We start from the raw sequence: 56,125 nt of genomic DNA on the forward strand, positions 1-56,125 counted from the left end.
TCCTGGCATTTTGCAATGCCACAATGGAGGGTATATTCAAACTTCTTGATAAAATCGCAGTATGGGAAGTTACACCGCCGCCATCTGTAACAAAGGCTGCGTATTTATGGTTTTTAAAGTGCAGTGCATCCGCCGGTGAAATGTCATGTGCAACTAAAATTGTTAATTTTTCTTTATTTTTTGCAGCAATTTGGTTTGAGTGGCCTAAAAGTATTTTAATAACTCTTTCAACTACCTGTATAACATCTTGCTTTCTTTCCCTTAAATATTGATCTTCAATTTGATCAAATTGATTTACCACACTATCCATTTGTTTCTTAATGGCCCATTCTGCATTACATTTTTCGTTTTCAATAATAGATTTCGGCAAAGAAGACAATGACTTATCGTTTAGTATCATTAAGTGTGTATCAATAAAAGCACTTAACTCTTTTGGTGAATCTGAAGGTAGTTGAGATTTGATTTTATTAAGTTCAACTCTTACAGCAGCAATAGCATCTTCAAATCTTTTGACTTCAAGCGGAATATTTTTGATTTCAATATCATATTGAACAACTTCAAGGAGCGCATTTGAAATTAAATGTGCTCTGCCTATAGCAATGCCATTTGAAACCCCGATACCATGAATGCTAAATGGGGCCATATTACTTTATTCTCCCTCGCCGAAAAAATCGTTGATGAGAGCAGAAAGAGAATTTAGAGCTTCTATTTCATCTATACCTTCTGTCGTAATAATCACAATTGAGCCTTGGCTAGCTGCAAGCATCATGACCCCCATAATACTTTTTGCATTCACTTTTTTTTCATTTTTTTCAATCCATATATCTGACTTAAATTGATTGGCTATCTGGGTTAGTTTTGCAGAGGCTCTTGCATGCAAACCAAGTTTGTTGATGATTTTAATAGAAAGTGTTAGCACGATTGATTGCCTTGAATATGAATGATGCCATCTTGAGCGCCCTGAATCGCTTTTGAAATAAGAGAGTCAAAAGGCTCATTGCGATAATTAATAGTGCGGATTAGCATAGATAAATTAACCCCTGCAATTGCACTCACTTTTCCTGGTTTAATTATTTTAGTAATAATGTTGCAAGGGGTTGCCCCAAATATATCTGTCAAAATTAAAACACCATCACCCTGGTCTAAGAGATTAATTCTTTCAGATATTTGTCTAAACATACTTTCATGTGTGCAATCATTTTCGATTGAGAGAGATTCTAAAAATAACGGCTTATCCCCAAGGACATGTGTTGCACATTCAATGAGAGATTTTCCGAGTTCCCCGTGCGTGATAAGAAGTATACTGATCATAGGTATTTTAATGGTTAATATCTCTGTGACGAATAATCACTTGAGATTTTGGGTTCGAGAAGTTGGTAAATAATTTATTCGCAATATAAACAGAGCGATGTTTGCCACCAGTGCATCCAATAGCTATATTTAGAGAATGTCTTTGGTCTGTTTTGAAAGCGTTGAGCCATTCATTTATGAAATTATTAATATCGTGAAACATCTTATCAACCTCTTTGTAGTTTTCAAAGAAATCTACAACAGGCTTATCTATGCCCGTTAAGTTTTTTAGATTTGACTCATAGTGTGGGTTTGGAAGACAACGCACATCAAAGATAAAATCCGCATCAAGTGGGATACCAAATTTGTATCCGAATGAACTAAATTGTAAAGCCAAGTGATCTTCTTTTAGCTGAGTCAATTCACTCAACGTCTTTTTCAATATATTGGCTGACATATTACTTGTATCAATTTTGTATCCAATTTCAGCCAAAGGTGCGAGCATGGAGCGCTCTTTTTCTATAGTTTCATCAAGAGATAGCTTTTCATTTGCTAGCGGATGTCTGCGTCTCGTTTCACCAAAACGCCTTACTATAGACTCTGTTGATGATTCCAAATAAATAAGCTTTGTTTTAATTGATAAAGACTCAATTTCTTTGATAACAAAAGGTAATTTTTCAATGTCAATACTTCTAATATCAACGCTAATAGCAACTTTATCCTGATGCTCATGATTAAGATGTTGAGAAATACTAGACAAAAGTGTGACGGGCAAATTGTCAATACAGTAAAAGCCATTATCTTCGAGCGCATTTAGGGCAATGCTTTTGCCTGAGCCTGATAATCCTGAAATAATAATGACTTCCATAATTAATGATCTAAACTTAATTGAAGATTAAGTTTTTGTGAAAAAATCTCTGTTGTATTTGATCCTTTATTCAGCAATATATAGTTTTTAACTGCAGTTTCAATTAAAAGACTTATATGTCTTGTTTGATTTACAGGAAGCTCAATCTTAGGAATGGTAATATCAAAAAGCTTATAAGTGTTTATATTCATTGCCAGTCTCGGATAGACATTTTTTTTTTGGAATGATTTCAATTCAATTACTAAAAAAAGTTTTTCTTTTTTTATGACACTTCTATCACCGAATAATTTTTTAATATCAAGTATGCCTAAGTTGCGCACCTCCATTATATTTTTAAGGAGTGATGGCGCTTGGCCTATGAGTGTATTTTTGTCTTGTTTATAAAATGTAACACTATCATCAGCAATAAGTTTGTTGCCTCTATCAATTAAATTTAGTGCTACCTCGCTTTTACCAATACCTGATTTTCCAATAATTAGAATACCCTTACCTTTAATTTCAACAAAAACACCATGTACATGTTTTGTAATTTCAGGGGGTTTAGATTTTGATAGAGCTAAATTAAAAAATTTCGATAAATACATTATTCGATCGGCTGATGTTTTAAGCCACCTTCTACTCGGTGGTGGTCTTTATGTAGTTCTTTATATTTAATGACTTGACGATCTAATTTATCCGATAGTAAATCAATGGCATTGTACATATTTTCGCCTCTGCACTCGGCATGAATATCACTCTTTGGCAGATGAATGGTAGCCTCTGCAATATGCTCTAGTTTATTAACTGTGAGTGTGACCTTTGCATCAATGACATGATCAAAATGATGAAAAATTTTAGCTAATTTAGTCTCAATATATTCCTTTAATGACGGAGTTATTTCTAAATGATGGCCGGTTAAATGAATATTCATGTTATTTCCTTAAGGTTAGTGTTATAAAATTTTTCTAAGGTTGGTTGGAGCAATATTTAGTATTTCTCTATATTTTGCAACAGTTCTGCGGGCGATATTAATATCCTGACTCTTTAATAATAAAACAATCTCGTTATCTGAAAGTGGTTTTTTGGGATCTTCTTGTTTAATAACTTCTTTAATTTTAGCCCTAATTGCTGTAGATGCAAGTTCATTACCTGAGGTATTATCAATTGAACTTCCAAAGAAGAATTTGAGCTCATAAATACCTCGAGGTGTATTAATATATTTATTTGATGTCACTCTTGAAATCGTGGATTCATGAAGACCAACTTCTTCAGCAATCTCTCTTAAAATAAGAGGCTTCATCATTGATTCACCATAGTCTAAAAAATCTTTTTGATGTTTCATGATGGCTTCTGAAACCTTAAGAATTGTCACAAAGCGCTGTTGTATATTTTTAACAATCCATTTTGCTTCTTGTATTTGATTAGATAAATGATGGGTTGAATCAACTTCTGAATTTTTCATTAAGTCTCGATAAATATGATTTAAGCGGAGCTTTGGAATTGCTTGTTCGTTTAATGAAACTTGCCATTTAGCCTTTACTTTTTTTACATTAACTTCATGTTGAATGAAGTGATGACTTTCAATAGTGGAAAATATATTTCCAGGCTTTGGATTGAGACTTTTAATCACTTTTTGAACTTCTCTGAGTGACTCATCTTCACAGCCCAATATTTTTTTAAGCCTAACAAAGTCACGAGCTGCTAGAAGATTGAGATGATTCTTAATAACTTTAATAGAAAGTATATGAATCGGAGTTTCCTCTTTACTTTCAAGCTGAAGCGTCAAGCATTCAATCAGATCTCTTGCGCCAATTCCAGGAGGCGCTTGTTTTTGAAGTAATTTCAGTAAAGATTCTATTTCTTCAATGTTTACTTCATACTCCTTTGGAATGCTTGCTAAAAAGTAATCAAGGGACTCCTCTAAATAACCGTCTTCATTGATTGAATCTATTAGAAGAGAAATAATTGCTTGATCTTTTTCACTAATTGGAAGTAAGTGAAAAATATCTTCAAGGTATTGTTTTAGAGTTTGTGCCGCAGACTCTCGATAATCATTTGAATCGGCATAATTATTATCTTTTGCATATTCGTCATCCCAATTAATTTCGTGCTCATAAATCGGCTCTTGGATTTCTTGATCGTTTAAAATTTCGAATGAAGTTTCTTCCTGAGGAATTCCTACAATATCTTTACCATCTTCCTCGTCTTCCTCAAGCATTTCAATTAAAGGGTTCTGCTGAATAAGAATTTCAAGTTCTTGATTAAGCTCTACCGATGACATCTGAAGAAGCTTAATAGACTGTTGGAGTTGAGGGGTAAGCGATAGGTGCTGGGACGCTTTAAATTGAAGATTTTGTTTCATCGCTTAAATAGCGCTAATCTAAATAGTTATAGATAAAAGTCCTTACCCAAATAAACGTCTTTGACATTTTGATCGTTAACAAGAGTTTTAGGTAGGCCAGATGCGAGAATTTTCCCTTGATTTACAATATACGCGCGATCACAAATGCCTAAAGTTTCACGAACATTATGATCTGTAATAAGAATCCCAATTTGTTGTTCGGCAAGATATTTAATGATTTTTTGAATATCAATGACCGCAATTGGATCAATACCTGCAAAAGGTTCATCCAATAGAATAAATGTGGGATCAGAAGCAAGGCATCTAGCAATTTCAACGCGACGTCTTTCGCCCCCAGAAAGGCTAATTGCAGGACTATTTCTAATATGACCAATACCTAATTCTTGCAAAAGCTCTTCAAGCCTTACATTCATTTTTTCACGCGTTAACTCTTGTAATTCTAAAATGGCTAAAATATTTTCAGCCACTGTCATTTTTCTAAAGATCGAAGGCTCTTGAGGAAGGTAAGAAAGACCTAATTTTGCACGACTATGAATGGGCATTTTGGATATATTTGCACCATCGAGCGAGATGCGTCCTCGATCAGTCGGGATTAGTCCTACGATCATATAAAAACTTGTTGTTTTCCCAGCGCCATTGGGACCCAGCAATCCTACAATTTCACCACTTTTGATAGTTAAAGACACATCTTGAACGACAGTTCTTTTTTTAAAAGCTTTTTTAAGGTTTTCAATGACTAATTCACTCATAGCGACTTGTTATTCCTGTATTTTTTTCTTGGGCTGAATAATTGCACGCGTTCTGCCACCCGGCACAGTCTCGCCTGCTTTATTTTTAGTATTACCTGACATTGCTTTTGCAAATTCAGCATTTGCGTCATACATGATGTAATCACCTTGAACGACATCCCCACCTTTTTTTACCCACGCTTTGCTATATAAATGAATTTTGTCCATACGGCCATCATATTCAATTCTCTGGGCGCTTCCTTCAATATATTCATTTTTACCTTCTTGTTTTTGTTTAAAAGTTGTGGGGTTGCCGACACTTGTACTATGTTGAAAGCCTTGATTGTCTTCTCGGATGGTAAGTTCATCAGCTTTAATAAGAAGTGTACCTTGTGTCAAAATGACATTGCCAGAATATACACTTTTATTCTTTGACTCATCAGATGTCATTGAGTCAGATTCAAGCTCGATAGGCTTATCTCGGTCCGCCTTTTCTGCAAAAACGTAAGACGAGCTGATACTGATGATGCATAAACTAGTAAAGATAATTTTCAGTGACAATGGTTTTAAAAAAGATAAGCGCATTATTTTTTTAGATTCTTATTTTGAATAATTGGATGAACGTTTAAATTTGTTTTTTTAACAGGCTTTTCATAATGCACACGAACTTTGCCTAACAACGTCATTATTCCATTTTTTTTGTCATAATTCATGCCAATTGCATTAACGACTGTTTTGGGGTCTTGAGTAATACGAACAGGCCTTTTTGTAAATGCTTGGTCTTTATTTGGCAATACAGTCAATTGATCTGTAAAAAGCTCCATTTTTGGTTTTGTTTCAGTTTCGAGGCGAATCACTTTTACATTATCAATAATTTGCACTTCTTCGCCGTTGGTCGAAACAAGACCAATTCCACCTTCAATTTTTGAGCTAGGCAGATTATTTTTATATCTAATAAAAAGAGGTTTTTTAAGCCGCGTCGTATCATCTTGAGCAAAATGCATCATTTCATTTGCAGATAAAATGAAATGAATAGAACCATTTGATTCGGTTTGTATTGTTTTGAAATTTGTTAAAAAATAATCGGGGCTATTACTTAGTTTATTTCCTCTTTTTTCACTTTCATTTTCAACAGAAACTTGAACCCAGTAAGATATAAAAGCTAAGATTGCAGCAAAAAAAATAGGAAATAAAACAGAGAAGCGATTGATCATTTAAAGTAAGGTGCAACGATTTCATCATAAGTGCCTTGAGCCTTCATAATAAAATCACAAGCCTCACGAACGGCGCCATAGCCAGCAATCTTTTCTGTAACAAGATGCGCAATTTTTTTAACTTCAGCGTGACCTGCAGGAACAGTAATAGCCAAACCTGATTGCAACATAGGAGGTAAATCTACAATGTCATCCCCCATAAATGCACATTCTTCAGGTTTTAATCCTGCCTTTTGAACGAGGTCAGTAAACGCTGCTTTTTTATCTGCAATGCCTTGGTAAAAGTAATCTACCTCTAAATTTTCAGCACGAATAAGGACGCTATTTGAATTCCGGCCGGTAATAATTGCAAGCTTAACCCCACTTTTTTTAAGTAATCGCATGCCTAAACCATCTTGAGTATTGAACATTTTATATTCTTGACCGTCATCCCCAATAAATAGAGAACCATCCGTCATAACACCATCAACATCAAAAATAACAAGTTTGATTTTTTTTGCACGCTCTTTTAGGGTTGAATCCATTAAATGACTTTCGCTTTAAAGAGATCATGCATATTAAAAGCCCCTACTAATTTATTCTCTCTGTTAACTACAAGAATGCCATTAATTTTATTGAGGTCCATTAAGTTGATTGCATCAATAATGATTTGATCATCAAATATTGTCTTAGGGTTTTTGTTCATGATTTCTTTAATAGGCTGTTTTTCATAATCTACTTTTTTAGAAAGCTGCCTTCTTAAATCGCCGTCAGTAAATATACCTATGGGTTCGGATTGAGCATTTACAATCGCTGTAAAGCCTAAACCCTTAAGGGATATCTCAAGTATCGCATCAGAAAGTAATGCATCTTCTTTGATTGAAGGCGCTTTATCGACCTCTCTCATAATATCTTTTACCCGAACAACTTGTCTTTTGCCTAAACTGCCACCTGGATGTGATCGCGCAAAATCTTCAGCGGTAAACGCTCTTTGATCAAGAACACAAATTGCTAAAGCATCTCCTAATGCAAGGGATGCTGTGGAGCTAGCTGTGGGAGAAAGCCCTAAAGGACAAGCTTCTTGAGACACATGAGCGCTTAAATGAATTTCGGATTCCCTAGCAAGCTCAGAATCAGTATTGCCTGTAATTGAAATAATTTTTGCACCGATTCTTTTAATGACAGGCAGGATAGATAAAAGCTCATCACTTTTACCAGAATTTGATAGAAAAATAACTACATCATTAGATGTAATCATCCCTAAATCACCATGGCTAGCCTCTGCAGGATGCATAAAGAAGCTTGGCGTCCCTGTGCTTGCGAAAGTAGAAGCTAGTTTTCTTCCGATATGCCCCGATTTGCCCATTCCACTCACCACAACTCTGCCATCGCAATGTAAAATGAGCTGAACCGCGTTGACGAAATGATCATCAAGTCTATTCGCTAAAGATAAGATTTCTTGTGCTTCAATTTCAAGAACTTGGCGAGCGCGTTCAAGAGTATTTTTGGATGATGTCTTAGTCATAATGACATTGTAGAGGGTAATAGATACTCGTGTAAAAGGGTTTATATATGCTTTAAGCCTAAAAATTATTGATTAATATTGGATAAATGAATGTTTGACTCTCTTCCCCTGGTCCTGATTTTACTTGTAAGCTCAGTTTTACTAGTTGGGCTATTCCGATATTTAAAATTACCCGCGATGATTGCCTATTTTGTTGTGGGATTAATTTTAGGGCCTCATTTGATTGGTGTTTTGCCTGATTCTGAGTCTAGTCGGCATGTGGCTGAGTTTGGTATTGTGTTTTTGATGTTCAGTATTGGCCTTGAGTTTAGCTTGCCTAAACTTTATTCCATGCGACGTATCTTGTTTGGCTTAGGGGGCGCACAGGTACTTATTACTTTATTTGCTTCTATTAGTCTTGCCTGGTGGTTAGGACTTCATTTAACTTCAGCATTCGTAATCGGCAGTGCAATTACTATGTCATCAACAGCAATTGTCTCAAAAATTTTAATGGAGCGCGTTGATTTAAATTCAAGACATGGTCGATTGGCCATTGGTATTCTCCTCTTTCAAGACATAGCCGTTATTCCAATCTTAATATTGATCCCAGCGCTTGGGGCTTCATCAGATGATATTGGGACTATTTTTTTAATGGCACTTTTAAAGGCCATTTTTTTACTTTCTATTCTTTTTAAATTTGGTAGACCTTTAATGAACTCTTGGTTTGCTTTGGTAGCAAACCAAAGGTCACGTGAATTATTCATTTTGAATGTCTTGATGATTACCCTTCTTTTTTCTTTCGCTACAAAAATGGCTGGATTATCTTTTGGTATTGGAGCATTTATGGCCGGCATGCTCATTTCTGAAACTCGCTATCGTTATCAAGTTGAATCAGACATTGCAGCCTTTAGAGATATTTTATTAGGACTCTTCTTTATTAGCATTGGTATGCTGCTAAATCTTCACCAAGTTGCTTCGAATATCGGTTTTATCATTTTAGTTACTTTAGGATTTATTTTATTCAAAGCGTTTGTGATTATGGCTCTTGCGCGATTGTTTAATTATGAAATTGGGGTAGGTATTAGAACGGGACTTATATTGGCCCAAGCAGGAGAGTTTAGTTTTGTGATACTAGCCCTTGCCAGAGAAGAGCACGTCATAGGAGCCCATGCTTTCCAAATTATTCTAGCTGCTTCATTACTTTCAATGATTTTAGCCCCATTTATTATTCAGTATAACGGCCGTATAGCGCGTTATTTATCAAAAAGCTATAACCGTAATAGTTCTGACACGGTTGAGGCGATCCAGTCGATAGGCCGCACTTTAAAAGACCATGTAATTTTGTGTGGTTATGGAAGAAGTGGGCAGTATTTAGGGCGATTTTTGAAAGAAGAGAATATTCCTTTTATTGCGATTGATATCGATCCAACGCGAGTGAGTGATGCATCAGCTGGAGGAGAGCATGTGATGTATGGTGATGCAAGTAGAAGAGTTGTTTTAGACGCTGCAGGGATTAAAACAGCTAAAGCACTTGTGATTAGTTATGCTGACTTTAGGGCCACTATGAAAGTGCTTCATGTGATTCAAGACACATATAAAAATATACCAGTCATTGTAAGGACCCTCGATGACACACACATGGATGAGATTAGAAATGCAGGAGCCAGTGAAGTTGTGCCAGAAATTTTAGAGGGTAGTTTAATGCTGGCCTCTCATGCATTAGTTGTCTTAGGTGTTCCTTTAAATCGAGTCGTAAAGCGTATCCGATCTTTTAGAGAAGAGCGTTATAAAATGTTTAGAGGTTATTTTGCCGGTATCTCAGACGCAGAAGCTGAAGTGACAGAGCCACAATTGAGACTTCATGCGATTGAAATTACAAAAGAATCTCATATTCATTCATGGAAACTTAATCAAATTCCATTCGCCATGCTTAATGTAGAGCTTAAGTATTTGAGGCGTCCTAATATGTTAGAAGATATAGAACCTAGAGATGACATTGTTTTATCTTCAGGGGATGTTCTTGTTGTGTTAGGTGTTCCAAATAAACTTAACGCTTTAGAAAAATACGTGCTGACTGGCAAATAAAGTATGACAAAAAAAGTTGCTGTCATTGGTGGGGGTATCGTGGGATGTATAACTTCATTCTTTCTTATTAAAGAAGGATACGAAGTTACTTTAATTGATCAGAATGCCATAGGCCAGGAGGCTTCGTGGGCTGGGGCTGGTATTCTCTCCCCTTTATTGCCCTGGAACTATCAAGATAGCGTCAATGATCTTTGTTTTGGAAGTGCTGATTTTTATCATCAACTTTCTGAAATTTTAAAAAAAGATACAGGTATTGACCCTGAATGGACTGAGTCGGGAATGTTGATATATGATGAGCATGATAAAGATCTCGCGATGAATTGGTGTCAAAAAAATTCTATTGAAATTAAACAAATTCAAATAGAAAAAACATCATGCTTGCTTTTGCCGCATGTTGCCCAAATTAGAAATCCTCGCTTATTAAAAGCCTTAAAAAAATACTTAATTAAAAATAATGTCGTGATAATAGAGCATCAAAAAGTTAGCCCCATTTCTGATTCAAATAATTTTATTCATCATCTTCAAATCGAAAAAAATATTAATTTGGAAGCAGATTGTTATGTTGTGGCATCTGGGGCATGGAGCTCAAATGTTTTAAATGAAATTGAGATGCCAAAAATTCGACCTATTAGAGGGCAGCTTATTCAATATCCTGCTATTAAAGAGAAATTACCATACATCCTTTATAAAGATGATTTCTATTTGGTGCAAAGACAGGATGGGGTTGTTCTTGGAGGAAGCACAAAAGAAGACGTTGGATTTGACAAAGGTATTACAGAAGAGGCTAGAAATTCTCTTCAGCAGAAATCCGAATCTTTAATGCCTATTTTAAAAAACTACAAAATTGAAAATCAATGGAGCGGTCTGAGGCCAGGCTCTCTAGATAATGTGCCCATGATAGAAAAGCATCATAAATACAATAATGTATACTTGAATGTCGGTCACTATCGTTATGGATTGACGATGGCCCCAAAAGCAGCAAGAATAATTAGTGATTTGATAACTTTAAATGGATAAGCATAATGCGATTAAATATTTTTACAATTGTACTTCTATTCATCACAAGCTTTAATGCTATGGCGATTGAAGAACCAGAATTTATCAGCATTGAAAAAAAAGATGCATTTGAGATTAGAGAGTACCAACCTAAATTAATAGCTCAGGTTCTTGTTAATGGAACATTTGATAGCGCATCGAGCAAAGGATTTCGTTTGTTAGCCGATTTTATTTTTGGAAATAATAAAACGAATGAAGGCTCAAAAAAAATTGATATGACAGCTCCAGTGGTTAGTCGTGATGCTGCAGAAAAAATTGATATGACAGCACCAGTTATTTCTGAAGAAACTGAAAAAGGTTGGTATGTTAGCTTTAATATGCCAAAGCAATTTACAAAAGAGACTCTTCCTGTGCCTAATAATCCAGAAGTTAAAATTATCGAAGTGCCATCAGAAAAATATGCAGTGATTACATTCTCTGGTTTGGTGAGGGAAAAAAAATATGCGGAGATGTTAAATTTACTTAATGAAGAAATGAAAAAAAGAAATATAGATCCGAAGGGTCCCGCAATACTTGCTCGTTACAATCCTCCCTGGACTCTGCCATTTCTAAGAAGAAATGAACTAATGTTTAGAATCTAAATATTAATTTTTAATTTAATAGGATTACGTCCCTGCTCTTCACAAGGACAGAATTGGGACAAGCACTTTTTTATTTTACTTTTTTAGACTTTGTTTTATTTAGTCCCTCACCTCGTTTATAAAGCCCAGAGCGTCCCCCAGACTTTTCCACTAAGTGGATATTTGAGATCACCATCGTACGGTCTACTGCTTTCACCATGTCATAAATGGTGAGGAGGGCGATGTTGACGGCTGATTTATCAAGCTTCACGAAAAAATAATAATGTTATTCCAAGCTGTTTTTGTTAGTTAATTGGAGCATAGTTGGAGCAAAAATTAGATTATCACAAGCTATAATTCTTATCCATCTCTCTTTTATGCCACCACTTAAACGCAGCAAACTTATGCCATTTCTGATACTCACCTATTACATAAGGCGTATCTAGGAAACGACATATCTGCTTTATATGTTCTTCTGATAGACCATCATCTATATATTGAAATTTACTGCTCATGACCTACTCTCCTTGTTTAGCCACTTTCTTGTGGCTTTTTTATTGCCTGCTACTTTTTAAGGTGAAAAAAACTAATTAATAAATATAACTCTGCTTCCTTTTTTGACTGAATTGATATCTTCTACAGAAGCTGAATAATATCCATCGTAATATTTATCTATTGTTCCACTTGTCTCTTCGCTATGACCTGTAATTTTTATTTTAGAGCCTAAAGGCAAAACATCCTGAACTGATGAAACAAAAATAACATAGCTCTCTTTTTTCTTAATTGAAATAATTGAACCCACCTGACTATTATCTGGCAAATTATTTATTACATTTGATATTTTTGGTTCTGCAGTTTTACCTCGTTTAAGTTTAAAGAGGCAAACATCATACTGACTCGTATTGGGGGCAAAGCCATTAGCCTCGCATGTTTTACTAAAATCAATATCGTTTAATTTTCCTGTATAGGACATTTGCGTTGTATTGACATTTTGAGCAATTACTTGACTTGGTTGTGATGGGCTATAAGTTGAACCTCCTGCAGCAGCAACCTTAATATTTTGAACACGTGACTCACTTGAAGGGTGTGTGTTTAAAAATGAGGAGCCTGATTGAATAATATTTTCATGAAGTCTAATAGCTCCATCAGGAGAGTAGCCAGAGGCAATCATATACTTAACCCCTTGAGCATCAGCATCATGCTCTTCACCCCTAGAATAAGCTGTGCTTGCAAACTTTGCTGTTAAATTCAAACCGTTTCTATAAAGACCTTCATATGGATTTCTAGCTGCACCCCCATATGACTGATTAATTGCAATCATTGCTAAACCAGCAAAAATTTCTATCAACCCATTAACTGTTGCGGCAGACTGGTGATGATTAAGCGTTAAATGAGAATATTCGTGCGATACAACAGCAGCAATTGCATCTGTATCATTTCCTATTCTGTTTAAAATACCTAAATTAAAAACTGTTACTGGCTGACCATTTTGGTAGGTTGCATAAGCATTAATATCTTTATTTGAAGAAATTAAGAATTTTGGATAAATTCCAGACTGCTGACTTATTTTTCTTCTTACCTCATCTAATTTTAGAACGTAATCTCTTGACCAAACTTGTTGTGATGTTCCATTAGCTAACAGGCTTAATGATGAAGAGGTTTGTACTTGATGCACAGCACTATCTAAATCCCAGTAGGTTTCGCTACCGAAAGATAAAAGACTGTATAAAAAGGTAAGTATGAAAACTAAATATTTCATTTTAATTAACGTGAGTTTTCAAGAACGCATTTATTAAATTTTTCAGTCTTACTTTTAATGCCTAATTTCATACATTTTTCTTCAGCCTCTTTTGTTTTTTCATCAATATTAACGGATTGATTTTCCACCTCCTCCTTTTGCTTTGTTGGAGCATAAGATTTTTTTCCGACTGCTTCAGCAGCTAGCTTGTCTAATGACACCATTGCGTCATCCTGTGTCAGCCCAAATGCAAAGTTAAAAATTATGCCATCTGAAGTAGTTCCTTTTCCATAACCTGTTTTACACGAAGAGGCATACCAACGCATTTTAATTGTCTTGCCGTCTGTGCAAACGCCATCGCCATTCCCTTCCTGACCTGAACAATCAAAATTAAAAGGTATTTTGTCTGGTTTATGTGCTGTTCCTGTGCAAGATACACCTGAATTTACAGCTGTAATATCAAATGTTCCGCCACCGCCCAAAAGAATTCTATGATTTACATTGCCAATAAATACTTCATCATAATTTTCAAATTTACCAACCGCTTTGTAGGTAATGCAACCAGTTAAAGATATTAAAACAAAGGCTATCGCTATTAATTTAAATTTCATTTTCATTCCCTTTTTATAACTCCGTTAAACTAAATTATCAGAAAGCTCACGATGATAATTTAAAAATTCTTTATTTATTTGATGTTTTTCATGGACGAACAGCTTACCACTAACTCCCTTGCCCACTAAATCATAACCCTCAGTAATATAGAACACATATTTGTCAAACATGACGTGGTGATTTGGACAAAGGCAAAGAATATTATCTGGAGTGTCTTTTCCATTATGTGGCTTTCCTAGAGCTCTTATATGTGCCGCTTCTGCATAAAAACCACCATCTGTTTCAATTTGAATTCCACACACTTGGCATTTGTATTCATAGAGTGTCTTAATGTCTTTTGACAGCTTTGTATCTCTTATAACTCTATAGGCAATAGACTCTTTTCTTTGGGGGTTGTCATTACCTTTAGATAAATCTATATCAATTTTTTTTGGGACTTGATATGAAGATATTTCTTTTATTTTTACAAGTTTGAAGCGGTAAACATAAAACCCTTCCTTACCTTTTTCACGCCAATGGTCGTCAACTGTATAAAGCCCATCATATCTGTAGTTTTCTATTGGTGCGTATGGATTTTTAGAGTCTTTTTTTCTTATCACTCTGACAGGAAACCCTTGAGTATGGTTTATTACTAAAGCCTTATTTCCGCTTACTAATTCTTGGTTCTTTATATGCTTTCCTGTTTTTTCATCTCTACCACCTTGACCTGTATAAATTATTTCATCTCCAAAATCTTCATCATCTACATAACCGCCAGCAACTACAACAGAAAAAGCTCCATCTTCATTTGCTGATATTCCATGAACTAAATGCTTGTGAAGTCCAACATCTTTAATCTCTGCTCTTGACTCAAAAGCTGTACCTTCAGGTATGTTTTCAGAAAAAAAATTCGTATTCATATATTAATTGTTTCCTTCTGTAACCTCATGATTATTAAGGGAATTACTATCAGAGTTTTCTCTTATAACTTATTGATTTATATAGTGATTATTGAGGTGACTAGTTAACTATAGTTTGCTCTTATTTTTACAAAGCGTATAGTCAATGAATAACCATCAAATACATAAGGTTTTACATGAAAAAATTGTTTTTATTATTACTTATCCCACTTCTTTTGATTAGTTGTGACTATGCCACTCAAACTCGTTACGGATACTCTGAAGTTGGACAGGTACAGGTTGTTCAATTTGGAACCGTTATAGCAATTAGAGATATAGAAATTATGGGTGAGTCTTCTGTGGGAGGAGCAATTGCTGGAGGAGCAGCAGGTGCAGCGGCAGGAGGAAATATTGGCGGTGGGACAGGAACAGCTGTTGCTGTCGTTGCTGGCGCTGTGGTTGGTGCTACAGCTGGTGCAGCTCTGGAAAGAGCCATTAGAAAAAGAGGTGGTGTTGAATATACCGTTGTTCTTGAAAATGGAAAAACAATAACTGTTGCTCAAAATGTATCCGAAAAAGATGTAATTCATAAAAATAATGACCGAGTAATAGTGCAAATTAATGGTCAATATCAAAGAGTTCTTCCTGCAAATTCATTACCAGAAGAAATGAAGAAACCTAAAGGCATTAAATTTACTGACGAGAAAAAATAAGGGATAAATTATGTTGAGATATATAACTCTAATACTTATAGCTTTTTTATTTACAGGCTGTGCATTAACTGAAGACAAAATTGATATTCCATATCAAGGAAGAGCAAACATTACAATAGTTGAAGGTGCTGACAAAGTTAATGTTGAAGTAAAGAATGAAGATAAAAGAACAGTATTTAAAGACCGAGTAGGTGCAAAGAAAAATGGCTACGGAATGGAAATGGGAAAGATAACTCCTAATAATGATGTTGCTAAAACTTTTTCAGACGCAGTTTTGTTTGAACTTGAGAATTTAGGTTTTAAAAATGGTGCTGGTGGAAAAGTTGTGAAAGTTGAATTAATTCGTTTCTACAACGACTTCAAAATGGGCTTCTTTGCAGGTGATGCAGTTGCTGATGGCTTAATTAATATCATTGTAACAAATGGAAAAAATGAAGTTATATTTACTAAGTCATATGAGGGTGGAGGCGTTTATCCAAACATACAATTAGCTCTTGGAGAAAATGCAAGAGAAGCCCTCATAAAAGCTATGACAGATATTATTGGTAAAGTTGCTCAAGACAAAGACCTTCACTCAGCTCTCTTAAAAAAATAAGGGGAATATATGAAAAAGATACTGATAGCTATTGCACTCCTACTTTCGTTTAACGCATTTGCAGACACATACGTTAGAGGTTATACAAAACAGAATGGTACGTATGTTGAACCTCACTATAGAAGCTCTCCTAATGGAACAACTCTGGACAATTACAGCACGAAAGGAAATGTTAATCCTTATACAGGTCAGGCTGGCACAGTTGACCCTTATAGGATAGATGCAACGCCTTATTCTTTACCAGCTATTAAACCAATAGATAGTTATCAGTACCAATACAAATAAGACTTAAATGTGGAAAAAAATTATCTATTAATCCTTTTACTTATTCCCATGATGGTTCTAATAGGATGCAGCTTAAGTAAACAAGAAATTGTTGATAAATGCCTTCTTCAAGCAAATCAAAAGTTTCCTACTGACATGACACAAAATTCAATGTTTTTTCAGGGTTGCATGGTTAAGTATAAGTATGCTTTTAATGCTCACAATTGTGACAAAGATAAACAAGTTCATATGTTGTCTGAAATTTGTTACGTTAAGTATTAGCAAATGAAAAAACTGTTATTTTTAATATTTTTTATCCCGCTAATTTCATTTAGTGAAACAGGTCAAGACCAACAAATTATCCAAAACATCATTAGTGAATCTATAGCTAATTACTCTGGCAACTGCCCTTGTCCTTATAACAGAGCTTCCAATGGCAGCTCCTGTGGCAGAAGAAGTGCATACTCAAAAGTTGGGGGCTATGCTCCAGTCTGCTATGCACAAGATGTAACTCCAGCAATGATATCTACCTACAAACATAAACATGGAATTAGGCAATGAAAAAATTAATTTTTTTAATTGTCTTATGTTTCATATCAAATTATCTTCAAGCTAAAGAAATTATATTATCTTGCAATATAAACCTCACATCATATTTTTCAACTGGGGGTGAAGAAAAAGAATACTATCAAGAACATATTAAAATATCAGAAATTCAAACTAAACGTGGGATTGAAAGAGTCATTGAGGGAATGTCTAACAAACTCTTGGGTGTTGGTTCAGTTAAAATGGAAAATCGTGTTATTAATGATTTTAGTTCTGATACAGAATGGTTTATTACAAACAATTGGAAACCTCCAAAACAAGAGCATACTGCCAGTTATAGAATAAATAGGTATTCTGGGCGGATGACATACTCTTCATTTTCTTCCTTTAATAGTGGTAACAGTTTCTTGAATAAATCAGGTGATGGAACCTGTGAAATAATAGATACAACAAAAAAGAAGTTTTAACTTAAACATGAAAAAAATACTTTTAATTTCCCTTTTGTTTTACTCAAACCTATCATTTTCTGACCAAGTTTTTAAAACTGATATACCTGACATTGTTGTTAAGAATTTTATTTGTCATGAGGGTAATGGGGTACGTTTTAATTTAGTCAATAGGACAGATAAGGCGGTATGGAATATAACATTATTTATCATTGATAAAGATGGTGATACGTTAGACTCTAAATCTGCGTTTGCAATATCTGTTCCTCCTAAAAGCGGAAGTGAAGTTGAAATAGGGGGTGTTAATTGCAATACCTTAAGAAAAAATAAAGTAGCATTCAGTATAAAACTTGGCAATTAAATAGGTCATACCTTTAACTGAAAAAAGAAACCCTATGATATATATCTATAAAGCAGTACTCATAGAGGGTAAAGAAATTATGTTTCTCTAAATCTATTAGATAAAAGGTATATCTTTAATAAAAGTAATTTTTTTCTTATCCTGCTCTTGTTCTAGTAATCTATCTTTCTGGTATTCTGATAATTCTTCATAGTGGTGATTTTTAATAAAAGAGTTATTAGTAGAGTTATTTACAGAGTTACTAAAAGAGTTAGTAGGAATATTAATCCCCACCATTCTTACTTTGTTTTCCTCACGATTAACAATATCTTCCTCACGACCTGTAATTAAATGCTCATCCATTAATGGTATATTTGCCTGATAGTTGTTTCGTCTCCAACCACTAGTACTTCCCCTTTTAGTGATAGTTAGATACCCAGCCTTTTCTGCTTTTTTAATATGTGGAGAAACAGTTCTAGGGTCAAGGCTAGACAGTTCAGCAATAGTTTGTATTGATGGGAAACATTTTCCATTACGATTACCCATATACAAGTGAAGCGTATGAAGAACTAGCTTCGTAGTTGAATGGAGAGATTTGTCTGCCGTAAAAGCATCTCTCCACTTAAATGAAAATGACTTAAGACTTGGATTAAAAAATTTACTCATATATTTACCTAAAATTAATATCTAATTTTAGTACGACTTTCACGTCCGTCAATTGAAATATGAGCACAAAAATTGTGCACACATTTACTTCAATTCCCTTGCTAATCAAGCCTTACATAAGACCTATATAATTTTTATATTTGAAATATATAAACAACATTTAATCTAATTTACTCACAAGATTTTCTGCTTTTATATGCGTGTATCTTTGAAGCATCTTCAATTGCTTATGCCCACTAATGGCAGCTAACTCTAAAACATTAGATATTTTTGAACATAATCTAGTTAAAGCAATATGTCTTAAATCATGAAAGTGAATATCTGGAATATTTGCTTTTCTGGATGCCCTTAAAAAACTTAAGGAGACACTATTATTTTTTAAAGGAAACACTCTCCCATCAATACTGCGTGAAAGATTATTTAAAATAAATATTGCTTTAATAGATAAGGGCACATATCTACTTGTGCCATTTTTGGTTAATGCTAAATAAGCAACTCTCGTTTTAAAGTTTACATGCTCCCAGCGAAGCGAAGTAAGCTCGCCTCTTCTCATTGCAGTTTCTAATGCAAACTCTACAAGTAAAGCCATATAGTTATTATGAAAAGTTCCACGTGTATTTTTTAATATATAAATAATCTTATTAATTTCTTCGTCGCTAATTATTCTATTTCTGCCTTCAGCAGAAGGAGGTTTCTTAATCATTGAGACTGGGTTAATAATATTAAGGCTCCATTCACGCCTAGCGTGATTAATAATAGATGACAGGACAGCCAACTCTCTAATGACTGTATTAGGCTTATTTACCTTTAATCTTTCATCACGATAATCTGCGATATGCTTGGGTGATAGTTCTGCCATATTGTATTTAGCCAAAGGATGCCGCATAAGCTTTTTAAGGCGTATAGCTGCATCTCTACTGCTACGCATGTGAGGAATTACATCTTTGAGGTATTGCTGGAGGATATCTTTGAATTGAGTTTTTTTGGCAAGATTGTTATTAATGTATGTTTTGCGGTCAATCTCAATCTCAATACTTCGTGCCCATTTTTCGGCATCCTGTTTCATCAGGAAGGTTTTAGCTATGGTAGGTTGACCAATACGCCTAATTCTTACGTGCCATTTATTTTTTCTGCTACTGATTGTTGCCATATCCGTTTCCTCTCATTGGAGCAGGATTGGAGCAACGCTATTATTCCTTCGTTTTAACTACCTTCTTAAGTTTAGCTTTAACCTCTCGCTTATAAAGCCCAGAGCGTCCCCCAGACTTCTCCACTAAGTGGATATTTGAGATCACCATCGTACGGTCTACTGCTTTCACCATGTCATAAATGGTGAGGAGGGCAATGCTGACGGCTGAAAGTGCTTCCATTTCAAGTCCTGTTTGTGCAAAACATTCACAAGATGATTGACAAACAATCGTATTATTTTTTTTATCAATCTTAAAGTTAATATCAATTTTAGTAAGGTTGATTGAATGACAAAGAGGAATAAGCTCCCAAGTTTTTTTTGCTGCTTGAATTCCTGCAATTTTTGCAGTATTTAGAACATCACCTTTTTTAATTAAATTAGCTTGAATTAGCTTTAAAGTTTCTTTGTTTAATTGAATTGTTCCTTCGGCTATTGCTTTTCGATGGGTAATTGCTTTATCAGTAATGTCTACAAGTTGCGCATCACCTTTTTGATTAATATGAGTTAGTTTTTTCATGAATTTAATTAGCTTATCTTCTCAAACTTAGATGTAAGTGATTATTAATCTAGGTATCATACCAATGATGAAATTTAAAATTATATTATTAGCAACTTTTTTTTGTTGCCTTTCCGTTTTTGCCAATGAATTACCTGATTTAGGTGATTCATCTCAGCTCATTATATCCGCGAAAGAAGAACAGGCTATTGCCAAAGCAATTTTAAAGGAAGTGGCAGTTAGTCCTGAAATTGTTCAAGATATTGAGGTGATCGATTATCTCAGAAATTTAGGGGATAGATTGGTGGCATATAGTCCTAACAAAAGACAGCAGTTTAATTTTTTTGTAGTTAATGAGTCTTCAATTAATGCATTTGCGATGCTTGGTGGTGTGATTGGTGTTCATACAGGTTTAATTTTAGCTTCAAATAGTGAATCAGAGGTTGCTAGTGTATTGGGCCATGAAATTGCTCACGTGACACAAAGACATTTGCCAAGAATGATTGCTCAGCAAAAAAATGATTCAATTAAAACTGTATTAGGTATTGCTTTAGCACTTCTTGTCGCAAGGGCCAATCCTCAGTTGTCAGCTGGTACTATGACAGCTGCTTCAGCCATGGGAGTTCAAAAACAGTTGGACTATACGAGAGAGCATGAAAAAGAAGCTGACCGGGTAGGTTTTCAAATTTTGACTGATGCGGGCTTTGATGGTCGGTCAATGGTTTCATTTTTTAACACTCTTCAAAGAGGTTCTCGTTTTTCAGAAGGCGCGGCTCCTAGCTTCTTAAGAACTCACCCGATTACAACTGATCGTATTAGCGATATTTCAAATAGAGTCAAAGAAAGTCGTTATAGGCAAATACCTGATAACCCTGATTTTATATTTATTAAATCTAAATTGAGAGCTTCAAATGGTACGCCTCAATCTGCGGTCGATGAGTTTGAGGGAAGCATTAAAGATAAACGTTATATGAATGAGGCATCCGAGCGATATGGACTGGCAATTGCTTACATGAGGAAAAGTGACTTTGCCAAGGCCCGGCAAGAAGTTGAGTGGCTAAAAACGAATACTAAAAAAAATGCTCTGATTGAAACACTTGGGTGCAAACTAGAAGTTTCTACAAATCAACCAGTCCAAGCATTAAATCATTACTTAAAAGCGTTAAATATATACCCGAACTATCGAGCATTAATTTACGGACTAGCAGAACACTACCTAATGACAAATGAATTTGAAAAATCTATCAGGCTTATTAATGAAAAGTTAAATACCTACCCTGAAGATAGCTATTTCTATGAATTGCTTTCGAAGGCTTATGCAAAAGAAGGAAAAGAATTACTTCAATATCAAGCTCAATCCGAGGCTTATTACCGTAAATTTAATTTGCCTAGAGCAATAGAACAGATGGAGTTTGCTACTAAATCTAAAGATGGTAATTTTTATCAAAAATCGATTGTGGAGTCGCGTTTAAAACAATTGAAATTTGAGAATAGCCTCGAAGACATCAAAGATAAAAAATAAAAATATATTTTTAGGCTTATCTAGATCTTGAATATTTTATTTTGATAAGTAATATATATCACATATATAATAACAATTGATTTTACATATTAAAGCGACCTACCTATAATCATCATTTTTAAACCAACCAAAGAAGGAGAAGACGATGTCTTCATTAGTTAATACCGAAGTAAAACCGTTTAAAGCAACAGCATTTCACAACGGTAAGTTTGTTGATGTTTCAGAGGCAAGCCTTAAAGGCAAATGGTCAGTGGTAATTTTTATGCCAGCCGCATTTACATTTAACTGCCCAACAGAAGTTGAAGATGCTGCAGATCATTATGCAGAATTTCAAAAAGCAGGTGCAGAAGTTTATATTGTGACGACAGACACACATTTTTCTCATAAGGTATGGCATGAAACATCGCCTGCAGTGAGCAAAGCTAAGTTTCCATTGATAGGTGATCCAACTCATCAATTAACACGCGCTTTTGAAGTGCATATTGATGAAGAAGGCCTTGCTTTGCGCGGAACTTTTATTATCAATCCAAAAGGCGAAATTAAAACGATGGAAGTGCATGACAATGCTATAGCTCGTGACGTTAAGGAAACATTACGTAAGCTTAAGGCCGCACAATATGTGGCTAATAATCCAGGCCAAGTATGTCCAGCTAAATGGCAAGAAGGCGCTAAAACAATCGCTCCATCTCTAGATCTCGTAGGCAAGATCTAATTACAAAAAAATGAACCCCAGGCCATAGAGGCCTGGGAATTTCATAAACATCTTAGGTAAATAAATGGCTCTCGACATAACAATTAGAAATCAATTACAAGACTACATGGCTAGGCTTGTGAGCCCTATTAAGCTTCTAGCAAATGTTGACGAGAGCGCTTCATCCCAAGAAATGTTAGGGATGTTAGAAGAAGTTACTTCTTTATCAGAAAAAATAACTTTAAATAAGGAAACAGATGTTTCCAAAAGAATCCCATCTTTTGAGGTCAATCGAGAGATAGACGCTACAGGCATAACTTTTGCAGGTATTCCGTCGGGGCATGAATTTACGTCATTTGTTTTGGCTTTGCTTCAAGCAGGAGGGCATCCATTAAAGTTAGATGCCGAAAAAATAGAACAAATTAAAAACATACAAGGTAAGTTTCATTTCGAAACTTATATTTCGCTGAGTTGCCATAATTGCCCTGATGTTGTTCAGGCGCTAAATGCAATGTCTATTATTAATTCCAATATTTCTCATACCATGATAGATGGCGCCTTATTTCAGAAGGAAGTGGAAGATAAACAAATTATGGCTGTACCTACTATCTTTCTTAATGGCGAGCCTTTTGGCCAAGGAAGAATGGAGCTTGATGAAATTGTAAATAAGATTGACTCAAGTGCTAGCTTAAAAGAAGCTGAGAAAATTTCCAAAAAAGAAACTTACGATATTTTAATTGTAGGAGGCGGTCCAGCAGGTGCGTCAGCTGCTATTTATAGTGCTCGAAAAGGCATACGAACAGGAATTGTGTCTGAGCGTTTTGGCGGACAAGTTATGGACACTTTAGGCATAGAAAATTTTATTTCAGTCAAAGCCACAGAAGGACCAAAGTTAGTCACAGCTCTTGAAGAGCACGTAAAAGAATATGAAGTCGATATTATGAATTTACAGCGTGCAAAGAGCATTCAAAAAAATGATGAAAATGCTTTGTTTGAAGTAGAGTTAGAAAATGGCGGAAAGCTTAAAAGTAAATCAGTCATTGTTGCAACAGGCGCAAGATGGAGAGAGTTAAATGTTCCTGGCGAAAAAGAATTCAAAGGTAAAGGTGTAGCTTATTGCCCACATTGCGATGGACCTTTATTTAAAGGCAAACACGTTGCAGTCATAGGCGGGGGAAACTCTGGGGTTGAAGCCGCGATTGATCTTGCAAATATCGTTGGGCATGTCACGCTTTTTGAATTTGCCGGAGAACTCAAAGCTGATGATATCTTACAAAAGAGACTCTATAGCTTGTCAAATGTTGATGTCATATTAAATGCACAAACATTAGAAGTTCTTGGCTCTGACAAAGTGAATAGCATGATTTATCTTGATCGAAAAACAAACGAAAAGAAAACGATTGCACTTGAAGGTATTTTTATTCAAATTGGACTATTGCCAAATACTGACTTTGTAAAAAATACTGTAGATCTTTCTAAGTTTGGAGAAATTATTATTGATAGCCATGGCCAATCTTCATTGCCAGGGCTATTCGCAGCTGGGGATGTAACTACCGTGCCTTATAAGCAGATTATTATTGCAATGGGCGAAGGCGCTAAAGCTTCCTTAGGGGCTTTTGATTACTTGATTCGCCAATAAGATTAAATTTTATTGGCTGCAATAATTTCTTTAAGCAGCGGAAGAGTAATAGGCCTTTTGTAACTTAAAGACCATTTATCTAAATCTTCTAAAATAGAAAATAAATTTGGCATATCTCTTTTTAGATGCTTTAAGCAATAGTCAACAATATCCCCGTTAAGTTTCATACCTCTTTCATCAGCGTGTCTTAGAAGTGCTAATTTTTTTTCTTCATCTGAGAGAGCTATAACTTCATAAGTTACTCCCCAAGCAAGTCTAGTGGCTAAATCATCTCTTAATTTCATCTGGAGCGGCGAATAAAGTCCTGTCACAAGCATGTTCTGATGAGATTCTTTGCATCGATTATATGTGTTGAATAATTCGATTTGACCTGAGTCATTAAGTAAATGCACGTCATCATGAATCACAAATCCATGATCAGATGCAATTTGAGCCAAATGTGATTTACCTGAACCTTCGTTACCCCAAAGATATATGAATTGAATAGGCAGTTTATGAGAGATGATTTGCTTTAAGGTATGAATTACTTCGATATTGTGACCAACCACAAAATTTTCAAAAGATTGTTTTGGTGTTGGAGATAGAGCTAATAGCATCTGTTTCATATCTATGAGAAAGCTTATTTAAGTAAAGATAGCCTTAATTATGCACATCTTTAAAATATATTTCGGTTAAAATTTCAATTATAACGACTAACCCAAATGTTTAATGAAAGAGAGTTAATCTTTTGAATAAAGATGATACAAGAAAAGATAATCAATCCATCACCTATAGAGATGCAGGGGTAGACATTGAGGCGGGAGATGCGCTTGTTGAAAGAATCAAGCCTTTTGCAAGAAAAACTATGAGAGCCGAGGTTTTGGGCGGTATTGGAGGTTTCGGATCGTTATTCGAAGTGCCTAAAAAATATAAAGAGCCTGTTCTCGTTTCGGGTACAGACGGGGTCGGTACAAAACTTAAATTAGCATTCGAATTAAACAAACATGACACAGTTGGTATTGATTTAGTGGCCATGAGTGTTAACGATATATTGGTTCAAGGTGCTGAACCCTTATTTTTTCTAGATTATTTTGCATGCGGGAAACTTGACGTAGAAACAGCATCTCAGGTTATTAAAGGTATTGCTGAAGGTTGCGCTCAGTCTGGATGCGCTCTTGTGGGTGGAGAAACAGCAGAAATGCCAGGTATGTATCCTGAAGGTGAATATGATCTAGCTGGGTTTGCAGTGGGTGTTGTAGAAAAAAGTGAAATCATTGATGGCAAAACAATTCGATCTGGCGATGCAGTGATTGGCCTTGCTTCTAGTGGAGCTCATTCAAACGGATATTCGCTGATTAGGAAAATTATTAGTAATGAAAAGGCTGATTTTTCAGCACCCTTTGATGGAAAAACATTAAGAGATATTGTAATGGAGCCCACTAAGCTTTATGTAAAATCTATTCTTAAGCTGAAAGAGACAGTCAAGATTAAGGGTATGGCACATATTACGGGTGGAGGTATTACAGAAAATATCCCACGAATTTTAGGCGAAGATTTAAAAGCAGAAATTCAATCATCAAGCTGGCCATTACCAAAACTTTTTACATGGCTTCAAGATAAAGGGAATATTTCTAGTGCAGAACTTTATCGAACATTTAATTGTGGAATAGGTATGGCTATTATCATTGATCAAAATGACGTGGCTCGCGCAAAGAAAATCTTAGAGGCATCACAAGAGACTGTTTACGAAATAGGCATCATTAGGAAACGTGAAGCTAATGAACACCCTACTATGGTGATTTAATCTAAACATGAAAAGATTATTGCCATTCAAAAAGTGGCTAGCAGTTTTTTTGGTTTTATTTAATACGTTAGCTTTTTCAAAAGAACTTCCCAATATTTTAGAATTGAAGTACGACCTCACTCAAAACGGAGAGTCGCTGGGAACAGTCATTGAGAAATTTATGATTGATGAGGTAGGAAACTATCATATTGAGAGCATTACAAAAGGGATTGGTCTATACGCTCTGTTTGGAGATCGAGTATTGATGAGCGAAGGCAAGATTACAATTGAAGGCTTAAAGCCACAACGCTTTGAAGTCCATCAAGGAAGTAATGCGAGTAAAAATGCAATCGTAGATTTTGATTGGGACAATAAAATATTGATTACTCAGTATAAGGGCAGTGAAACAAAAGAGAATATAGAAAATAAAACACAAGACTTGATTAGTTACTTATACCAATTTAATTATGAAAATTTTGACGAGCCTATAATTGAATTTGTGGCTGCCACTGGCAAGAAATATAAAAAATATCAATTCAGAGTTATAGATAAAAAAGTGGCACTTTCCTTAGGCAATACAAACTTTGAGACCACTTCAATTCAAAGTATCGCAGAAAAAGACGGAAAGCCAGAAACTCAAATATGGTTGAGCAATAAGCTTTATAAGCTGCCTATTCGTATTCGTTATCAGGAAAAGAATGGCTCAACGTTAGAGCAAAACTTGGTGCAGACGAATATAGATCTAAATGCATTTTAATCGCACAAAAAAACTTTTAAAAAGTAACCATGTAAAATTTTTGCTAGCCATTGTAGTTTCAATTCTGGCTCATCTTTTTTTGTTGGGAGGTATAGATATATACAACCCATTCTTTTTAAAAGACTCAGATAGTCTAAATATTGTTATTGTCAGCCACCTTGAAAGCCCTTTGAAAAATGATCAACCGGTAAGTCGAAAGAAATCAAATGCCCCAAAAAAAAGCATTAAGCAAAACAAAGAAATAGATAACAATTCGATTAAAAAAGAAGAGGGTAAAGGAGATGATTTAGAACAGAGCATTGAACATAATGATTTAAACCAAACTCCCAATAGCGACGAAAAAAAAGAAATCCACTATAAAAAAGTGATTATTGATTATGATGTAAGAAGAGGCATAGATGGTTCACCTATTGGTGCTGCCAAAACGACCTATTCAATAGATCAAGATAATCGTTACAGTATTAGAAACGAAGTTGAGGCAAGGGGATTTGTGTCTCTTTTTTATTGGAATAAATTAGTGCAAACAAGTAATGGGCTAGTCACTTCAGAAGGCTTGAAGCCACTTAATTACCATTATCAATTCGGCAGCAAGATAGATAATTCAGCAGCATTTGATTGGGAATCTAAAAAAATAATTACTACAATGAATGGAAAAGTAAATGAGTTTGAAATATTGGAAGGTTCACAAGATATGTTGAGCTTCATGTATCAATTCATGTTTGAGCCCCCTTTAACCAAAATGAAACTGTATATTACAAATGGTAAATCTTACAAGCCCTATGATTATGCTTATATTGGAGATGAAGTTATTGAGACTGACGTTGATAAGATAGCAACAATGCATATAGCAAAGTTTAATTATAACAATGAAGAAAGAATTGATTTGTGGCTTGCAAAAGACTATAGGTATCTTCCAATCAAAATAAGAAAAACAGAAAAAGATGGAAGTATTTTAGATCAATCCGCAAAAAAAATTGAAACTGAAAGCCTAGGTTTATAAATATGCTTAATCTGAATTTGATGCAACACTGTGCCAATATTTTGGGGGAGGCATTAGATTTTCATGGCCCTGCCGATATGAAATTGAGTAACTATTTTCGAGAGCATGGCGAATTGGGACAGAAAGATAGAGGTGAGATTGCTGAATGTATCTATGGTGTGATTCGGAGATTTAGATTTTTAAAGAAAATAAATGGAGATGAAAATAACTATAAAAAACTAGTTATTGCCTGGCTAATAAAAATTGAAGGAAGAAGTATTAGAGACCTGGAGCATGAATTAAGTAAAGAAGAAGTTGAATGGGCCAAAACATTAAAATCAAAAGATACAGAAGAATATACATGGCCAGAAAAATTAAGTCTACCTGACTGGCTTTGGGATTTATTAGTTGAACAATATGGCATAGATGAGGCAATACTTTTAGCTAGAAGTTTTCTTGAGCCAGCTAAATTGGATATACGAGTTAATACAATAAAAATAAGTCGAGATGATCTGGTTGATGAACTTGCAAAAGATACAACTGATATTGAAGTTATGACCTATTCCCCATCCGGCATCAGAATTGCCCGAGGGACGTCGCTAAGTCGAAATAGATTATTTTTAGAAGGAAAGATTGAAGTTCAGGATGAAAGCAGTCAAATATTAAGTTTTCTGGTAGATGCAAAAAGAGGAATGATGGTTGCAGACTTTTGCGCTGGCGCAGGTGGGAAGAGCTTAGCCATTGGGGCAATTATGAAAAACACTGGCCGCATATATGCTTATGATATTTCTGAAAAACGAATTATTAATTTAGGTAAGCGACTAAAAAAATCAGGATTATCTAACTTATTCGCACAAAAGATTAAAAATGAAAAAGATGCAAAGTTAAAAAAATTACATGGAAAATTTGATCGAGTACTTGCTGACGTTCCTTGCAGCGGAACTGGCACATTTAGAAGAAATCCAGATTTGAAATGGAAAAATTCTATTCAGGACTTAGATGAGCTTAATTTAAAACAGTTAGCTATTCTTGAGGAAGCTAAAAAACTAGTAAAAAAAGAAGGCCGATTAATTTATTCCACATGTAGTCTTTTAAAAAGAGAAAATGGGCTCATTGTTGAAAGTTTTTTAGAGAAAAATAAAAACTTTAAAATAATTTCAGCGAACGATATTTTGATAAAAAATCAAATACCACTTTCGACAGGTATTTTTTTGGAACTGACCCCGCATAAACAGAAAACAGACGGATTTTTTGCAGCAGTTCTAGAGCGAACTGATTAAATGAAAAAATTAACGTTTATAAGGTAATTTTTCAGCGTAAGATTCTATTCTTGTCCAGTCAAAGTAAGGGCCTGGGTCTGTTTTTCGTGATGGCGCAATATCAGAGTGACCTACAATACATTCAATCGGATATTTTTTTAGTATGCTTTGAATAAGTTTTTCTAAGCACTTATATTGCTCAGGTTCAAAAATATCATAGTCGCTACCTTCCAGTTCAATCCCAATCGAAAAATCATTGCAATGATTAAATTGATTCCATGTTGATTCACCTGCGTGCCAGGCCCGATCCAAACATGACACAAATTGAATGAGTGAACCATCTCTTCTAATTAAAAAATGAGAGGATACTTTTAGATTTGAAATAGATTTAAAGTATTCGTGGTCGTCAGGGTTAATTTTATTTGTAAATAAATCAATGATACTATTGCCGCCATAAGTTCTGGGTGGAAGGCTAATATTATGAATTACAATCAAATTAATATTAGACTTATTCGGTCGATTGTCAAAGTTAGGCGATAATATAATCTTTGCTTGATCTGCAAATCCTGAGTCGTTTATTAATAAAGATGTAAGCATTGTTAATTTGAGTGGTGTTTAAAATTAAAGGATTGAAATGATTTTTTTAGAATTATTTTTTATGTTATTAGTTATTCTAGTCTCAGCTGAGATATTTACCAATGCACTTGAGCATTTAGGAGAAAAATTAAAAATTTCAGAGGGCGTCACAGGATCAATTTTTGCGGCTATAGGAACTGCTCTTCCAGAGACATTAGTTCCGCTATTAGCACTTTTGTCTTCTCATGGAGATAAGGAGACTAACCACCAGGTTGGAGTCGGAGCAATTTTAGGCGCCCCTCTCATGCTCTCTACTTTAACAATGTTTATTATGGCTATGTCTGTAATTGGGCATAGAGGATTTGGAGGGCATTTAAAACCTGAAAAAACTGGATTGATTAGGGACTTAGATTTTTTTATATGCTCATTTATCTTTGCTGGCATAGCTTTATTTATTCCACATACGTCCGAGCTTGCTAGAGGCTTAATAGCATTTTTAATGGTTTTTTCATATTTTATTTATATTTTAGTGACTATTCGAGCATCAAAAAAACTTGTTAACGAAGGCCATGCCACTGAAGCGTCAAATCCTATGTTTATGGAAAGAATTGGTCTTCCAAATAATTATTTGATTATTTCCATTCAATTACTTATTGGCTTAGCTCTGTTGGTATTTGGAGCAAAAGGGTTTATTTCTGGCATTGAGGAAACTTCGTCTATTTTAGGAATTTCTGCACTTATTTTGTCTATGTTAATTATTCCAATAGCGACTGAGCTCCCTGAAAAAGTGAACAGTATTTTTTGGATTCGCAAAGGTAAAGACACACTTGCTTTTGGAAATATAACTGGCGCGATGGTATTTCAGGGAACACTTCTTCCCGCAATTGGCATACTTCTTACGCCATGGGAGCCAAGAAAAGAAGTTTATTTATGTATTTTTATAACACTTCTTTCTTCTTTATGGATCAGAATTCTCATTCAAAAATCTAATATCAAAATTTGGCATTTAGGTATAAATGGTATTTTTTATTTTACATATCTATATTTTGCACTTCATTGATTTAGTTTTTATTTGTGAAAAAAGATAATCCGTCGCTGATCCGAGTTTATGGTTCCTTAATATATGAATTATTTGCTCTAATACCTATATGGATGGTAACAGGATTTATTTTTATATATTTCTTTGATGAATTTTTTGGTGCATATCGTAGACCAGTATTTCAGATTTATTTATGGCTTATGTCAGGAATTTATTTAACCTATTGCTGGACTAAATCGGGCCAGACTCTCGCAATGAGAGCATGGAAATTGAAAATAGTTTCTAGGCGTGGAACCCTTAATCAAAAATTAGCATGGAAGCGTTATATTTATGCAACCTTGGGCGTGCTTATAGGAGGTATAGGTTTTCTATGGGCACTTACCAATAAGAAACATTTGTATCTTCACGATCAAATTTTAAATAATTATTTTATTGATGTTCAGTTTTATAAATCATCATCACACCGATTGAAAAAAAGATAAGTGTAGGAATTGCTGCACAAGAAAGTGGGTGCCAGTCATTAAGAAGACCGATATATCTAAATCCTGAGTTCATAATTTGGTAGAAAATACCAAATAGAATTCCTAGAAATATTTTTACATTTTTACCTCCAGAGCGTTCTTGAAAAAATCCGAATGGTATTGCAAACAACACCATTGCAATAGATGCTAGCGGATAAATTAATTTTTCCCATAAAGCAATTTCATACCTAGTAACTTTTTGCCTATTATTTTTCAGATATTTGATGAAATGGATAAGGCCCATAGATGACATTTTTTCTGGAGAGACCAGAAGAACATTCATCATTTCAGGTTTTATAAGCGATTTCCAATTTGCACTTTTGAGAGAAATTGTAGAAATTTTATCTTGATTAAAAATTGTTTGATCAACATCCTCAAGTTTCCATTCAGATTCTTTAAAGTTGGCTTTTTTAGCATTTGTAATTGTTCTTAAATGAAAATTATTATCGAATTCGTATATACGTATATTTGACAAGCTTGTATCGGGCAAAACATGCTCAACATTAATAAAGCTATTACTATCTTTAATCCACAAACCAGATCTAAATTCTTGAGTCACAATAGACTCTTTGGCTGTAATTCTTATTTCTTGCGCTTTTTTTTCTGAAAGAGGAGTCACAAGATCTCCCACCGCAAATGTAAACAAAGTAAAAAATAGCCCTGTAAACGAAAGGGTAAACGCTATGTGCTTTATTGAGTATCCGCTTGAGCGTATAACAGTTAATTCAGAATTTTCAGAAAGCTGTCCGATGGCATACATAGATCCAATAAGGACAGCGATTGGTACGATTTCATAAACATGTCCTGGAATACTAAGAACAACATAACTAAAAATGCTAAGTAAGTTATATGTTCCTTTGCCCAAATCATTTATTTCTTGAATAAAATCAAAAAAGGACAATATACCTATGAGACCAATCATGACCCAGAAAATCGGTATAGCAAGCTCTAAATTAAGATATCGATACAAAATTTTCATTTTGTATTTAAGTTGCTTTTGAGATTAAAAAGCGGCTGATTGATTGATCGTTTATAAGTAAAATAAATCGCTGCAAATAAAAAAATAAGATGAATTGGCCAAAAACCAATGGTGACACTTACTTTTTTTAGGGAGATAAGTGTATTCATAATAGCTAAAAGATTATTGTAAATAATAAAAATTAAGACAGCAAAAATAATATTAAGAGATCTTCCCGCGCGAGGATTAGTAAAGCTTAAAGGAATAGCTAAGAAAACCAATAGAATGCATGATATAGGTGATGCAATCCTCCACTGAAGTTCTAATCGGTCGGCCAAAGTTTTTGATTTAATTACATCAGAAAGTTTTTTGCTATCAACAGTTTCTATGAAGGGCTCCACAGGTTGTTGGGCTGTCAATATGCCGTATTGGTCAAATTCTGTAGTAGAAAATTCTTTTGTATTTGGCACGCCCTCGTACCTTCGGCCTTTTTGTAAAATAATATAGTTATCACCTTTGTTTGAAATTTCTCGATGACCGTTGCTAGCAATCACAACGCCTAATTTGTTATTATGCTTTGTTTGAACAAAAATGTTTTTTACAGCACTCCCTAATTCATCAAAGCTTTCAATATAAAAGACTCGATCTAAACTTTTTGACTCTTTAAATGTCCCTGGATTAAGCCTTGACAATTCATCACGACTTTTTAATTGATTCTTAAATTGATCGGCTGTTCTGACCGCCCAAGGGTTTAAAAAAAGCGAGAGAAATGCCACCATAAATATAGCCGGCAGAGCAAAAGAAGCAATAGGCTTAATAATTTTTGCAAGACTCAAACCCGAGCTAAGCCAGATAATCATTTCGTGGTCACGATACCATCGAGAAAGGGTAAGTAGGACTGCCAAGAAAATAGATAGAGACAACAAAAGGGGTGAATATTTGATAAGATTAAGCCCTAGAATTGTTATGATTGAATCATTGGGGATAGCGCCCTTAGCTGCATATCTAAGATAAAATGTAATTCTTTGGGCCATTACAATACTTAAAAGTATTAAAAGTGCCGTAATTGAATTAACAAGCAGTTCTTTTTTTAACGAGGTTTTAAATAGCATTGATTTTTCCCGTTTTTAACATTCGAGAATATTTAAGGAATATATATGAAATTTAGCATAAAAACAGACCTCCCGGAGAAACAACGCTCAGATGTATTAGTTCTCGGAGTTTACGACTCACTTAAGGTTGCATATGACAAACCAATTTTAAGCACATCCACAATTAGTTATCTTGCTTCTATTTTGAAACATGGGGATATGAGTGGTAAGGCTGGCTCTTCTCTTATTTTATATAATGTTCCTGGAACAAAAATCCCAAAAATACTTTTAATAGGTCTAGGCAAGGAAAAAGAGCTGGATGGAAAAAAATATCGTGCCGCAGTGAGATCTATGATTGATGCTCTTAAGAAAATGGACGTTAAAACAATTGCATCTTACATACAAATTGCTCCAGTTATAGGAAGTGATATTGCGTGGAATGTTGAGCACTTTATAAATGAAGTTATGGATGCGACTTATGAATTCGCTGAGCTAAAAACAATCAATAAAAAAACTAAAAAAACTTTTGATTTTCTGGTGAATGTAGATAAGAGAAATCAAAAAATTGCTGAAGGAGCATTAAAGAAATCATTTGCGTTAGCAAAAGGGATTGAGCTTACAAAAACACTTGGCAATCTACCGCCTAATATATGTACACCAACTTATTTGGGAAAAAAAGCCCAGGAAATTGGAAAAGAACATGGCATGAAGATTGATGTTTTAGATCAAAAACAAATTGAAAAATTAAAAATGGGTTCTTTTCTTGGTGTAGCTAAAGGTAGCAGACAGCCACCAAAATTTATTGTGCTTCAGCATAATAAAGGTAAAAAAACACAAAAGCCTATTGTTTTGGTAGGTAAGGGAATTACCTTCGATGCAGGTGGCATATCAATTAAGCCTGCAGGTGATATGGATGAAATGAAATACGATATGTGTGGAGCAGCAAGTGTTCTTGGCACCTTTAAGACGATTGGCTTATTAAATCTCCCCATGAATGTTATCGGAATAATTCCAACGTGTGAGAATTTACCTGATGGTTTAGCTTTGAAACCCGGAGATATTTTAACCAGCATGTCAGGCCAAACAATTGAAGTATTAAATACTGACGCTGAAGGAAGATTGATCTTATGCGATGCATTAACTTTCGCAGAGAGATTTAATCCAGAGGTTGTAATTGATATTGCAACGCTCACCGGGGCATGCGTGATTGCTCTTGGACATCACGCTTCAGGCTTGTATAGCAATGACGATAAGTTAGCAAAAGATCTTGAATCAGCAGGCCAAATATCTATGGATCGTGCATGGCGTATGCCGTTGTGGGAAGATTATCAATCACAACTGGATAGTAACTTTGCTGATATGGCTAATATTGGCGGAAGAGCAGGAGGTAGCATTACTGCGGCTTGTTTCTTATCTAGATTTGCAAAAAAATATAAATGGGCTCATTTGGATATCGCAGGCACTGCATGGAAATCCGGAAAAGCTAAAGGAGCCACAGGAAGGCCAGTTGGATTATTAACTCAATATATTTTAAATAAAACATATTAAATCTACATGACTTATATAGATTTTTATTTTAATGTAGAAAATAAATTTAATAAAATTCACGAAATCTTAGAAAAAGAAATTTTTCGAAAAAGAAAAATACATATATCAGTAAGCGATTTAAATGGCGCAGAGTTATTAAGCGATTTTCTTTATACAGCCTCAGTTACCTCATTCCTGCCACATATGATAGGCAATCATGAAGAAAGGACGCCTGTTCATATCGATTGGGAACATAAACCTTTAAGTGATGACTTTATGGTTAATTTAAAGCCAGATATTCCATCTTCTTTTTCAAGGTACTTGAGGCTTATTGAGATTGTGTCTAACGATGAAGAAGATAAGAAAAAAGCAAGAGATCGCTTAAAGTTTTATCGTGATCGTGGTTATGAGATTAAGCTCATTGATGCGACAAAAGAAATTTAATTAGCGGGTAAGTTCCGCGTATTGAATAGCATCTAAAAAAAGCTCTTTGTTGTTTATGTTATCTTGAGATGATATTTTACAAATCCAAGTTTCATGAGGCTTGTCGTTAATTATTTCTGGAGATTTTTGAATATTAGGATTAATTTCCATCATCACACCATTGAGTGGGCCTATTAAATCAGAAGCAGTTTTGACTGATTCAATCACGCCAAAGGCAATGTCTCTTAAGATTTGACTTTGTAATTCTGGGAGTTCTACAAAAACGATATCACCTAAAAGATTTTGTGCGTAATCGGTAATGCCAATTTCATAAGTAGCGTCCCCAATAGATTTAATCCATAGGTGCTCACGCGTATAAATAAGTGTATTGGGAATATTCATAATAAATTAGATAACAGCAATTTTATCTTTAAATACATTAAGTTAATGACAAATATGTTTTTTTTGTTTATTATCGCGTAAATTTAGTATGAATAGGAGATTACCTAGTGAGAGAACGTATCAGACTTTTTTTCATCCTAAGCATCACTTTCTTTCTTGCATTATCTGCAATTTCAGTCGAAGCAAAACAATCTAAATCTAATAAACCATCAAAAGCAGAATTAGCTGGCATATCTCGAGCAGATACTAAGACTAATAAAGATGGTCTTTTAAGGGTGGCCTCGTCAAACGCTCTGATTGTAAATCAAAATACAGGCGAAGTATTGTTTGCTAAAGATACCAACACTTTAACTTCTATCGCATCTGTTACTAAGCTTATGACCGCTATGGTAACTTTAGATGCAAATCTTCCTATGGATGAAGAGATTGCCATCACCAATGAAGACGTAGATACGTTAAAAAATTCAAGTTCAAAATTGCCAGTGGGAACAGTGTTGCCCCGATCTGAATTACTTAAAATTGCTTTAATTGCTTCTGATAATCGTGCAGCATCTGCCCTTGGAAGAAATTATCCAACAGGAAAAGCTGGTTTCGTAAATGCCATGAATATTAAAGCATTACAACTTGATATGACGCGCAGTGAATTTGCAGATCCTACAGGGCTTAATAATCATAATATGTCTACAGCTGAAGACCTTGTAAAGATGGTGAAAGCTGCATACCAATACCCTGAAATTCGAGAAATTACAACGACAGCTTCATACGAAGCTTACGTTAAAGGGCATCATGCACCAGTAAATTTTAATAATACAAATGGACTGATTAGAAAGAGTGATTGGATTATTGGTTTATCAAAAACTGGTTTTATCCAAGAGGCTGGAAAATGTCTTGTCATGCAAGCTATGATAAGTGGGCAGCCTATGATTATAGTATTACTTAAATCCTATGGAAGTGCGACCCGAAGTGCAGATGCAAATAGAATTCGTAAGTGGATTGAAAAAACCTCCTCAATTTCTTATTTAAATCAATCCAAACTAGACAGCTAAACTTTTTTAGCTTTTACGACCCTCTTTTTTGCTGCAGGTTTTTTAGTGGCTATTTTTTTCTCAGATGATTTCTTGACCGTTGTTTTTTTAGCTGCAGTTTTCTTTTTACCCTTGCTCGAAGCCTCTTTATTGGTAATAAGTATTAAAGCCTCTTCCAAAGTAATTTTTTCAATATCCTGATCTTTTGGTAAGGTAACTTTGGTAGAGCCTTTTTGAAGATATGTGCCATAGCGACCATTAAAGATTTCAACCGAAAGGTTTTCTTCTGGGTCGTTACCCAAAATTCTTAAAGGTGCATTTTTAGCAATAGCTTCTGCAATTAATTCAAGGGCTCGATCCAGAGTGATATCAAAAATAGATTCGGATCTAGGAATGGATTTAAATTTGCCATCATAATTTACATAAGGTCCAAAACGTCCAATATTTACAATCACTTTTTTGCCTGTTTCAGGGTGGAGGCCCAACTCTTTAGGAAGCGATAAAAGATTTAATGCTATACCTTCATTTAAGTCACCTAATGAAATTTCCTTAGGGACGCTCACGCGCTTAGGTTTCTTTTTACTATCTTCCTCTTGAACGCCCACTTGAAGATAGGGTCCGTAGGGTCCAATTAACAGAAGAACATCTTTTCCAGTTTCAGGATCTTTGCAAACAAGCACAGGCTCATTCGGAGCGCTTGAATCACCACTTACATTTCTTGTGTAATCGCAATCAGGGTAGCCTGAGCATCCAATAAATTTCCCTCTTCTCCCAAGTCTCGAGAATAAAGGTTTACTGCATTTAGGACAGTCTTCATGGATAGCTTCTTGTGTAATTTCAGCACGATCGATATTTGATTTTTCAATAATTGTTTTGTTGAAGTCATCCCAAAAGCTTTTAAGAAGGGGAATCCATTCTTTATTATTTTCTGCGATATCATCTAAAGAGCTTTCAAGGCCTGCTGTGAAATCATAATCAACATAGCGGGTAAAATGCTCAGTTAAGAATTTATTAACCACACGACCTACATCAGTAGGCATAAATCTTTTTTTGTCGAGAATTACATATTCACGATCTTGAAGCGTAGAAATAATACTCGCATAAGTAGAAGGTCTTCCAATACCATATTCTTCTAAAGATTTTACTAGGCTAGCTTCAGAATACCTGGGAGGTGGCTCAGTGAAATGTTGATCCCCATAAATTTTATCAACAGTTAGGATTTCACCAGTTTCAAGTGGAGGCAATTTAAGAGAGTCTTCATCTTCATTAGATGCATCATCTAAGCTTTCAGTGTAGATAGCAATAAATCCTGGAAAAATTAGCGTTTGTCCAGTTGCCCTAAATAAATTTGCTTCTGAGCCAATTGCAAGATCAACACTCACAGCATCAAACTTTGCCGGTGTCATTTGGCTTGCTAGAGATCGCTTCCATATCATTTCATATAACTTAAATTGTTCAGGAGACAGTTTGCCAATAAGACTCTGGGGTGTCCGGCTTATATCAGTTGGTCTAATTGCTTCATGCGCTTCTTGCGCATTTTTAGATTTCGTTTTATAAAAAATAGGCGCTTTAGGTAAATAATCTGCTTCAAAATTTGACTGAATGTATCCTCTAATTTGATTCATCGCTTCATTTGAGAGTGAGAGTGAATCAGTTCTCATATAAGTAATTAAGCCTACGGCACCATTGCCAGTATCCAGACCTTCATAAAGCTGCTGGGCAATTCTCATTGCTCGACTCGTTGTAAAACCAAGTTTTCGAACTGACTCTTGTTGAAGTGTTGATGTCGAAAAAGGGGGCGCAGGATTCCGCGTTCTTTGTTTTTTTTCAACACGTGTGACTTTTGTTTTCCCAGCGCTTTCTAAAAGCAACTTACCAACAACATTTTCGTGATCTTCTTTTGAAGCAATAGTAAATTGCTCTACTTTTTTATTGTCGAGCTGAATGAGCTTTGCCTGGAATTTATTTTTAGACTTAATGGAATCTAAATGAATCGTCCAATATTCTTGGCTGATAAATTTTTCGATTTCAATTTCTCTTTCAATAATAAGTCTTAGTGCTGGACTCTGAACTCTTCCTGCTGATAGTCCTCTTCTAATTTTCTTCCAAAGTAGAGGTGATAAATTGAAACCTACAAGATAGTCGAGCGCTCTTCTGGCTTGCTGAGCATTGACAAGGGGCATTGATATATCTCGAGGATGTTCAATGGCATACTCGATAGCTGATTTTGTAATCTCCTGAAAAATGACCCGTTTAATTAACTTATCTTTAGTTAATTTTTTCTCGTTGAGTATTTCTAGGATGTGCCATGAAATAGCCTCTCCTTCTCTATCAGGATCCGTAGCTAAATAGACTTCATCAGATTTTTTTACGGCCCTTGCAATTTCATCCACATGTCTAGAGTTTCTTTCAATAATTGCATAATTCATTTTGAAATTATTATCTGTTTCAACGGCGCCTGTTTTTGGAACAAGGTCGCGTACATGGCCATATGATGCTAAAACTTCGAATTTATTACCAAGATACTTTTGAAGAGTTTTGGCTTTAGATGGTGATTCAACAATTAAAAGTTTAGACATTGAGGTTTCTGGATTAAAAATTTGGATGAATAATAAATTTAAATCTTGATATATACAAGATGTCTATACTAACTTAGTTAGATAAATTACGTTAATTAAATTTAAATAGTGAATTTAAGAAGCAATATTTTCTGCAAATGAAGCAATATTATTTAAGCCAGTATTAAGATTTCTGATTAAATCTTCTGTAAAAAGAAGATCATCATTTTCTTCTTTGTTGGATTGATTAAGATTTTCGAAGTCATATAGCCTTCGGTCTCCTAAGTGAGAGAGTTCAATATTAGATATGGCTCTGTATATATTATTAATTCGCCCAGGTTGCTCTTTCTCCCACTCCATCAGCATTCCTTTTATTTTTTTTCTCTGAAGATTTTCTTGTGAGCCGCATAAATTACAAGGAATAATAGGAAAATTCATACGAGAGGCATAGCTTGAAATCTCTTTTTCCGAGCAGTATGCCAAAGGCCGAATAATAATATTTTTACTATCATTAGAGATTAGCTTAGGTGGCATAGCTTTTAATTTAGAACCAAAAAACATATTAAGGAAAAGTGTCTCAACAATATCATCACGATGATGGCCCAAAGCAATTTTATTGATGTTAAGTTCTTTCGCTGTTCTGTAAATAATTCCGCGTCTTAAGCGAGAGCACAAAGAGCAGGTGGTTTTACCACTTGGTATTTTTCCTTTTACGATTGAATAAGTATCTTCAGTAACAATGAGATGCTCAACACCTAAATTTTTTAAAAAATTAGGCAATACGTCGGCTGGAAATCCCGGCTGTTTTTGATCTAAATTCATCGCAATAATATCAAAATGAATAGGCGCTCTTTCTTTAAGAGCTAGTAAAAACATCAGCAATGAATATGAATCTTTTCCGCCGCTCATACATACTAGGACTCGGTCATTATTTTCAATCATATTAAAATCAGTGATTGCTTTACCAGTTAAGCCTATAAGTTTATTCCGCAATTTGAGAAAGTTATTGGTTGCATCAATTGGAATTTGAGGAATCATAATGAAAGAGATCTTCCTCCATCGACAGCTAAAATATGACCTGTAATAAATGGAGCATCTAGCACTAAAAATTTGACTGCCATAGCAACATCTTCTGGCGTACCCATTTTTTTTAATAACGTTTGGGAAATAACTCTTTGTTTATAGATATCGTTAAATTCTTCATTATTTTCAGGCCACAAAACCGGACCAGGAGCAACAGCATTAACTCTTACATCTGGACTTAGTTCTTGGGCCAAAGATTTTGTTAAAGTTGTAAGGCCTGATTTGGCAATACTATAAATAATATAATTTTTCTTCGGTTTGTCTATATGTGTGTCAGTGATATTTATAATGCAGCCCTTATTTTTAATAAGCTGATTTGCTGCGAGTTGAGATAAAAATAAAGGTGCCTTCAAATTACTGCCAATTAGATCATTCCAATTTTTTTCATTCATTTTTCCAATTTCGGTAGGGTAATAACTTGAGGCATTATTTATGAGGATATCTAATCTGCCATAGGTATTGATTGTTTGCTCGACTAGACTTGGCAATAGTTTCATATTCACAAGATCGGCTTGAATAATACTTGCCGAATCTTTGCGGATTTTATTAAGATCTTCTTGAAGCTTTCTTGCTTCATCAGCTGAATGGCGATAGTGAATCATTAAATCGATACCCGATTCATGAAGAAGTTTGCAAATTGCTTGCCCAATTCTTTTCGCGCCGCCCGTAACCAGAGCAATTTTTCTATTAGATTTCATAGGTTTATGTATAAATGATTTCACTCTATTATAATCTAATACCTATGCCAACCATGCCTATAGCCTCGGAAATTGAGATTCAATTAAGCGAGCAATTAAAAACAAAAATCATTCAAGACATTCATTCTAATCAAGGATGGATAAGTTTTGATCGCTTTATGGAATTTGCACTTTATGACCCTGAATTCGGTTACTACACTGGAAATTTAAGAAAGTTTGGTGAAAAAGGCGACTTCGTTACGGCATCTGAAATATCAAGTTTTTTTGCCAAAACAATGTGTATTCAGTTTGAAGAAATTTTTCTATCGCTAGATAAAAATATAATAGAAATTGGGGCCGGATCAGGCAAGTTTGCTCTTGAGGTAATCCAGTCTTTGGATAGTAAAAAAATTGATCATTATTTTATTTTAGAAATAAGTCATTCATTGAGAAAGCACCAATATGAACTTTTAATAAAAAATTTGCCTCCGCATTTGTTCAGCAAGGTACAGTGGATTGATCAGATTCCGCAAGAATATAACGGGATTATTTTCTGTAATGAACTTTTAGATGCACTGCCTGTAGATTTGATAAAAAAATCGTCAGGGATTCCTTATCAAAAAGGTGTTGGTCTAGAAAAGGATCTATTTATCTGGAAAGATAAGGCAATAAAAGATCTATCAATATATGACCACATCAATCTAGAAAGTCTTCCAGACAATTACCTTGCAGAAGATGCAATTCATATTAAAAGTTGGATTAATAAAATCAGCGAATCTATTAGCAAAGGTGTTGTAATAATTATTGACTATGGATTCAATCACAGTGAGTATTTTCACGAGCAAAGATCTCAGGGAACACTAATGTGCCATTTCAAGCATCATGCTCACGACAATCCTCTTATTCAGGTTGGAATCCAAGATATTACAAGTCATGTTAATTTTAGCTATTTGGCAAGAGAGGCTTCTAGCAAAGGACTCCATATTAATGGCTTTATTTCTCAGGCAAATTTTCTTATTAATTGCGGCATATTAGAGTTGCTTGAGAAAGTAAATATAGAAGATAGTGTCTTATATATGAAATCAGTATCGGAAATTCAAAAATTATTATCCCCTTCAGAAATGGGGGATTTATTTAAAGTGATGACAATAGAAAAGAATATAGATATAAATCTTCTAGGGCTTAAAAATAACAATAAAGTCACAACGTTATGATTAATCAAGATAAAGAGGATATTAAGAGGCGGCCTATTAGGAGTTATATTCTAAGGCAAGGAAGAATTACCAAAGCTCAGACAAATGCTATTCATGAAAGCTTTCAAAAACATGCTGTGATTTTTGAAAATAAATTAATCGATTTCAATGGGGTTTTTGAAAATAAAAGTAGAGATCTTATATTGGAAATTGGATTCGGTATGGGAACTTCAACTGCTGAGATTGCAAGATCTAACTTGAATAAGAATTATGTTGCGATTGAAGTCCACTCACCCGGCGTAGGCAATTTGCTTAAGTTAATTCAAGAAAATAATATTTCTAATTTGAAAATTATTCAACATGATGCTGTGGAAGTTCTAAACTCAATGATTAAGGATGATTCTTTGGATGGTATTCATATTTTCTTTCCTGATCCATGGCCTAAAAAAAGACACCATAAAAGAAGGCTTATACAATCTAACTTACTAAAACTTATTGCGCAAAAAATTAAGAAGTCCGGATATCTTCATATCGCTACAGACTGGGAAGATTATGCTTTTTGGATTATTGATTTGTTAGATAAAGAAGACTTATTGCAAAAGATATCTGATGATTTTTTCAAAAAACCTGATTATCGTCCTTTAACGAAATATGAAAATCGAGGAATTAATCTAGGCTATAAAGTTTGGGACATGGTTTACAGGCGTATTTAGCCATTTCCCAATGATGGTTTCAGCGTCATCAACACCTTGTTTTTTTAAGCTGGAAAAAAGTTGAACAGTACATTCAATACCAAGAGATGCCCCCCACTTTTCATCAATTTCTTTTTGAACACTACGAAGTATTTTATATGAGGCTTCACGAGACAGTTTGTCTGCTTTAGTTAATAAAATATGAATAGGTTTTTTATTTAATGAAAACCACTCTAACATTTGTTGGTCAAGAGGCGTGAGTGGATGTCTTATGTCCATCACTAAAACAAGACCAAAAAGACAAACACGTTCCGACAAGTAAGTTGCTAGAGTTTTTTGCCAATGATCTTTGATAGCGTGAGGTACCTTGGCATAACCATAACCGGGCAAGTCTACTAGGAAACGATTTTCTCCCAGAGAAAAGAAATTGATAAGTTGTGTTCGCCCCGGCTGCTTACTTACGAAAGCAAGGCGATTATGATTAGCAAGCGTATTGATAGCACTAGATTTTCCAGCATTTGATCTACCAGCAAAAGCAATCTCAATGCCAGTAGGGGGAGGCAAATCACTTAAATGGTGAGCAGATATAAAATATGATGCGTTTTGAAAAATAGCCATGCGCTTTACCTAACCTGTTCAATCCAATCAAAATGCTATCACGAGAATGGGATTTTAGATAAAATGAAGGTCTTGAATATACTTTAAATACGGAGCTTTACGCAATGAGCAGTCGAAATGCTTTATTTATTCTCATCTTGTCTTTTTTAATTTCAAGTACTGCGATTTCAGAAACTATTGCTCAGAAAACTCCGCCGAAAGTAGTTGCAAATGTATGTGCGGCATGTCATGGAATCAATGGTAATAGCGCAATTTCAGCTAACCCGAAATTATCTGGACAGCACCCAGAATACCTTTATAAACAGTTAGCTAATTTTAAATCAGGCGCGCGCGCAAATGCTGTCATGTCTGGTATGGCAGGAATGCTATCAGATGCAGATATGCATTCTGTGGCAGAATATTTTTCAAATCAGACGTTAAGTTTGGGGCAAGCCAAAACAAATGGCTCAGGATCTTTAGGAGAAAAAATCTACCGAGCTGGTATCCAAGCTAATGCTGTCCCAGCATGTGCTTCATGTCATGGTCCCTCAGGTGACGGTTTGCCTATTAAATATCCTCGCTTAAGCGGCCAACACTCAGAATATGTTTTAAATCAATTAAGACAGTTTAGATTAGGTGCTCGGGCAAACGATGAAGCAAAAATGATGCGAACTATTGCGGCTAAACTGACGGATCAAGAAATGGAAGCAGTAGCTGATTATATCCAAGGCTTAAGATAAACCCTTCTCGTTCTTATTTAATCACTGCAACTTCTTTGCAGTTTTCGTAGTCGAAACTTTTCATTTTTAAAAATGAGTCATTTTGAAATCTACTACATTTAATGCCAGAAAAATAAACCAACTTCTGAGCTCAATGAGCTTTGCAGTCTCGATGCTTGTATTTTTGGGTATTGCATCAATCATAGGCACAATTCTTAAGCAAAATGAGCCATATGAAAATTACATTATTAAATTTGGTCAATTTTGGTTTGGATATTTTGAAAAGATTGGCCTCTATGATGTTTATCACAGCATTTGGTTTTTAACGATCCTACTTTTCTTAGTCATATCTACAACGCTTTGCATTTCTAAAAATACACCAGCAATTCTTAAAGATTTTCTAGTATTTAAAGACTCTTTGGAGGAGAAATCTCTTCTATCCTTCTCGCACCATCTTGTTATAAAAAATAAAAAGAATGTGAATGTTTCAAAAATTCTTAATTATTTAAAGCAAGTTAAATTTAAGATCAAAGAGAAATCAAAAGAAAATGGTGATATTTTAATTGTAGCCAAAAAAGGTAATTATCAGCGTTTAGGTTATATTTTGACTCATGTGGGCGTAGTAGTAATTTGCTTGGGCGGACTATTGGATGGAAATTTAACTTTTAAAGCTCAAGAGTTGCTAGGGTATAAAAAGATAGAAACATTAGATATACCAGCATCAAAAGTCCCAGAGGTCAGCAGGTTAAGTTCTGACAATACTTCATTTAGGGCGAATATGACGCTTGTTGAAGGTGGTTCAGATAATGTTGCATTTGTGAGAATGAAGGATGGGTATCTTGTACAAGATTTACCTTTCAAAATAACTTTAAAAGATTTTAGAATTAACCATTATTCAACAGGCATGCCAAAATCATTTGAAAGTGATTTGGTTATTTCCGATCCAGAATTCCCCCAAAGTATAGAAAAAACAATTAGTGTGAACCATCCTTTTACTTATAAAGGTATTGCAATATATCAATCAGATTTCCAGGATGGCGGTACAAAACTCGATATTAAATTACGGAGCTTATTCAATTCGAATGCCCCTCAAAAAATAGGCGGACAAATCTTTGAAAAAGTTAAATTGGATAAAGATCAAATCACCTATGAATTTAATGATTTTAGGAAGTTTAATATATTGCATTTAAAAGAGGGCGAGAAAGAAAAACCCAGAAATGTAGGCCCAAGCGTTACCTATAAAATTAGAAATAACTCAGGACAGGCTCGCGAATACCTTTCATATCAATATGCCATGGAAATTGATGGACGTTCTTTCTTTATTACCGGCATGAGAGAAACGCCGCAAGAAGAGTTCAAATATTTAAAAGTTCCTGCAGATAAAAAAGGGTCAATTGATGACTTTATGTTATTTAAAGAGGCACTTCAAAATGAAGCTTTGATTTCGGCTGTCGCAAAGAAAATAGCAAATCAATCCATGAATGCAGACAAAAATGATACTGTTAAAGAATCGTTTGAAAATAGTGTCAATAAATTAATGACCTTATTTGCACAGGGAGGATTTTCAAGTGTTTCTGAAAACTTAGATAGAAATATCCCTCCTAGTGAAAAAGAAAAAGCCGCACAGACTTATTTAAAAATTATTGATATTGCATCAGTCGAGCTTTATAGAAATCGATTTAATTTTTTAGGAAAAGAGCTTGATCAAGGGCGTATTAAATTTATTCAAGACTCGTTAAATGCATATAGCGACATGTTTTTCTTTGGATCTCCTTATTATTTTGAATTGACGAATTACGAACAAAAAGAGGCAAGCGGACTTCAGCTGACTAAATCGCCTGGACAATTTTGGGTGTATTTGGGGTCTTTAAGTTTAGTGCTTGGTATTTTTTCAATGATTTATTTACATGAAAGAAAATTTTGGTTACTTATTAAGGCAAAAGGTGGCGTTATATTTGCACTGAGCTCTAATCGCAAAAATATAGATTTTGAAAGTGATTACAAAAAATTAACTAACGATATTCGGAAAATTATTCAATGATAGGTGAGCTATGTTAACTAAATTATTTAAATCTTCAAAAACAACTTCTCAAACATTTAATGTTTTGTATCTGATCTTTTTGTTAGGTGGTGCTTTGTACGCACTAAAAACATTTCATAGCTACATGGATATTTACGAAAAGGTAATTTTATTCGGAAGTGTTGGTTTTTTTAGTTGGCTTGGTTGGAGCTGGAGTCATTTTAAAAAAATCACAATATTAGTTTTTATAATCAGTCTTTTCTCTATCCAGCTATATAAAGGGGTGTTAATCAATAACGAACAAGTTTTTTTATTGAAATATTTAATAGCAAGCCAACCGGCCATTATGTGGATGAATGTGTTTTTTGTTTTATCACTTTTACTGTATTGGATAGGACTTCTTACAAAAAATAATTTCCTTGATGATATTGCATCCTCTTTTACATCAGTGGCTACTCTATTTGGATTTATTGGATTACTAGTAAGATGGTATGAATCTTACTTAATAGGTCTCGATGTTGGTCATATTCCGATTAGTAACTTATATGAAGTATTTATTTTATTTTGCTTAATCACATCGCTTTTATATTTATTTTACGAAGAAAAATTAAATACTAAAAAGCTAGGCGCATTTGTACTAATTATTATTAATGCAGCTGTAGGATTTATTTTATGGTACACATTTGATCGTCAAGCAGATGGAGTGCAGCCATTGGTGCCAGCGCTTCAATCTTATTGGATGAAAATACATGTACCCGCAAATTTCATTGGATATGGATCTTTTTCATTGGCAGCCATGGTGTCGGTAGCTTATTTACTTTCAGGTAAAAAAATACTCACTTCTTATTTACCAAAACCAGCTGTACTTGATGATCTTATTTATAAATCTATTGCAATTGGATTTATCTTTTTTACAATCGCAACGATATTAGGCGCTATATGGGCGGCGGAAGCTTGGGGCGGTTATTGGTCATGGGATCCTAAAGAAACATGGGCGCTGATTGTTTGGTTAAATTACGCAGCCTGGCTTCATTATCGAATCGTCAAAGGCTTAAGAGGTTCTATTTTAGCTTGGTGGGCTTTGATTGGACTCATTATTACTACTTTCGCTTTTTTAGGCGTTAATATGTTTTTATCTGGGCTACATTCATATGGCGAATTATAATTCCATATAAAATGAACTTTCAAATATGATCCAAAAAAATATAGTCGAAATTAAAAATCTATCTTTTGGCTACGATAATCGTATGCTTCATAAAGATATCAATATGGTTTTTCCTCGGGGTAAAGTCACGGCTATTATGGGTGGAAGTGGTTGTGGTAAAACAACTATTCTTCGTTTGATTGGTGGGCAAATTAAACCTAAGGCAGGTCAGGTTTCTGTTGACGGCAAGATTGTTCACAAACAAGATAGGCAAGGCATTTATGAATTGCGAAGAAAAATGGGCATGCTTTTCCAGCATGGCGCACTTTTTACAGACTTGTCTGTATTTGACAATGTGGCATTTCCAATTCGTGAACATACAAAATTACCTGAAAGCATGATTCGTGATTTAGTGCTTATGAAACTTAACGCTGTAGGTCTTCGAGGAGCTCATAAGCTTATGGCTACTGAACTCTCAGGCGGCATGGCAAGACGTGTTGCACTTGCAAGAGCCATTGCATTAGACCCAGATATTATTATGTATGACGAGCCTTTTGCAGGATTAGACCCTATTTCTATGGCAGTGATTTGTGACCTCATTAGAACGCTCAACGATGCGTTAGGGGCAACTTCAATTATTGTGACGCATGATGTAGAAGAAGCTTTTTCTTTTGCAGACTATATTTATTTTATTGCAGATGGAATCGTCGCTGCAGAGGGCACACCGAAAGAACTATCAAAATCTAAACTGCCTTTTGTGCATCAATTTGTTCATGGCGAAAAAGACGGTCCCGTCCCATTCCATTACAATGCACCTAGTTACAAAAAAGATATTTACGAGTCTATTTAATCATGAACCCAATTTTTAAAATTTTAAGTGGCCTAGGTAGCCAAGTGACTTCAAGAATTTGGCGTCTTGGCTCTGCTACACGTTTATTTTTATTAACTCTAATTTATTCAGGTGAAAGTTTTAGGCGTATTCATTTAACGATCCGTGAAATTTATTTTACTGGGGTGATGTCTTTAATTATTATCATAGTGTCAGCTTTTTTCGTAGGCATGGTCTTAGGTTTGCAAGGTTATTACACGCTTCAAAAATATGGCTCATCAGAATCTATTGGTGTTTTGGTGGCATTAGCGCTCCTAAGGGAGCTTGGACCCGTGATAACCGCACTCTTATTTGCTGGTAGAGCTGGCACAGCAATCACTGCTGAAATTGGCTTAATGAAGGCTACCGAGCAATTATCGGCTATGGAAATGATGGCCGTAAGCCCCATTGCTAGAATTATTGCCCCAAGATTTTGGGCGGGCGTCATTTCAATGCCCATATTAGCTTCCATTTTTTCAATGGTAGGAGTGATGGGCGGTTATTTGGTTGCAGTGCCCATCATCGGTGTTGATCACGGTGCATTTTGGTCACAGATGAACGTAAATATTGATTTTAGATTTGATGTGATTAACGGGCTGATTAAGAGCGTTGTATTTGGAATTGCTTGTACGATTATTGCCCTCTATGAAGGCTTCGACGCCCCTCCAACAGCAGAAGGCGTTAGTCGAGCCACCACAAGAACTGTCGTGACTTCTTCATTGACCGTTTTGGGATTAGATTTTATTTTAACTTCGTTTATGATTGCGCATTGATATAGGATTGGAGTAAATATGGATAAGACAACATTAGACATTTGGGTAGGTTTATTTGTAGCGATGGGAATTGCTGCACTTATGGGCCTTGCTATGAAAGTAGGAAACCTAACAAGCAACACACTAGGTGAAACCTATGCAGTCACGGCAAATTATGAGAATATTGGAGGCCTCAAACCAAGAGCGCCTGTTAAGAGTTCTGGTGTTGTTGTAGGCCGTATTGATAGCATCAAATTTGACACCAAAGCTTATCAAGCTGTTGTGACCTTAAAAATAGACAAAAGATATCCGTTTCCTAAAGATACTTTTGCAAATATTTATACATCAGGATTATTAGGTGAACAATATATTAGTTTAGAAGCAGGTGGCGATGATCACTTTCTTAAAGAGGGAGATCGTATTTCTAAGACTCAAGATGCGGTTGTATTAGAAAAGCTCATCAGTCAGTTTTTATATAACAAAGCCACTGAAGAGCCTAAAAAATAATTAAAATTTAAAAGGAATTTTAAAGCTATGAAAAAGTTTTTATTAGTGATCTTAAGTCTAATGATGTCGATGAGCATATTTGCTGCAGAGGCGCCTGATGTTTTTGTTAAGAAAATAGCCGATGAAATTTTTGAAATTTTAAAAACAGATAAAGATTTAAAAGCAGGGAATAGAGAAAAAGCTTATAAAATTACTGAAGAGAAGATATTGCCTTATTTTGATTTTGATCGCATCTCTAGACTTGTATTAGGTAAAGCTTATCCAGCTGCAACAAAAGAAGAGCAGGAGGCCTTCAAAAAAGAATTTAGAACTATGCTTGTAAAAACTTATGGTACCGCTCTATTGAGATTTAAAGATCAGAAGCTCAACTATAAGCCAGCCCGATTTGAGACCACAGACGAGGAAGTGTTAATTAAAACAGAGGTATTACAACCAGGTGCACCACCTTTGCCTATTGATTACATGCTTGAAAAAGATGGTAATTCATGGAAAGTTTTTGACATTATTATTGAAGGAGTGAGCTTGGTAACAAATTATCGCGGCCAATTTGGTAATGAAATTAAACAGAATGGAATGGCTTCTCTTATTGCAAAACTTGCCGAGAAGAATGCTAATTTTGATAAGACCGCAAACAAATGATCGATTTTGATAAAAATCAATGGAATTTAAGTGGCGATCTTACGATTGAAAAGATACCCGCCATCATTGATTTAATTAATAAACAAGAAGCAGATAAAAAAACAACAATTGATTTTTCAAAAGTAACTTCAATTGATACTTCAACATTAAGTTTAATTTTTGAATTACAAAGACAAGCTAAGAAATCTCGATCACATTTTACTTTTAAGAATTTACCAAAGAATTTAAATAGCCTTGCTAAATTATACGGGGTGGAAGATCTTGTATCTTCCCTTCATTAAAGCCCTCTTCTTAAATTTCATTTTAAGAAACTTCCTTTACTCATTCCAATGAAAAAAGCCATTGTATTTAATAAAGTTAAAAAAAGCTTCGGTAAATTAGAAGCTCTCAAAGGTATTGATTTAACCATTGAAGAAGGCGAATTTTTTGCGTTGTTAGGACCAAATGGTGCAGGCAAATCAACACTTATTAATATTCTAGCCGGACTCGCAAAGCCATCCTCTGGATCAATCAAAGTTATGGGATATGACGTCATTCAAGATTATCAAAATGCGAGAAGATCGCTTGGTGTTGTGCCACAAGAATTAGTATTCGACCCTTTTTTTAATGTACGCGAAATGCTCAGATTTCAAGCCGGTTATTTTGGTAAAGGTCGAGAAAATGATGATTGGATTGATGAAGTAATTGAAGGCCTTGATCTTCAAGAAAAGGCTAATACAAATATGAGAATGCTTTCTGGTGGCATGAAAAGGAGGGCTTTAATTGCACAAGCGCTCGTGCATAAACCTCCAGTCATTGTTCTAGATGAGCCAACAGCTGGAGTAGACGTAGAGCTAAGAAACAGACTATGGCAGTTTATTAAAAAACTGAATCAAAAAGGCCACACCATTGTTCTAACTACGCATTATTTAGAAGAAGCTGAGGCCTTATGCAGCCGCGTAGCTATGATGGATCAGGGCAAGGTAGTCGCATTAGACAAAACGAGAAATTTATTAAAGCGCTTTTCAGCGAAAAATTTAAAATTACGTTTAGATTTAAAAGGGAAAAAAATTCCAATAAATATTCAAAAGCTCATTCAGTCCAAAGATAATGATTTCATAACCTTCTTACTTGAAGAAATATCAGAAGTAGAATTTATTATGGGCGAATTAAAAAAAACAAAAATTAAAATATTGGATATGGAGCTTACAAATTCTGATTTAGAAAATGTCTTCTTGAAGCTTACTGGAAGTAAAAGATGATCAATTTTAAAAATGAATTTTTAGGGACATGGACGCTTCTTAAAAAAGAACTATTAAGATTCTGGCGTGTAGTTTTTCAAACAGTAGCAGCTCCAGTTATTACTGCAGTTCTTTACTTACTTATTTTTTCTCATGTTTTAGCAAACCACGTGAAAGTTTATGACAATATTGAGTACACTGCGTTCCTTATTCCAGGATTGATCATGATGTCCTTATTGCAAAATTCGTTTGCAAATAGCTCATCAAGTCTTATTCAGTCGAAAGTCATGGGAAATATTGTATTTATTTTATTAACACCTATCACCTATCTTCAATTCTTCTTGGCCTTCTTAATAGCTTCAATTGTGAGAGGTGTTTTTGTAGGCGCTTGTATTTATTTATTTGCTCTTTTATATGTAGATTTACCTATGTTGCATCCATGGATTATTTTTGGATTCGCAATGATTGGTGGCGCATTGCTCGGAACATTTGGCATCATTGCAGGTATATGGGCTCATCGATTTGATCAGATGGCAGTCTTCCAAAATTTTGTGATCATGCCATTATCTTTTTTATCAGGGGTATTTTATTCAATTCACTCCTTGCCGCCTTTTTGGCAAAAGCTATCTCAGCTCAATCCTTTCTTCTATATGATTGATGGTTTTAGATATGGTTTTTTTGGGCAATCTGACGTCGCTCCATTGTTAAGCCTTTCAATCGTGACCTTCTTTTTCATTGTGTTAGCTTCCCTTACCTTAGGAATGTTAAAATCCGGCTATAAATTAAGAAGTTAAAAGATGACATCCAACGATATTAAACAATCGATTATTGAAAAACTTGAATGTGAGTTTGTTGAAATTTTAGGTGAGGATGGTGCTCATTTTGAAGGCACCATTGTCAGTAGTTTATTTGAAGGATTAAATCGAGTTAAACAACACCAATTGGTATTTAATGCTTTAGGCGATAAGATGAAAAGTGACATTCATGCTTTATCTATGAAGACTTATACGCCAAATGAATGGGATCAATTAAAAACGTAATATTGAGGAGTAAGGCATGAGTGTGCAAGATAAGATACAAAAAACAATCAATGAACACAATGTAGTTTTATACATGAAAGGAAGCCCCAAATTTCCTCAGTGTGGATTTTCTAGTCTAGCAACTAAAATTTTAGATGCTTGTGATACTGATTTTCATGCTGTTGATGTATTGCAAGACCCGGAAATAAGAGAAGGCATCAAAGTATTTGCTAATTGGCCAACTATTCCACAGCTTTATATTCATGGCGAATTTATTGGCGGTGCTGACATTATTAAAGAGATGTATGAAACTGGAGAATTAGTAAAGTTATTAAAGGCTAACTCATAACTTGGATAAGTTAGTTATTCAAGGACAGTCACCCCTTCACGGCGAGCTTGAAATATCAGGTGCTAAAAACGCAGCCTTACCTATACTTATTGCATCTCTTCTTACTGAAGATACATTGTCGTTAACACACGTACCAGATCTTCAGGACGTTAATACAGCCAAGTCTTTGCTGAAGTATATGGGCGTTAATATCCAGGTTACAAAAGACAAAACCGAATTAACTGCAAAAGAAATTATTAATAAAAATGCGCCTTATGAGCGAGTCAAAACAATGCGCGCTTCTATTCTTGTTTTAGGCCCTTTGCTTGCAAGATTTGGTGAGGCGCGAGTTTCATTGCCGGGAGGTTGCGCTATTGGATCTAGGCCTGTTGATATCCATATCAAAGGCTTACAAGCAATGGGCGCAAAAATAGATATTCATAATGGCTATATTGAGGCTTCGACAAAACATTTACCGAAGACTAAGTTACAAGGCTGTAAATTTTATATGGATATTGTGACTGTTACAGGTACCGAGAATTTAATGATGGCTGCTTCATTAGCCGAAGGGATAACTGTTTTAGAGAATGCTGCTAAAGAACCTGAAGTTGTAGATCTTGGACAGTGTTTAAATAAAATGGGAGCCAAGATTCAAGGTCTAGGGACTGACGTGATTACAATTGAAGGCGTGGACTCAGTTCACAAAGCAAATCATGACGTGATATTTGATAGAATTGAGGCGGGCACATATTTAGCAGCCGTTGCAATGACAGGTGGCGACGTACTTTTAAAAAATGTACAGCATAAATACTTAGATGCGATTACACAAAAATTAATAGAAACCGGCGTTAAAATTGAGTCATACGAAAATTCGATACGTATTAAAAGTGATGGAAAGTTAAAGGCGGTAAGTATAAGAACTGCGCCTTACCCTGCATTTCCTACAGATATGCAAGCGCAAATGATGGCATTAAATACTATTGCAGAAGGTGTATCAGAAGTTACCGAAACTATATTTGAAAATCGTTTTATGCATGTGCAAGAGCTTATTCGCATGGGGGCACAAATCGATATTAGAGGAAATACGGCAATTATTCGAGGCAAGGAATATTTAGAAGGGGCTTCCGTGATGGCAACAGATTTAAGGGCTTCCGCAAGCCTTGTTATTGCAAGTTTGGCAGCAAGAGGACAAACTACGATTGAGCGTATTTATCATCTTGATCGTGGGTATGAAAAATTAGAAGATAAATTAAATCAACTAGGTGCCAATATTAAACGGATTCATTAAGATGAAAATTACAATCGCATTATCTAAAGGAAGAATATTTGAACAAACCATCCCTCTTTTGGAAAGACTAGGGATTACTTGTAATGAAAATCCTGAGACGTCAAGGAAACTGATTTTAGATACCAATCAAAAAGATATAAAACTGATTATTGTAAGAGCTACAGATGTACCAACTTACGTTGAATATGGCGCAGCTGATATTGGTATTACAGGTAAAGATATCCTTGATGAATATATGGGCGAAGGGCTATATCAACCAATTGATCTTAATATTGGACGTTGCAAAATGATGGTCGCAGCTAAACAAGATTTTGATTACGCAGGCGCTGTAAAAAGAGGCGTTCGTTTAAAGGTAGCAACAAAATATGTAAAAACCGCTAAAGAGCACTTTGCAAAAAAAGGCATGCATATCGATTTAATTAAACTTTATGGCTCAATGGAGCTAGCTCCCCTTGTAGGACTTGCAGATGTCATTGTAGATTTAGTCAGCACAGGGAAAACGTTAAAAGCTAATAATCTCATAGCTGTTGAAGACATTTGCGATATCAGTTCGCGACTAATTATTAACCAAGCATCTTTAAAATTAAAAAGAGAGCTATTGCAGCCTATTCTTGGCCAATTTGAAAAAGCTCTCAAAGCCTAATCGTAACTATGATTCAAATTAAAAAACTCAACACAGAAGATCCAAACTTTAAAGATCAGTTAAGTCAGCTCATTTTCTTTGAGGCTGAAGATAATATTCAAATCGAAAAGACTGTCACAGAAATTTTGAGTGATGTTAAAAAAAGAGGCGACGAAGCCGTGATTGAATATACTAAAAAATTTGATCATGTAGATTTTTCGCGCATGGCTGAGTTAGAAATTTCTAAAGAAGAACTAAATCTGGCTTTGGAAAATTTACCTGCGGCATCGAGAGAGGCTCTTGAGGAGGCAGCTAAGAGAGTTTTTGAATATCACAAAAAACAGTTAATCAGTTCTTGGAGCTACACAGAAGACGATCAGACGTTACTTGGTCAAAAAGTTACATCATTAGACCGTGTAGGTTTATATGTTCCTGGAGGGAAAGCCGCATATCCTTCTTCAGTATTAATGAATGCAATTCCAGCAAAGGTTGCTGGGGTTCGAGAAATTATTATGGTTGTTCCATCTCCTCTTGGAGAAAGAAACCAATTGGTGTTAGCAGCTGCAGCACTTGTAAAAGTTGATCGTGTATTTGCAATTGGTGGCGCTCAAGCAATAGGCGCTTTAGCCTATGGCACGGAAATGATTCCTCAAGTCGACAAAATCGTAGGGCCGGGCAATGCTTATGTTGCAGAGGCTAAAAGAAGAGTTTTTGGTGTGGTTGGTATTGATATGATTGCAGGACCCTCAGAAATACTTATTATTGCAGATGAAAAATCTAATCCAGATTGGATTGCTATGGATTTATTTTCTCAGGCAGAACATGATGAGCTCGCACAATCAATTTTAATTAGCCCAAGCGCTGCCTTTTTAGATCAGGTTCAAGAAAGTGTTAACAAGCTGATTGGAAGCATGCCTAGAAAAAATATTATTGAAACTTCTTTAAAAAATAGAGGTGCAATGATTAAAGTAAAAACATTAGAAGAAGCGGCAGAGATTTCAAATTTTATTTCACCCGAACATTTGGAGCTTTCAGTAGATGATCCAGATCTGCTCATTAATAGTATTAAACATGCCGGTGCTATTTTTATGGGAAGAAATACATGCGAAGCTGTAGGGGACTATTGTGCTGGACCAAATCATGTATTACCTACATCAAGAACAGCAAGATTTTCTTCGCCACTTGGCGTTTATGATTTTCAAAAACGCTCAAGCTTAATTAAATTATCCAATCAAGGCGCACGTAAGCTTGGAAAAATTGCTTCAGTCTTGGCGCATGGCGAAGGACTTCAGGCGCATGCAAAATCTGCAGAGTATCGTATAGATAATGAGTAAATTTTGGAGCAAAGTAGTTCATGGTTTAACACCATACGTTCCTGGCGAGCAACCCAAAATTAATAATCTTGTTAAGTTAAATACGAACGAGAATCCTTACGGGCCAAGCCCAAAAGTTATTGCTGCAATTAAACAGTTTGCTGATGACACTTTAAGGCTATACCCAGACCCAAATTCAGAAGCACTTAAAACATCAATTGCAGATTATTTTAAAGTAAAGACTCATAATGTTTTTGTAGGCAATGGTTCGGATGAAGTTTTAGCCATTGCTTTTCAGGCACTTTTAAAACATAACGCACCTATTTTATTTCCTGATATTACTTATAGTTTTTACCCCGTTTACTGCAAGCTGTATGAAATTGACTTTAAGGTCATACCTCTGAATGATGCATTTGAGATTGTATTAAATGATTATTTAATACCTAATGGAGGTATTATTTTTCCAAACCCAAATGCACCTACTGGCATTCCGATTACTTCAAATCAGATTGAAAATTTCCTCAAAAAGAATAATAGTTCTGTAGTGATTGTAGATGAAGCTTATGTCGATTTTGGTACGGAATCTGTTATTCACCTTACAGAAAAA

Annotated in this window: 68 protein-coding genes (2 of these 68 only partly in view); 39 read left to right on the forward strand and 29 right to left on the reverse strand. The window is 35.0% G+C overall.

What is annotated here, in order from left to right:
• The 12 genes in view from ptsP to FIT70_RS00670 are tightly spaced (at most 26 nt apart) and all read right to left on the reverse strand, a layout consistent with a single transcriptional unit that may run on beyond the window.
• Positions 1-643, reverse strand: partial view of a phosphoenolpyruvate--protein phosphotransferase gene (gene ptsP, locus FIT70_RS00615; protein ID WP_139884170.1) — the beginning only. Its footprint begins 1,088 nt before the window's first position; only the first 643 of its 1,731 coding nucleotides appear in the window; it begins with the start codon at positions 641-643; its stop codon lies off the left edge, out of view.
• 6 nt (positions 644-649) lie between these two features.
• Positions 650-919, reverse strand: a complete 270-nt coding sequence (locus FIT70_RS00620) for an HPr family phosphocarrier protein (protein ID WP_139869949.1) — start codon at positions 917-919, stop codon at positions 650-652.
• On the reverse strand, positions 913-1,311 hold the full coding sequence (locus tag FIT70_RS00625; protein WP_139874149.1) for a PTS sugar transporter subunit IIA: 399 nt from the start codon (positions 1,309-1,311) through the stop codon (positions 913-915). Before FIT70_RS00625 ends, FIT70_RS00620 begins: the two co-directional genes overlap by 7 nt.
• Positions 1,312-1,318: 7 nt before the next feature.
• Positions 1,319-2,158, reverse strand: a complete 840-nt coding sequence (gene rapZ / locus FIT70_RS00630) for an RNase adapter RapZ (RefSeq protein ID WP_139874150.1) — start codon at positions 2,156-2,158, stop codon at positions 1,319-1,321.
• Between the two features lie 2 nt (positions 2,159-2,160).
• The gene (locus tag FIT70_RS00635) at positions 2,161-2,742 is read right to left on the reverse strand and encodes a hypothetical protein (RefSeq protein ID WP_139874151.1); all 582 of its coding nucleotides are present in this window, start codon (positions 2,740-2,742) and stop codon (positions 2,161-2,163) included.
• On the reverse strand, positions 2,742-3,068 hold the full coding sequence (gene hpf / locus FIT70_RS00640) for a ribosome hibernation-promoting factor, HPF/YfiA family (protein WP_139930308.1): 327 nt from the start codon (positions 3,066-3,068) through the stop codon (positions 2,742-2,744). The genes FIT70_RS00635 and hpf overlap by 1 nt, the downstream gene beginning before the upstream one ends.
• A gap of 21 nt (positions 3,069-3,089) precedes the next feature.
• Positions 3,090-4,499: an RNA polymerase factor sigma-54 gene (gene rpoN, locus FIT70_RS00645; protein WP_139874153.1), complete on the reverse strand. Its 1,410-nt coding sequence runs from the start codon at positions 4,497-4,499 to the stop codon at positions 3,090-3,092.
• A gap of 26 nt (positions 4,500-4,525) precedes the next feature.
• Complete coding sequence (gene lptB, locus FIT70_RS00650) at positions 4,526-5,248, reverse strand: LPS export ABC transporter ATP-binding protein (RefSeq protein ID WP_139874154.1); 723 nt, start codon at positions 5,246-5,248, stop codon at positions 4,526-4,528.
• Between the two features lie 9 nt (positions 5,249-5,257).
• Complete coding sequence (gene lptA / locus FIT70_RS00655) at positions 5,258-5,812, reverse strand: lipopolysaccharide transport periplasmic protein LptA (RefSeq protein WP_139874155.1); 555 nt, start codon at positions 5,810-5,812, stop codon at positions 5,258-5,260.
• Entirely contained in the window at positions 5,812-6,441 is a 630-nt protein-coding gene (lptC, locus tag FIT70_RS00660; protein ID WP_139930310.1) for an LPS export ABC transporter periplasmic protein LptC, read from the reverse strand. The genes lptA and lptC overlap by 1 nt, the downstream gene beginning before the upstream one ends.
• Complete coding sequence (locus tag FIT70_RS00665) at positions 6,438-6,965, reverse strand: KdsC family phosphatase (protein ID WP_139930312.1); 528 nt, start codon at positions 6,963-6,965, stop codon at positions 6,438-6,440. The genes lptC and FIT70_RS00665 overlap by 4 nt, the downstream gene beginning before the upstream one ends.
• Positions 6,965-7,945, reverse strand: a complete 981-nt coding sequence (locus FIT70_RS00670) for a KpsF/GutQ family sugar-phosphate isomerase (RefSeq protein WP_139869959.1) — start codon at positions 7,943-7,945, stop codon at positions 6,965-6,967. Before FIT70_RS00670 ends, FIT70_RS00665 begins: the two co-directional genes overlap by 1 nt.
• Before the next feature lie 90 nt (positions 7,946-8,035).
• Here FIT70_RS00670 and FIT70_RS00675 point away from each other — a divergent pair, with 90 nt between their 5' ends.
• The 3 genes from FIT70_RS00675 to FIT70_RS00685 are packed head-to-tail and all read left to right on the forward strand — an operon-like array spanning position 8,036 to position 11,646.
• The gene (locus FIT70_RS00675; RefSeq protein WP_139930313.1) at positions 8,036-10,009 is read left to right on the forward strand and encodes a cation:proton antiporter; all 1,974 of its coding nucleotides are present in this window, start codon (positions 8,036-8,038) and stop codon (positions 10,007-10,009) included.
• A gap of 3 nt (positions 10,010-10,012) precedes the next feature.
• Positions 10,013-11,026, forward strand: a complete 1,014-nt coding sequence (locus FIT70_RS00680) for an NAD(P)/FAD-dependent oxidoreductase (RefSeq protein WP_139884173.1) — start codon at positions 10,013-10,015, stop codon at positions 11,024-11,026.
• Positions 11,027-11,031: 5 nt separating this feature from the next.
• On the forward strand, positions 11,032-11,646 hold the full coding sequence (locus FIT70_RS00685) for an SOUL family heme-binding protein (RefSeq protein WP_139874161.1): 615 nt from the start codon (positions 11,032-11,034) through the stop codon (positions 11,644-11,646).
• 70 nt (positions 11,647-11,716) lie between these two features.
• Here the strand turns inward: FIT70_RS00685 and FIT70_RS00690 are convergent, their stop codons facing one another.
• From FIT70_RS00690 to FIT70_RS00705, 5 genes are all read right to left on the reverse strand, one after another.
• Positions 11,717-11,896, reverse strand: a complete 180-nt coding sequence (locus tag FIT70_RS00690) for a cyclic pyranopterin monophosphate synthase MoaC (protein WP_139930315.1) — start codon at positions 11,894-11,896, stop codon at positions 11,717-11,719.
• A 73-nt stretch (positions 11,897-11,969) separates the two neighbouring features.
• Positions 11,970-12,140, reverse strand: coding sequence for a hypothetical protein (locus tag FIT70_RS06880; RefSeq protein ID WP_189340858.1), 171 nt, complete (start codon positions 12,138-12,140; stop codon positions 11,970-11,972).
• A gap of 71 nt (positions 12,141-12,211) precedes the next feature.
• The gene (locus tag FIT70_RS00695) at positions 12,212-13,384 is read right to left on the reverse strand and encodes a M48 family metallopeptidase (protein ID WP_139930317.1); all 1,173 of its coding nucleotides are present in this window, start codon (positions 13,382-13,384) and stop codon (positions 12,212-12,214) included.
• 5 nt (positions 13,385-13,389) lie between these two features.
• The gene (locus FIT70_RS00700) at positions 13,390-13,974 is read right to left on the reverse strand and encodes a hypothetical protein (RefSeq protein ID WP_139930319.1); all 585 of its coding nucleotides are present in this window, start codon (positions 13,972-13,974) and stop codon (positions 13,390-13,392) included.
• 24 nt (positions 13,975-13,998) lie between these two features.
• Positions 13,999-14,874 carry a YDG/SRA domain-containing protein gene (locus FIT70_RS00705; protein WP_139930321.1) on the reverse strand — a complete coding sequence of 292 codons (876 nt, stop codon included), beginning with the start codon at positions 14,872-14,874 and terminating at the stop codon, positions 13,999-14,001.
• 215 nt (positions 14,875-15,089) lie between these two features.
• On the opposite strand from FIT70_RS00705, the gene FIT70_RS00710 reads away from it, so the two are divergent.
• The 6 genes from FIT70_RS00710 to FIT70_RS00735 all read left to right on the forward strand — a co-directional run bounded on the left by FIT70_RS00710 (position 15,090) and on the right by FIT70_RS00735 (position 17,778).
• Positions 15,090-15,566, forward strand: a complete 477-nt coding sequence (locus FIT70_RS00710) for a hypothetical protein (protein ID WP_139930323.1) — start codon at positions 15,090-15,092, stop codon at positions 15,564-15,566.
• A gap of 10 nt (positions 15,567-15,576) precedes the next feature.
• Positions 15,577-16,161: a YajG family lipoprotein gene (locus FIT70_RS00715; protein WP_139930325.1), complete on the forward strand. Its 585-nt coding sequence runs from the start codon at positions 15,577-15,579 to the stop codon at positions 16,159-16,161.
• 9 nt (positions 16,162-16,170) lie between these two features.
• Complete coding sequence (locus FIT70_RS00720; protein WP_223257737.1) at positions 16,171-16,446, forward strand: hypothetical protein; 276 nt, start codon at positions 16,171-16,173, stop codon at positions 16,444-16,446.
• Positions 16,447-16,710: 264 nt separating this feature from the next.
• Positions 16,711-16,986, forward strand: coding sequence for a hypothetical protein (locus FIT70_RS00725; protein WP_139930327.1), 276 nt, complete (start codon positions 16,711-16,713; stop codon positions 16,984-16,986).
• Entirely contained in the window at positions 16,983-17,438 is a 456-nt protein-coding gene (locus tag FIT70_RS00730) for a hypothetical protein (RefSeq protein ID WP_139930328.1), read from the forward strand. The genes FIT70_RS00725 and FIT70_RS00730 overlap by 4 nt, the downstream gene beginning before the upstream one ends.
• Before the next feature lie 7 nt (positions 17,439-17,445).
• The gene (locus FIT70_RS00735) at positions 17,446-17,778 is read left to right on the forward strand and encodes a hypothetical protein (RefSeq protein ID WP_139930330.1); all 333 of its coding nucleotides are present in this window, start codon (positions 17,446-17,448) and stop codon (positions 17,776-17,778) included.
• 96 nt (positions 17,779-17,874) lie between these two features.
• Here the strand turns inward: FIT70_RS00735 and FIT70_RS00740 are convergent, their stop codons facing one another.
• The 3 genes from FIT70_RS00740 to moaC all read right to left on the reverse strand — a co-directional run bounded on the left by FIT70_RS00740 (position 17,875) and on the right by moaC (position 20,129).
• Positions 17,875-18,423 (reverse strand): helix-turn-helix domain-containing protein, encoded by a 549-nt coding sequence (locus tag FIT70_RS00740; RefSeq protein WP_139930332.1) that lies wholly within the window; start codon positions 18,421-18,423, stop codon positions 17,875-17,877.
• A gap of 160 nt (positions 18,424-18,583) precedes the next feature.
• Positions 18,584-19,573 (reverse strand): tyrosine-type recombinase/integrase, encoded by a 990-nt coding sequence (locus FIT70_RS00745; RefSeq protein ID WP_139930334.1) that lies wholly within the window; start codon positions 19,571-19,573, stop codon positions 18,584-18,586.
• Between the two features lie 40 nt (positions 19,574-19,613).
• Positions 19,614-20,129, reverse strand: coding sequence for a cyclic pyranopterin monophosphate synthase MoaC (gene moaC / locus FIT70_RS00750; RefSeq protein WP_139930336.1), 516 nt, complete (start codon positions 20,127-20,129; stop codon positions 19,614-19,616).
• 64 nt (positions 20,130-20,193) lie between these two features.
• On the opposite strand from moaC, the gene FIT70_RS00755 reads away from it, so the two are divergent.
• From FIT70_RS00755 to ahpF, 3 genes are all read left to right on the forward strand, one after another.
• The gene (locus FIT70_RS00755) at positions 20,194-21,630 is read left to right on the forward strand and encodes a beta-barrel assembly-enhancing protease (RefSeq protein WP_139874163.1); all 1,437 of its coding nucleotides are present in this window, start codon (positions 20,194-20,196) and stop codon (positions 21,628-21,630) included.
• 145 nt (positions 21,631-21,775) lie between these two features.
• Complete coding sequence (gene ahpC, locus FIT70_RS00760) at positions 21,776-22,342, forward strand: alkyl hydroperoxide reductase subunit C (RefSeq protein WP_139866745.1); 567 nt, start codon at positions 21,776-21,778, stop codon at positions 22,340-22,342.
• A gap of 64 nt (positions 22,343-22,406) precedes the next feature.
• Complete coding sequence (gene ahpF, locus FIT70_RS00765) at positions 22,407-23,960, forward strand: alkyl hydroperoxide reductase subunit F (RefSeq protein ID WP_139874164.1); 1,554 nt, start codon at positions 22,407-22,409, stop codon at positions 23,958-23,960.
• Positions 23,961-23,962: 2 nt separating this feature from the next.
• Here the strand turns inward: ahpF and FIT70_RS00770 are convergent, their stop codons facing one another.
• Complete coding sequence (locus tag FIT70_RS00770; protein ID WP_139884174.1) at positions 23,963-24,565, reverse strand: HdaA/DnaA family protein; 603 nt, start codon at positions 24,563-24,565, stop codon at positions 23,963-23,965.
• Between the two features lie 122 nt (positions 24,566-24,687).
• Between FIT70_RS00770 and purM the strand changes: the two genes are divergently transcribed.
• The 4 genes from purM to FIT70_RS00790 are packed head-to-tail and all read left to right on the forward strand — an operon-like array spanning position 24,688 to position 28,738.
• The gene (gene purM / locus FIT70_RS00775) at positions 24,688-25,743 is read left to right on the forward strand and encodes a phosphoribosylformylglycinamidine cyclo-ligase (protein ID WP_139874166.1); all 1,056 of its coding nucleotides are present in this window, start codon (positions 24,688-24,690) and stop codon (positions 25,741-25,743) included.
• 7 nt (positions 25,744-25,750) lie between these two features.
• Entirely contained in the window at positions 25,751-26,479 is a 729-nt protein-coding gene (locus FIT70_RS00780) for a DUF3108 domain-containing protein (RefSeq protein WP_139874167.1), read from the forward strand.
• On the forward strand, positions 26,469-27,479 hold the full coding sequence (locus tag FIT70_RS00785) for a DUF3108 domain-containing protein (protein WP_139884175.1): 1,011 nt from the start codon (positions 26,469-26,471) through the stop codon (positions 27,477-27,479). Before FIT70_RS00780 ends, FIT70_RS00785 begins: the two co-directional genes overlap by 11 nt.
• 2 nt (positions 27,480-27,481) lie before the next feature.
• The gene (locus tag FIT70_RS00790) at positions 27,482-28,738 is read left to right on the forward strand and encodes an RsmB/NOP family class I SAM-dependent RNA methyltransferase (protein ID WP_139930338.1); all 1,257 of its coding nucleotides are present in this window, start codon (positions 27,482-27,484) and stop codon (positions 28,736-28,738) included.
• 9 nt (positions 28,739-28,747) lie between these two features.
• Here the strand turns inward: FIT70_RS00790 and ampD are convergent, their stop codons facing one another.
• Positions 28,748-29,314, reverse strand: coding sequence for a 1,6-anhydro-N-acetylmuramyl-L-alanine amidase AmpD (ampD, locus tag FIT70_RS00795; protein ID WP_139930339.1), 567 nt, complete (start codon positions 29,312-29,314; stop codon positions 28,748-28,750).
• Between the two features lie 37 nt (positions 29,315-29,351).
• Between ampD and FIT70_RS00800 the strand changes: the two genes are divergently transcribed.
• Both FIT70_RS00800 and FIT70_RS00805 read left to right on the forward strand, forming a co-directional pair.
• Complete coding sequence (locus FIT70_RS00800; RefSeq protein ID WP_139869971.1) at positions 29,352-30,353, forward strand: sodium:calcium antiporter; 1,002 nt, start codon at positions 29,352-29,354, stop codon at positions 30,351-30,353.
• A gap of 14 nt (positions 30,354-30,367) precedes the next feature.
• Positions 30,368-30,814 (forward strand): RDD family protein, encoded by a 447-nt coding sequence (locus FIT70_RS00805; RefSeq protein ID WP_139874171.1) that lies wholly within the window; start codon positions 30,368-30,370, stop codon positions 30,812-30,814.
• On the opposite strand, the gene lptG is transcribed toward FIT70_RS00805, so the two are convergent.
• Both lptG and lptF read right to left on the reverse strand, forming a co-directional pair.
• On the reverse strand, positions 30,762-31,832 hold the full coding sequence (lptG, locus tag FIT70_RS00810; RefSeq protein ID WP_139930341.1) for an LPS export ABC transporter permease LptG: 1,071 nt from the start codon (positions 31,830-31,832) through the stop codon (positions 30,762-30,764). The two genes, FIT70_RS00805 and lptG, sit on opposite strands and share 53 nt — an antisense overlap.
• On the reverse strand, positions 31,829-32,923 hold the full coding sequence (gene lptF, locus FIT70_RS00815) for an LPS export ABC transporter permease LptF (RefSeq protein WP_139874173.1): 1,095 nt from the start codon (positions 32,921-32,923) through the stop codon (positions 31,829-31,831). The genes lptG and lptF overlap by 4 nt, the downstream gene beginning before the upstream one ends.
• A gap of 45 nt (positions 32,924-32,968) precedes the next feature.
• Here lptF and FIT70_RS00820 point away from each other — a divergent pair, with 45 nt between their 5' ends.
• Positions 32,969-34,450 (forward strand): leucyl aminopeptidase, encoded by a 1,482-nt coding sequence (locus FIT70_RS00820; protein WP_139874174.1) that lies wholly within the window; start codon positions 32,969-32,971, stop codon positions 34,448-34,450.
• 6 nt (positions 34,451-34,456) lie between these two features.
• A complete protein-coding gene (locus FIT70_RS00825) occupies positions 34,457-34,873 on the forward strand; it encodes a DNA polymerase III subunit chi (RefSeq protein WP_139874175.1) in 417 nt (138 codons plus the stop codon).
• Here FIT70_RS00825 and gcvH read toward each other — a convergent pair whose 3' ends face one another.
• A complete protein-coding gene (gene gcvH, locus FIT70_RS00830) occupies positions 34,874-35,254 on the reverse strand; it encodes a glycine cleavage system protein GcvH (protein WP_139874177.1) in 381 nt (126 codons plus the stop codon).
• Positions 35,255-35,361: 107 nt separating this feature from the next.
• On the opposite strand from gcvH, the gene FIT70_RS00835 reads away from it, so the two are divergent.
• Entirely contained in the window at positions 35,362-36,300 is a 939-nt protein-coding gene (locus FIT70_RS00835) for a serine hydrolase (protein WP_223255728.1), read from the forward strand.
• Here FIT70_RS00835 and topA read toward each other — a convergent pair.
• The 3 genes from topA to FIT70_RS00850 all read right to left on the reverse strand — a co-directional run bounded on the left by topA (position 36,297) and on the right by FIT70_RS00850 (position 40,618).
• Positions 36,297-38,858 (reverse strand): type I DNA topoisomerase, encoded by a 2,562-nt coding sequence (gene topA / locus FIT70_RS00840; RefSeq protein WP_139874180.1) that lies wholly within the window; start codon positions 38,856-38,858, stop codon positions 36,297-36,299. The two genes, FIT70_RS00835 and topA, sit on opposite strands and share 4 nt — an antisense overlap.
• A 114-nt stretch (positions 38,859-38,972) precedes the next feature.
• A complete protein-coding gene (ttcA, locus tag FIT70_RS00845; protein WP_139874181.1) occupies positions 38,973-39,875 on the reverse strand; it encodes a tRNA 2-thiocytidine(32) synthetase TtcA in 903 nt (300 codons plus the stop codon).
• Positions 39,872-40,618, reverse strand: a complete 747-nt coding sequence (locus FIT70_RS00850) for a pteridine reductase (RefSeq protein ID WP_139874182.1) — start codon at positions 40,616-40,618, stop codon at positions 39,872-39,874. Before FIT70_RS00850 ends, ttcA begins: the two co-directional genes overlap by 4 nt.
• A 14-nt stretch (positions 40,619-40,632) precedes the next feature.
• Between FIT70_RS00850 and FIT70_RS00855 the strand changes: the two genes are divergently transcribed.
• Positions 40,633-41,811 carry a class I SAM-dependent methyltransferase gene (locus tag FIT70_RS00855; protein ID WP_139874183.1) on the forward strand — a complete coding sequence of 393 codons (1,179 nt, stop codon included), beginning with the start codon at positions 40,633-40,635 and terminating at the stop codon, positions 41,809-41,811.
• The gene (trmB, locus tag FIT70_RS00860; RefSeq protein ID WP_139874184.1) at positions 41,808-42,503 is read left to right on the forward strand and encodes a tRNA (guanosine(46)-N7)-methyltransferase TrmB; all 696 of its coding nucleotides are present in this window, start codon (positions 41,808-41,810) and stop codon (positions 42,501-42,503) included. The genes FIT70_RS00855 and trmB overlap by 4 nt, the downstream gene beginning before the upstream one ends.
• Here trmB and yihA read toward each other — a convergent pair.
• A complete protein-coding gene (gene yihA / locus FIT70_RS00865) occupies positions 42,462-43,100 on the reverse strand; it encodes a ribosome biogenesis GTP-binding protein YihA/YsxC (RefSeq protein WP_139874185.1) in 639 nt (212 codons plus the stop codon). The genes trmB and yihA overlap by 42 nt on opposite strands.
• A gap of 104 nt (positions 43,101-43,204) precedes the next feature.
• On the opposite strand from yihA, the gene FIT70_RS00870 reads away from it, so the two are divergent.
• From FIT70_RS00870 to hisC, 16 genes are all read left to right on the forward strand, one after another.
• Positions 43,205-43,819, forward strand: coding sequence for a c-type cytochrome (locus FIT70_RS00870; RefSeq protein ID WP_139930343.1), 615 nt, complete (start codon positions 43,205-43,207; stop codon positions 43,817-43,819).
• 82 nt (positions 43,820-43,901) lie between these two features.
• Complete coding sequence (locus FIT70_RS00875; RefSeq protein WP_317615555.1) at positions 43,902-45,839, forward strand: cytochrome c biogenesis protein ResB; 1,938 nt, start codon at positions 43,902-43,904, stop codon at positions 45,837-45,839.
• A 10-nt stretch (positions 45,840-45,849) separates the two neighbouring features.
• Positions 45,850-46,983: a c-type cytochrome biogenesis protein CcsB gene (gene ccsB, locus FIT70_RS00880; protein WP_139884182.1), complete on the forward strand. Its 1,134-nt coding sequence runs from the start codon at positions 45,850-45,852 to the stop codon at positions 46,981-46,983.
• 28 nt (positions 46,984-47,011) lie between these two features.
• A complete protein-coding gene (locus FIT70_RS00885; protein WP_139929286.1) occupies positions 47,012-47,812 on the forward strand; it encodes an ABC transporter ATP-binding protein in 801 nt (266 codons plus the stop codon).
• 2 nt (positions 47,813-47,814) lie between these two features.
• Complete coding sequence (gene mlaE / locus FIT70_RS00890) at positions 47,815-48,603, forward strand: lipid asymmetry maintenance ABC transporter permease subunit MlaE (protein WP_139874188.1); 789 nt, start codon at positions 47,815-47,817, stop codon at positions 48,601-48,603.
• 18 nt (positions 48,604-48,621) lie between these two features.
• Positions 48,622-49,089 (forward strand): outer membrane lipid asymmetry maintenance protein MlaD, encoded by a 468-nt coding sequence (gene mlaD, locus FIT70_RS00895; RefSeq protein ID WP_139870989.1) that lies wholly within the window; start codon positions 48,622-48,624, stop codon positions 49,087-49,089.
• A 27-nt stretch (positions 49,090-49,116) separates the two neighbouring features.
• Positions 49,117-49,728 (forward strand): MlaC/ttg2D family ABC transporter substrate-binding protein, encoded by a 612-nt coding sequence (locus tag FIT70_RS00900; protein ID WP_139870991.1) that lies wholly within the window; start codon positions 49,117-49,119, stop codon positions 49,726-49,728.
• The gene (locus tag FIT70_RS00905) at positions 49,725-50,009 is read left to right on the forward strand and encodes an STAS domain-containing protein (protein ID WP_139869989.1); all 285 of its coding nucleotides are present in this window, start codon (positions 49,725-49,727) and stop codon (positions 50,007-50,009) included. The genes FIT70_RS00900 and FIT70_RS00905 overlap by 4 nt, the downstream gene beginning before the upstream one ends.
• A 48-nt stretch (positions 50,010-50,057) precedes the next feature.
• Positions 50,058-50,969: an ABC transporter ATP-binding protein gene (locus tag FIT70_RS00910; protein WP_139930345.1), complete on the forward strand. Its 912-nt coding sequence runs from the start codon at positions 50,058-50,060 to the stop codon at positions 50,967-50,969.
• Positions 50,966-51,742, forward strand: a complete 777-nt coding sequence (locus tag FIT70_RS00915) for an ABC transporter permease (RefSeq protein WP_139866802.1) — start codon at positions 50,966-50,968, stop codon at positions 51,740-51,742. The genes FIT70_RS00910 and FIT70_RS00915 overlap by 4 nt, the downstream gene beginning before the upstream one ends.
• A 3-nt stretch (positions 51,743-51,745) precedes the next feature.
• Positions 51,746-51,988: a BolA family protein gene (locus FIT70_RS00920; RefSeq protein WP_139866804.1), complete on the forward strand. Its 243-nt coding sequence runs from the start codon at positions 51,746-51,748 to the stop codon at positions 51,986-51,988.
• A 16-nt stretch (positions 51,989-52,004) separates the two neighbouring features.
• Positions 52,005-52,316 (forward strand): Grx4 family monothiol glutaredoxin, encoded by a 312-nt coding sequence (gene grxD / locus FIT70_RS00925; protein WP_139866806.1) that lies wholly within the window; start codon positions 52,005-52,007, stop codon positions 52,314-52,316.
• A 1-nt stretch (position 52,317) separates the two neighbouring features.
• Entirely contained in the window at positions 52,318-53,583 is a 1,266-nt protein-coding gene (gene murA, locus FIT70_RS00930) for a UDP-N-acetylglucosamine 1-carboxyvinyltransferase (protein ID WP_139874189.1), read from the forward strand.
• 1 nt (position 53,584) lies between these two features.
• Positions 53,585-54,226, forward strand: coding sequence for an ATP phosphoribosyltransferase (gene hisG, locus FIT70_RS00935; protein WP_139930347.1), 642 nt, complete (start codon positions 53,585-53,587; stop codon positions 54,224-54,226).
• Positions 54,227-54,234: 8 nt separating this feature from the next.
• Positions 54,235-55,539: a histidinol dehydrogenase gene (gene hisD, locus FIT70_RS00940; protein ID WP_420897686.1), complete on the forward strand. Its 1,305-nt coding sequence runs from the start codon at positions 54,235-54,237 to the stop codon at positions 55,537-55,539.
• Positions 55,532-56,125: the 5' portion of a histidinol-phosphate transaminase gene (gene hisC, locus FIT70_RS00945; protein ID WP_139930349.1), read on the forward strand. 471 nt of this gene lie beyond the right edge of the window; only the first 594 of its 1,065 coding nucleotides appear in the window; its start codon is at positions 55,532-55,534; its stop codon lies beyond the right edge, outside the window. Before hisD ends, hisC begins: the two co-directional genes overlap by 8 nt.

Source organism: Candidatus Methylopumilus universalis, assembly GCF_006364435.1.
GTDB lineage: Bacteria > Pseudomonadota > Gammaproteobacteria > Burkholderiales > Methylophilaceae > Methylopumilus > Methylopumilus universalis.

What these genes read in the sequence shown, in the direction of transcription:
- FIT70_RS00625 (WP_139874149.1), bottom strand. Translation starts at nt 1,311, where the DNA reads ATGATCAGTATACTTCTTATCACGCACGGGGAACTCGGAAAATCTCTC.
- rapZ (WP_139874150.1), bottom strand. Translation starts at nt 2,158, where the DNA reads ATGGAAGTCATTATTATTTCAGGATTATCAGGCTCAGGCAAAAGCATT.
- FIT70_RS00635 (WP_139874151.1), bottom strand. Translation starts at nt 2,742, where the DNA reads ATGTATTTATCGAAATTTTTTAATTTAGCTCTATCAAAATCTAAACCC.
- hpf (WP_139930308.1), bottom strand. Translation starts at nt 3,068, where the DNA reads ATGAATATTCATTTAACCGGCCATCATTTAGAAATAACTCCGTCATTA.
- rpoN (WP_139874153.1), bottom strand. Translation starts at nt 4,499, where the DNA reads ATGAAACAAAATCTTCAATTTAAAGCGTCCCAGCACCTATCGCTTACC.
- lptB (WP_139874154.1), bottom strand. Translation starts at nt 5,248, where the DNA reads ATGAGTGAATTAGTCATTGAAAACCTTAAAAAAGCTTTTAAAAAAAGA.
- lptA (WP_139874155.1), bottom strand. Translation starts at nt 5,812, where the DNA reads ATGCGCTTATCTTTTTTAAAACCATTGTCACTGAAAATTATCTTTACT.
- lptC (WP_139930310.1), bottom strand. Translation starts at nt 6,441, where the DNA reads ATGATCAATCGCTTCTCTGTTTTATTTCCTATTTTTTTTGCTGCAATC.
- FIT70_RS00665 (WP_139930312.1), bottom strand. Translation starts at nt 6,965, where the DNA reads ATGGATTCAACCCTAAAAGAGCGTGCAAAAAAAATCAAACTTGTTATT.
- FIT70_RS00670 (WP_139869959.1), bottom strand. Translation starts at nt 7,945, where the DNA reads ATGACTAAGACATCATCCAAAAATACTCTTGAACGCGCTCGCCAAGTT.
- FIT70_RS00675 (WP_139930313.1), top strand. Translation starts at nt 8,036, where the DNA reads ATGTTTGACTCTCTTCCCCTGGTCCTGATTTTACTTGTAAGCTCAGTT.
- FIT70_RS00680 (WP_139884173.1), top strand. Translation starts at nt 10,013, where the DNA reads ATGACAAAAAAAGTTGCTGTCATTGGTGGGGGTATCGTGGGATGTATA.
- FIT70_RS00685 (WP_139874161.1), top strand. Translation starts at nt 11,032, where the DNA reads ATGCGATTAAATATTTTTACAATTGTACTTCTATTCATCACAAGCTTT.
- FIT70_RS06880 (WP_189340858.1), bottom strand. Translation starts at nt 12,140, where the DNA reads ATGAGCAGTAAATTTCAATATATAGATGATGGTCTATCAGAAGAACAT.
- FIT70_RS00695 (WP_139930317.1), bottom strand. Translation starts at nt 13,384, where the DNA reads ATGAAATATTTAGTTTTCATACTTACCTTTTTATACAGTCTTTTATCT.
- FIT70_RS00700 (WP_139930319.1), bottom strand. Translation starts at nt 13,974, where the DNA reads ATGAAATTTAAATTAATAGCGATAGCCTTTGTTTTAATATCTTTAACT.
- FIT70_RS00705 (WP_139930321.1), bottom strand. Translation starts at nt 14,874, where the DNA reads ATGAATACGAATTTTTTTTCTGAAAACATACCTGAAGGTACAGCTTTT.
- FIT70_RS00715 (WP_139930325.1), top strand. Translation starts at nt 15,577, where the DNA reads ATGTTGAGATATATAACTCTAATACTTATAGCTTTTTTATTTACAGGC.
- FIT70_RS00720 (WP_223257737.1), top strand. Translation starts at nt 16,171, where the DNA reads ATGAAAAAGATACTGATAGCTATTGCACTCCTACTTTCGTTTAACGCA.
- FIT70_RS00725 (WP_139930327.1), top strand. Translation starts at nt 16,711, where the DNA reads ATGAAAAAACTGTTATTTTTAATATTTTTTATCCCGCTAATTTCATTT.
- FIT70_RS00730 (WP_139930328.1), top strand. Translation starts at nt 16,983, where the DNA reads ATGAAAAAATTAATTTTTTTAATTGTCTTATGTTTCATATCAAATTAT.
- FIT70_RS00735 (WP_139930330.1), top strand. Translation starts at nt 17,446, where the DNA reads ATGAAAAAAATACTTTTAATTTCCCTTTTGTTTTACTCAAACCTATCA.
- FIT70_RS00740 (WP_139930332.1), bottom strand. Translation starts at nt 18,423, where the DNA reads ATGAGTAAATTTTTTAATCCAAGTCTTAAGTCATTTTCATTTAAGTGG.
- FIT70_RS00745 (WP_139930334.1), bottom strand. Translation starts at nt 19,573, where the DNA reads ATGGCAACAATCAGTAGCAGAAAAAATAAATGGCACGTAAGAATTAGG.
- moaC (WP_139930336.1), bottom strand. Translation starts at nt 20,129, where the DNA reads ATGAAAAAACTAACTCATATTAATCAAAAAGGTGATGCGCAACTTGTA.
- FIT70_RS00755 (WP_139874163.1), top strand. Translation starts at nt 20,194, where the DNA reads ATGATGAAATTTAAAATTATATTATTAGCAACTTTTTTTTGTTGCCTT.
- ahpC (WP_139866745.1), top strand. Translation starts at nt 21,776, where the DNA reads ATGTCTTCATTAGTTAATACCGAAGTAAAACCGTTTAAAGCAACAGCA.
- ahpF (WP_139874164.1), top strand. Translation starts at nt 22,407, where the DNA reads ATGGCTCTCGACATAACAATTAGAAATCAATTACAAGACTACATGGCT.
- FIT70_RS00770 (WP_139884174.1), bottom strand. Translation starts at nt 24,565, where the DNA reads ATGAAACAGATGCTATTAGCTCTATCTCCAACACCAAAACAATCTTTT.
- FIT70_RS00780 (WP_139874167.1), top strand. Translation starts at nt 25,751, where the DNA reads ATGAAAAGATTATTGCCATTCAAAAAGTGGCTAGCAGTTTTTTTGGTT.
- FIT70_RS00785 (WP_139884175.1), top strand. Translation starts at nt 26,469, where the DNA reads ATGCATTTTAATCGCACAAAAAAACTTTTAAAAAGTAACCATGTAAAA.
- FIT70_RS00790 (WP_139930338.1), top strand. Translation starts at nt 27,482, where the DNA reads ATGCTTAATCTGAATTTGATGCAACACTGTGCCAATATTTTGGGGGAG.
- ampD (WP_139930339.1), bottom strand. Translation starts at nt 29,314, where the DNA reads ATGCTTACATCTTTATTAATAAACGACTCAGGATTTGCAGATCAAGCA.
- FIT70_RS00800 (WP_139869971.1), top strand. Translation starts at nt 29,352, where the DNA reads ATGATTTTTTTAGAATTATTTTTTATGTTATTAGTTATTCTAGTCTCA.
- lptG (WP_139930341.1), bottom strand. Translation starts at nt 31,832, where the DNA reads ATGAAAATTTTGTATCGATATCTTAATTTAGAGCTTGCTATACCGATT.
- lptF (WP_139874173.1), bottom strand. Translation starts at nt 32,923, where the DNA reads ATGCTATTTAAAACCTCGTTAAAAAAAGAACTGCTTGTTAATTCAATT.
- FIT70_RS00820 (WP_139874174.1), top strand. Translation starts at nt 32,969, where the DNA reads ATGAAATTTAGCATAAAAACAGACCTCCCGGAGAAACAACGCTCAGAT.
- FIT70_RS00825 (WP_139874175.1), top strand. Translation starts at nt 34,457, where the DNA reads ATGACTTATATAGATTTTTATTTTAATGTAGAAAATAAATTTAATAAA.
- gcvH (WP_139874177.1), bottom strand. Translation starts at nt 35,254, where the DNA reads ATGAATATTCCCAATACACTTATTTATACGCGTGAGCACCTATGGATT.
- topA (WP_139874180.1), bottom strand. Translation starts at nt 38,858, where the DNA reads ATGTCTAAACTTTTAATTGTTGAATCACCATCTAAAGCCAAAACTCTT.
- ttcA (WP_139874181.1), bottom strand. Translation starts at nt 39,875, where the DNA reads ATGATTCCTCAAATTCCAATTGATGCAACCAATAACTTTCTCAAATTG.
- FIT70_RS00850 (WP_139874182.1), bottom strand. Translation starts at nt 40,618, where the DNA reads ATGAAATCTAATAGAAAAATTGCTCTGGTTACGGGCGGCGCGAAAAGA.
- FIT70_RS00855 (WP_139874183.1), top strand. Translation starts at nt 40,633, where the DNA reads ATGATTTCACTCTATTATAATCTAATACCTATGCCAACCATGCCTATA.
- trmB (WP_139874184.1), top strand. Translation starts at nt 41,808, where the DNA reads ATGATTAATCAAGATAAAGAGGATATTAAGAGGCGGCCTATTAGGAGT.
- yihA (WP_139874185.1), bottom strand. Translation starts at nt 43,100, where the DNA reads ATGGCTATTTTTCAAAACGCATCATATTTTATATCTGCTCACCATTTA.
- FIT70_RS00870 (WP_139930343.1), top strand. Translation starts at nt 43,205, where the DNA reads ATGAGCAGTCGAAATGCTTTATTTATTCTCATCTTGTCTTTTTTAATT.
- ccsB (WP_139884182.1), top strand. Translation starts at nt 45,850, where the DNA reads ATGTTAACTAAATTATTTAAATCTTCAAAAACAACTTCTCAAACATTT.
- mlaE (WP_139874188.1), top strand. Translation starts at nt 47,815, where the DNA reads ATGAACCCAATTTTTAAAATTTTAAGTGGCCTAGGTAGCCAAGTGACT.
- mlaD (WP_139870989.1), top strand. Translation starts at nt 48,622, where the DNA reads ATGGATAAGACAACATTAGACATTTGGGTAGGTTTATTTGTAGCGATG.
- FIT70_RS00900 (WP_139870991.1), top strand. Translation starts at nt 49,117, where the DNA reads ATGAAAAAGTTTTTATTAGTGATCTTAAGTCTAATGATGTCGATGAGC.
- FIT70_RS00905 (WP_139869989.1), top strand. Translation starts at nt 49,725, where the DNA reads ATGATCGATTTTGATAAAAATCAATGGAATTTAAGTGGCGATCTTACG.
- FIT70_RS00910 (WP_139930345.1), top strand. Translation starts at nt 50,058, where the DNA reads ATGAAAAAAGCCATTGTATTTAATAAAGTTAAAAAAAGCTTCGGTAAA.
- FIT70_RS00915 (WP_139866802.1), top strand. Translation starts at nt 50,966, where the DNA reads ATGATCAATTTTAAAAATGAATTTTTAGGGACATGGACGCTTCTTAAA.
- FIT70_RS00920 (WP_139866804.1), top strand. Translation starts at nt 51,746, where the DNA reads ATGACATCCAACGATATTAAACAATCGATTATTGAAAAACTTGAATGT.
- grxD (WP_139866806.1), top strand. Translation starts at nt 52,005, where the DNA reads ATGAGTGTGCAAGATAAGATACAAAAAACAATCAATGAACACAATGTA.
- hisG (WP_139930347.1), top strand. Translation starts at nt 53,585, where the DNA reads ATGAAAATTACAATCGCATTATCTAAAGGAAGAATATTTGAACAAACC.
- hisD (WP_420897686.1), top strand. Translation starts at nt 54,235, where the DNA reads ATGATTCAAATTAAAAAACTCAACACAGAAGATCCAAACTTTAAAGAT.